The organism is Bradyrhizobium aeschynomenes, from assembly GCF_013178945.1.
GTDB lineage: Bacteria > Pseudomonadota > Alphaproteobacteria > Rhizobiales > Xanthobacteraceae > Bradyrhizobium > Bradyrhizobium aeschynomenes.
The window spans coordinates 1-45,955 of record NZ_JABFDM010000021.1 but is presented as its reverse complement, the minus strand read 5'-3'; the positions used below and the strand labels follow the sequence as shown (position 1 = coordinate 45,955).

Below are 45,955 nucleotides of genomic sequence, written 5' to 3'. Positions count from 1 at the left end.
GGCGACCTTGTCGTTCTCGTGCACCTCGCCGTCGGCATTGGCCTTGGCCCTCGCCGCCTTCTTCGGCGTTTCGGCCTTTGCTTCCGCCTTCGCCGGCTCAGGCTTGGGCGCAACGGCCTGCGGGGCGGACGCCTTCGGCGCGGGCGCGGTCTCATGCGCCGGCGGGGTCTCGATCGCGGTCTCGCGGAAGGCGCGCTCCAGCTCGTCGAGCGAGACCTCGCCCGGACGCAGCGGACGTTCCAGCGTCTGGTCGATCAGCGTGCCCTGCGTCAGCGCAGGCGCCGGCGCTGATGCAGCAGCGACCGGCGGTGCCGGAGCGGCGGGCACGAGCGGCGGCGCGGCCTCGCCGGCGGCCATCGCGGCCATGCCGCGCTCGACCATCGCCTCGAGCTCGCTGATGAGGTCGCGGTCCTCACCCTCGGGCTCGGACTCGTTGGCTTCGAGCTGCGCCAGCAGGTCCTTGATCCGGTCGATCGTGGTCAGGATCAGCGTGACGGCCTCGCCGGTCACCGGCATGCCATCGCGGAATTTGCCCATCAGGGTTTCGGCAGCGTGCGCCAGCGCTTCGAGCCGCGGCAGGCCGAGGAAGCCGCAGGTCCCCTTGATCGTGTGCACCAGCCGGAAAATGTTATCCAGGATCTTGGCGTTGTTCGGCTCCTGCTCGAACCGCACCAACTGATTGTCGACGGTATCCAGGCTCTCGCTGGTCTCCGTCAGGAACTCACGCAACAGGTCATCCATTGAAACTGGCCTTCGCACGCAACGGAACGCGACATGACGCGCCCTTCAAACCGTGGCCAGTTTCGGTCCAAAGCGTTTAATATTAGTTGAGTAAGCGCAAATGAACGGACTCAACAAAGAGATAAGATGTCTCCGGACAATTTCGGACAGATCCGCAAGACTTGATTAACCCTGGTAAACGAATTCGTGCGTCCATTGGCGACACGAGGTCGCAGCAGCGACGCGTGCGCATCGCGCAAATGCGATCAGGCCGCCTGCACCACCATCGCAGCGCCATCGGCAGCGAGCGTCACCTTGAGGCCGCACGCGTCGGCCAGCAGGCGAGTGTAATAAGGCTGCACCGCATGCGCGTCGATGGTCGACTGCAGCTCGCCGCCGAGCAGGTTGACGATGTTCTGCGGCAGCCGCGCATTGAGGCCGGTCGCGGCGACGCGGAAGCTCATGGTCTCACCGTCGCCGATCGGATCGACGGTCAGCATGCCGCCACGCGGGATCGTCTGCTGCGCCACCACCATCATGTTGAGCAGCAGCTTGACCCGGTTCTTCGGCAGCAGCAGCCGCGGCAGATTCCAGGTGATCGAGGTCTTGGCGTCCTCGATGTGGCCGCGCGCCATGGTCTGCGCATCGCCGAGATCGATCTGCGCGCCGGCCGAGCCGGCGGCGCCGAACGCGAGGCGGCAGAACTGCAGCCGGGCCGAAGCCGTCTTGGCGCTCTTGCGGATCAGCTCCAGCGCGAAATCGCGGTCTTCCGGCTTGGGATTGTCGTCGAGCACCTCGAGGCCATTGACGATGGCGCCGACCGGACTAATCAGGTCGTGACAGACCTTCGAGCAGAGCAGAGCAGCAAGTTCGAGCGTATCGGGAGCGGGAATCGGATTGGCGATCTCGGAGGAGGACGTGCCGGACATTCGATGTTCCTGAAATCCGCGAAACTGGACGAATCATGCTTGCGTTAACGCTTGATACACTGCGAAAGCATGGACCGCCACCGAGCTGAGGGCAGGACACGGGAAAGTACGTGGCGGTTTTCCCAAGCAAAGGGCTGCTCAATGAAGGGGCGAACGGCCCTGCCCGGCTGCGCCGGTACGGCGCCCCAGACGAGGATGCGATGATGCAAGCTGTGTACGGAATGGCCGACGGGAGCCCCTCGCGATGACGAGCGGGCCGATTGCAGGAACCATCGGTGTCGAGGCGGCCGCAGCGCTGATGGCGCCCTTGACCGAGCTCGTCGTCGAGGCCGCGCACGCGATCCTGGCGGTGAACCGCCGCGCGATGGCCGTCTCCGACAAATCCGACGGCTCGCCGGTCACCGAGGCGGATCTTGCCGCCGACCGCGTCATTGCCGACGGGCTGGCGCGGCTGGCGCCGGAAATCCCGGCGCTGTCCGAGGAGCGGGTCGCATCCTGCTCCGCGCCGTTCAAGGGCAGCTTCTTCCTGATCGACCCGCTCGACGGCACCAAGGAGTTCGTCGCCGGCCGCGGCGAGTTCACGGTCAACCTGGCGCTGGTCAGCGACGCGAGACCCCTGCTCGGCATCGTCTGCGCGCCCGCAATCGGCCTGATCTGGCGCGGCCTGGTCGGCCGCGGCGCCGACCGGCTGTCGTTCACGGAGGCCGGCTTGAGCGAGGCTGTGCCGATCCGCACCCGTCCGATGCCGGATCCGGGCGCGCCCTGGGTCGCCGCAGTCAGCCGGTCGCATGGCGACGCCCGCAGCGAGGCCTTCATTTCGTCGCGGCCTGGTGCGGAGCGACTGGCGCTCGGCTCGGCGGTGAAGTTCGGCCGCCTGGCCGAGGGCCTCGCCGACATCTATCCGCGGCTCGGCCCGACCTCCGAATGGGACGTGGCGGCGGGCCACGCCGTGGTGGTGGCAGCCGGCGGAACGGTGACCAGCGAAGCCGGCGTCCCGCTGCGCTACGGCGAGCGGGGCGACAGCTTCATCGTGCCGTCCTTCATCGCCTGGGGCGACCCTGCTGCTGTGAGACCGGTCTGAGACCGGCCGCGTCTCATTGCGGCAGATCTTCCTGCAGCGCCGACCAGCGGGCCTCGGCCTTCGCCAGGTAACGGGCCGGATCCGCCTTGAAGGCATCCCGGCTCTCCTCCCGGCTGAACAGGAACAGCCGGTCCTCGACCACGGCGAAGAAGCGCGGGTTGCCGGCCACTGTGATACCGCGCGCAACGTCGGTCGGGTCATAGCCGCCGAATTGCGGGCCATAGACCTCCGGGTGGGCCAGGAAGGAGGCGCGATTGCCCTCGTTGCGGAACCGCCAGACCACCCCGCCCTGCGACGCCTCGTAATCGGGAAGGCCCAGCAGTGCCTTGCCGTCGACGAAATACGACACGGGGTCGAAGCCGTCGATCGCCAGCCCGCTGAAGCGGTCGGAGATGATTCGCTGGGTGGTGGCCGCGCGCAAGGCGACCGGCGGCATCAGCGGCGCGGCGAGCGCGATGGCGGCAATTACGCGGCAAAACAGCGGCTTTGACCAGCTCCAGTTCCGTTGTTGCCGTTGTGCGGTCATAGTTGGTGCCGATAACATGGGAGTCGCAGGGGCTATCGCCCCTCGTCCGACCATCGCCGGATGTGGTTGGCGTCTGGTTAAAGGCGCGGGTCGGGCTGCCGATAGCAGGGGATTTCCATCGATGAGTTTCGCAATCCGCCTCGCCGCCACGACGCTTGCGGCCGTGCTGGCCCTGACCGCGTCGGTCGCCGCGCAGCAGGCGCCCCCGCCTTCGCCGCCTCCCCAGGCGGCGCCGCCCTATCAAGGGGCGCCGCCCTATCAAGGGGCGCCGCCCTATCAGGCAGCACCGCCCTATCAGCAGCCCGCGCCGCCGCCGCAGCGGGCCCCGGCTCCGGATAGCTTCAATCCGGACGAACTGGTCAATGCCGGCCACCGCTTCTTCGGCAACGTCTCGCGCGGGCTCGCCTCGGTGATCGAGCGCGCGGTCAGCCAATGGGGCCTGCCGAACGGCTACATCCTCGGCGAGGAAGGCGCCGGAGCGTTCGTCGCAGGGCTGCGTTACGGCGAGGGCACGCTCTACACCAAGAATGCCGGCGATCTCCGCGTCTACTGGCAGGGTCCCTCGCTCGGCTTCGACTGGGGCGGCGACGGCGCCCGCACCATGACGCTGGTCTATAATCTGCCGGCCACCAGCGCGATCTATCAGCGCTTCGTCGGCATCGACGGCTCGGCCTACATCGTCGGCGGCTTCGGCATGACGGCTTTGACCGCCAACAACATCGTGCTGGTGCCGATCAGGTCCGGTATCGGCCTGCGGCTCGGCGCCAATGTCGGGTACCTCAAATTCACGCCGAGCGCGACCTGGAACCCGTTCTGATCGCGTGAGCTGATTCCGCCAGCTGATACCACTAAGACACGCTCTCCCGTGACGGATCAAGGTTAACACGGCATTGGGCTGGCGTTGAATCAGCCTGCCGTGCATTGTCATTCCGTTAATCATTCCGGACCGGGAGTTGTGCGTCATGGTCGAGCCGATCATGTATTTTGCGATCGGTTTTCTGATCGCCATGCTCTGTGCCCTCATGATCGTGCCGCTGGTGCACAATCGTGCGGTGCGGCTGACGACGCGCCGGCTCGAGGCGGCCACGCCGCTGTCGATGGCCGAAATCCAGGCCGACAAGGACCAGCTGCGCGCGGAGTTCGCGATGTCGGCGCGGCGGCTGGAGATGAGCGTCGACGCGCTCAAGAACAAGGCCACCGGCCAACTCGCCGATCTCGGCAAGAAGACCGACGCCATCAACCGCATGAAGATCGAGCTCGGCGAGAAGAACGCCGCGATCTTCGCCCTCGAAGCGCGCGAGAAGGCGCTGAAGGACCAGCTGCGCGCCACCGAGGAAGAGTTCGCCGCCAAGACCGAGGCGCTGCGCGCCGCCGAGCAGGCGCTGAAGGAGAAGCAGGCCGAGCTTGTCCGCCTGACCACCGAGCTCAATGACAAGTCGCTGCTGGCCGACAGCCGGCAGGTCGAGCTGGTGTCGGTCAAGACCCAGGTCGAGGAGCTGCGCAGCCGCGTCTCCGACGCCGAGAAGGAATTCTCCGCAACCCAGGCCCGGCTGGCGTTGGAGCGAGACGAATCGGATACCGCGACCAAGGCGCTCAACGATGCCCGCGCGCGGGTCGAAAATCTCAGCCAGCGCGTCACCGAGCTCGACCGCCAGCTGATCGTCCAGGTCAAGGAAGCCGAGATGCTGGCCACGCGCGTGGCCGACCTCGAGGGCCGGCTGTCGACCCAGGGCAAGCTGCTGGCCGAGCGCGATTTCGAGAACAACCAGCTGCGCGAGGCCAATGCCGCCGCCGACCGTGCCTTGAAGGAGCTGCGCGAGGAGCTCGCCGGCATGGGCAGCGGCAAATCGGCCGCCTTCGAGCGGATCAAGTCGGAAAAGGCCGCGCTCGAAGAGCAACTGCAGGCCGCCCGCGACGAGCGCACCAAGCTGCAGCGCGAGATGAACGCGATCCAGCAGCAGGCCGAGAGCACCTGGGCCCAGGAGCGCATGGAGAACGCGCTGCTCCGCGAGCGCATCAACGACATCGCCGCCGAGGTCGCCAAGCTCGCGATGCAGATCGAGGGCCCGAACTCGACCATCGAGGCCATGCTGGCCGCCGAGCCGGCCGCCAAGCCTGCCAACGCCAATGGTGTTGCCACGGCTCCGGCCGGCGCAGGCGGTCCGCAAGGTGGCACCCTGGCCGACCGCATCCGGGCGCTACAGTCTCATGCATCGCGAGCACGGCAGCTCGGGGCCTGAGGCCGCCGGACCGGATCGGCGCCGAGGCCGGCTCTGCCCCTCGCTTCGGCAGGGAGGCCGGCCCGCGAGAGGGCCGGATTCGGCCCCCATCGAGGACGGGCCGCCGCACCCCGGCAGTTTTCCTCGCCAACCGCGCCGCAAATCCTTGACACCCCCTGCCCGCGCTTCGTAAATCGCGGGCTCCGACGGACTGCTTCGGCAGCTGCCAGCATGGCCTCTCAGCCGGCCGGCAGCCACCGGGATCCGGGCGCATAGCTCAGCGGGAGAGCGTTCCCTTCACACGGGAGAGGTCCAAGGTTCGATCCCTTGTGCGCCCACCATTAAATCAAAAAATTCAACAACTTAAACGACTGCTTCCCTATCGAAGTGCCCCCAGTTTGCCGGGGCACAATCTGGGCACACAATAATTTCAGCGATTGGCGGCTTCTCCCGCCACTGTCCGAAGCGCTGCTCGAAGATCACCGTACATGCACGTCGCTGCGTTTCCGGTCCCCTCGCGAAGCTGCTTTAGGACGACACGCTCCCCTCATGCACTCGTCGCGCCGAGTGCGAACCGGCACCTCGATTCTTTAGCCCTGCGCGGACACCATGGCATCCGCAACCAAGCCGAATACGCGACGACTTTTCGGACTTTCGGCGCTCCATCGACCGCACCGAAAACTATCGGGTGTCGCCGGATCCGAAATGGGCGTTGAGTTCATTGCATGGCGCCGACTGATCGCCAATAGCGAACTCGACACCCCGACCGGCCCAGGCGCTGTCCAAACCGGTGGCGGTTTTCCTCCGCGCCGTTGATGCAGGTCAACTAGATCGGGCTTCGGAACACCTTTCAGAAGGACTTGGGGTCTCGCCTCCCAGGCCTGAGCTACGTTGCGAGCAGTCGCCAGGCGACAGGCCACCAAGGCACGGCTTTGTCGAAGAGACCGACGTCGCCTCGGACCGCCGGAGCCTGGGCAAGCGGCGCATGGCAGGCCGCACGTGATCGCTAGCTAGTGTCCCGAGTCACAAGTTCGCAATCATAGATTCCCAGTAGCTTCGCGTCGCTGTGCCAAGAATTGAGGCAAACAGCGACGGAGGCTACAATGGCGGTCCAGCACCTTTCCCCCCTGATATTGAGCGATGACGAGCGCGCCGAACTGACGTCGCTGACGAAGCGGCGGAAGACGGCGCAGGCGCTGGCTTTGAGAGCCCGGATCGTGCAGACCTGCGCGGAAGGCGGTCAGAACAAGGACGTGGCAGCGAAGCTAGGCCTGGAGCGGGGCACAGTAGGCAAGTGGCGACGGCGTTTTGTAGAGCAGCGGTGGCCGGGCTGCATGATGAACCGCGCTCCGGCGCGCCTCGCACGATTGACGACGCCCGCATCGAAGCCGTGATCGTGAGAACGTTGGAGAGTTGCCCCGAGAACGCCCCTCACTGGAGCTCCCGGGACATGGCGAAGGCGAGCGGCCTATCCGTATCGACGGTACAACGCATCTGGCCGGCCTTCGGCCTCCAGCCGCACCGGATGGAGACGTTCAAGCTCTCGACCGACCCGAACTTAGTAGCCAAGGTGCGCGATGTCGTAGGCCTCTACGTCTCACCGCCGGAGCACGCCATCGTTCTGTGTGTGGACGAGAAGTCCCAAATCCAGGCGCTAGACCGCAGCCAGCCGATGCTGCCGATGCGTCCCGGCCAAGCAGCCCGAAGAACCCATGACTACAAAAGGCATGGCACCACATCTCTGTTCGCTGCCCTCGATATTGCGACCGGATGGGTGATTGGCAAATGCTACGGGCGCCATCGCGCAGCCGAGTTCCGCAAGTTCGTCGACGAGATCGAAGCGAGAGTGCCGTCTGAGCACGACGTTCACTTGGTTATGGATAACTACGCCACGCACAAGACGCCATTGATCCAAAGATGGCTCGTAAAACGGCCGCGCTGGCACGTCCACCTGACCCCGACCAGTTTGTCGTGGCTCAACCAAGTGGAGAGCTTCTTCTCGCTCCTCACCGATAAGAAGATCAGGCGCGGCGTCTATCGCAGCATAGCCGCCCTCAGGGCAGACATCGCCCCATTCATCGAACGACAAAACGCCGATCCGAAACCGTTCCGATGGACCAAATCCGCCGACGACATCCTTGCTTCCATCGAGCGCTTCTGTCGTTACAATGCCCCGGAAAAACAAGACCCGATGTTGCGAACTTCTGGTTCAGGACACTAGATCTGCTCAAACCCGTCCCGAACCCGTCTCGAATGCTGTCAGCCGCTGCAGCGGGAATCGAAGTCCCGGAGATAGATTTCGGGCCGGAGGAAGGCGATCTCGTCATCGAGAGCGGTCTCGCCGACGTCGACGTACCGGGACTTCGGCCGCCCGTCCCCGCCGTCCGACCAGACGTAGCCGCGCTTCTTCAGTGCGTCCTTAAGTTCCAACGGAGACTTCTCCGCCCAGACCCTCGTCTGGCCTTGCGCGCGGTCTGCAGCAGAGCGGCGAGCACCGGCGAGACAGTCCTCGGCAGGACCAAGTCCAGGACTCCCAGCAGGGCGTGGCAGTCATCGACGGCTGGTGGGCCTGGTGGAAGAACCCGACGCCGTACAGCAACTCCGCGCCGGCGAAGCCATGGGCGCGCCAGTCGACCTCGGTCGCGCTACAGCCCCCATGGCAACCGCTCGAAGACCGGCCAATAGCACTACACGAAGCACCCCGCCCGGCAAGAGAGCAGGCATGCAGCTACATAAGGAGGTCAGTTCAGGCTTTGCAGCAACGTCCGCTTGGCAATGCTCTCCGCGAGTTGCTCAATAAAAGCGCCGCCGTTGACGCGGCACACGTTGGACTGGCTCAGCACCAGCTTGTTGAAGGGAATGTCGCGCGACGGAGCCTCTCTCTCGAGCCTTCACCCATCGCAGAGCACCTCTCGCCCTCTGCCTCTCCTCAAATGCTCAGGCGGCCTTGCGATCCTTTTCACCGCCACCTGGCGGCGCCGACTGCGTCGGGCGCAAAGCCGAGAAGATAACCGGCCACCCTGCCCGCTGGGCTCGCCGCCTGAACGATGGCGCGATTGTCGTCCCGCAGACGTCGAGCCAGGCGCCGATGTAGTCTGCGTCGCGCACGATCGGCACAATTCCGACGACCACGCAGCTGGAGGCTGACGCGATCTCCACTATCAGCTCCTCAAAGGCGTATCTGAGGTAGCCGACCGGTACAGGCTAGACGATTCCCACTGGCATGTGTAGCGCGACGATCAGGATGAGAACTGGGCGTCAATCTGGATGAGAAGATCGGGGCCGGGTCCCGTGATCATTGTCGCCGGCTCCGGGCTTGGCAAGGGCTGATTGACGCTGGGCGACAATCAGCGGTGTCGCAGCGTCAATCAGCCGAGCTTTCGACCTCCTCTGGCGTTGCGTGAACCGGCGGTCTGCCGGCGCCGCGCTTGCGGCCGAGGGCGGCCTTGCGGCGGTAGCTCTCGACGTTCATCTCGATGATCGTGGCGTGATGGACGAGACGGTCGACGGCGGCGAGCGTCATGGCCTGATCTGGGAAGATGCGCCCCCACTCGCCGAACGGCTGATTGGCCGTGATGAGCAGGGAGCGACGCTCGTAGCGGGTGGCGATCAGTTCGAACAGCACGCTGGTCTCGGCCTGATCCTTCGACACGTAGGTGATGTCGTCGAGGATCAGGAGATCGTAGCGGTCGAGCTTGGCGATGGCGGCTTCCAGCGCCAGTTCGCGCCGCGCCGTCTGCAGCCGCTGCACGAGATCGGTCGTGCGCGTGAACAGCACGCGCCAGCCGTTCTCGACGAGGGCCAGACCGATCGCCGCGCTGAGATGGCTCTTGCCGCCGCCGGGCGGGCCGAACAGCAGCAGGTTGGCGCCGGTCTCGAGCCAGACATCGCCGGAGGCGAGCGCCATCACCTGCGCCTTGGACAGCATCGGCACGCTGTCGAAGTCGAAGCTTGCGAGCGTCTTGCCGGCAGGCAGGCGCGCTTCGACCATGTGTCGTTCGATCCGGCGGCGACCGCGATCGGCGACCTCGAGTTCGGCGAGCGCTGCGAGGAAGCGCGCCGCCGGCCAGCCCTCCTTGTCCGATTGCGCGGCGAGCTTCGGCCAGATCGCCTTGACGCTCGGTAGGCGCAACTCGGTGAGTAGCAGTTCGACGCGCGCGGCATCGATGGATGACGTCGTGCTGGTCATGCTGCATCTCCCGTGTTCGGGGGCATCGGCGCGAAGCCCAGGCAAGCCAGCTCGTCATAGACGGCGAGCGAAGCAAGCTCGACGGCGACGTCGGGAACTGATGCCTGTTCGGGGCGGAAGCGGAGGCGGAGCGCGGCGAGATCCGGCAGCCGTCCCGCATCGAGATCGGCGGCGATGGCCTCGGCGAGCTCGGCCTCGCAGGCCCGCTCGTGAGCGAGAGCAAGGAGCTCGACCGTCACCTTGCAGGCATGACGCTCGTCATACCTATCCTGCAGCGTTTCGAATGCGCGTCGATAGGCCGAGCGCGGGAACAGCTGATCGCGATAGACGAGATTAGCGAGCGCCATCGGCTTGCGCCGAAGGGCGTGGATGACGTGACGATAATCGACGACATGGCCACCCTGGCTCTCTGACACGGGGCGGCCACGGCGCTGTATCGCAACCATGGTAGTGCCGAGGACGCATTCGAGGCGATCGTCGAAGATGCGCACGCGCAGACGATGGCCGATCAGCTTCGACGGCACCGTGTAGAACACGCGGCGCAGGATGAAGCCGCCCGACGAGGTCACGCGGATCACCTTCTCCTCGAAGTCGTTCGTGCGCTTCTTCGGCAGCGGCGCCAGCATCTCCTTCTCGATCGTGATCCGCTTCACGCAATGGGCATTGCGGCGGCCGACGACCATGTCGACGAAGGCACGATAGGCATCGAGGTCGGCGAAGTCGCGCGTTCCCCGCAGCAGCAATGCGTCTTCCAGCGCCTGCTTGAGATGGCCATGCGCGCTCTCGATCGAACCGTTCTCATGCGCGATGCCGGCATTGTTGCGGGTCGCCGTCATGCCGTAATGCTTCATCAACGCGTCGTAGCGTTGCGTCAGGTCCTCGCGTGCATCCCTGGCAAGGTTGCGGAACGCCGCCGACAGGCTGTCGCTGCGATGCTCCCTCGGCACCCCTCCGAGCGCCCACAGTGCGTTCTGCAGGCCCTCGGCCAATGCGACGAAGCTCTCGCCGCCGAGCACAACATGGCATGCGCGAAGCCGGAGAACGCCAGCCGGAAGTGATAGAGCCGGTGGTCGAGCGCCACGCCTGCGATGGTGATGCCGAGCGCGCTGGCATCAGTGAAGTCCGACAGGCCGAGCCTCCCGGGCTCATGCTCCTGGCGGAAGATGACGTCGCGCTCGGGGCCATGGAGTGCGCGCCAGGCCGTGATACGCCGCTCCAGCGTGCGGCGGATGTTGGGATTGAGATCGGGATGGCGCCGGCGCAGTTCCTCCAGCACGCCCACCGCCCGGACCCCCGGCGCGGCCTTCAGGATCGGCTCGATCTCCGCGTCCCAATAGGGTGCCAGCGGATCGGGCCGTCGCCGGCCTCGCGGCTCCTGCTTCTGCGACGGTAGCCGTGGATCAGCCTCGATCCGATACGCGCTTGCCGTCGAAAACCCGGCTTTGGCCGCTGCGGCCTCGGCCGATAACGTCAGTCGATAACTCATGTATAGCCTCATCTGGTGGTCGGTGATGTGGAGGCCAGGCAAGCCGTCGATCCCCTCTTGTCGAGACGAATCAACAGCTTGCGCTAACCCCATCCGGCCGCCAGACGGCCTGAAAGGGACGCGCCGCCGGCGGGAGCGGTCCTCCGGTCGGGCTACGCCCTCCCTTCGTCCCGCTCCCGCCGGCGCTCTCTCATCCTGATTGTCGCTGGGTTCTCACCTTGATTGTCGCCGCGCAGGCATGGGCGAACTCATGCAGCGCAGTGTCACGCCTTCCAAACCCAGGTTTGAGGGCCCGCTCGGTCGACACATCATCCTTCATTCGACCATCATTCGCTAAGGTTCCATGGTGGCCACCGACATCTAATACTCCATCCCATCGCACTCCAACGAGCCTATTGAGCTCTTTTGCCAAATTAAGGCTCAAGCCGCCGGTGGACGCACTTGCGCCATTCGCCGGCAAGCCGACGCTTAGTCTGCACCGATTTCGTGTACCCACCTTGATGGCCGCTTTGCCCGACTTAGCCACTGTGCGGGGGATGAACATTCAATAACCACTCAAAGAACCTTCGAAGTTTAGCGCCTAGGCCTCCGCCAAATATAGTAGCAGCCTCATCGGGGCTCAGCTCAATCACGTCATAGTCAGACATATCGTTCTTCATATCTGATCTCCTTTGCACTGGCGATGCACTTCCGCAGACCGCTCTGTCTTCGCAAGAATTGAGCCAACGACATCGCTCGAGGTACAATCTTCTCTTCTGATTGCTGACCATCAGATCCGGCACGAGAATACGCGAATGATTAAGAAAACGAGCTAATTGGCTTTTGTCTCGAAGCCGTCAATTGCAACACTTTAGCAAATTTACAAATGTGGACACTGCGCTGATTAGAGTTCAAATGACAATTTTCAGCCTCAGCAAATCTTTACAAAGCGACGACACGCGGATTGACGGCCTAGGTGTGACGGAAGCGGGCTACTGATGCCAAAGAAATCGAACCATAAGAGATTTGGATCGTGCACAATTAGTTCAGCGGCACCCGTCCGGGCCGCAGAACTAAACCGCCATTGCGTCGTATACGACTCCGACTTCGACCGTAGCGGCAACAAGAGCTACCAACCATCCATGCGCCATGGAATGCGCAATTCGCTATGAAGAAGCTTCTTCGATCAATCGAGCGGACCGCGCATACGGTCGACTTCCTCCTTGCCATCATCGCGATCGTCTGAATCGGCGTTATGAAGAACGGCACTAAGACGCCGTAACTAGGCGTCATACGATTCCAATTGCCGCAAGCCGACAGTCGAATTCTTGATACGTGGCCATCACGACTTCATCGATGCCAAGCTTGAATATTGGGTCGATCACTGACGGAGAGTCGTAGGTAAGTGCGATTGGTCCCGTGAAGGCCATTTCAGCACCGAAACTGTCCTGCTTGAGCGTCCTCTGGGTACGCCACTTTACGAGCTGCGTCACACTTCCAGCTTCAGCCTCAGAAACTGGCGGCAAATGACGCACAGAGTAGAATACCGTCTCACTCGGGCTGATCGAGACATCCGATCGATCGAAGCGCAGGTTTGGCTGAGCCGTGACAGTAAGAAGCCTCTTTCCCAACGGTCGCTCAAGAACGCCCTGAATAAGATCGCCCTCGCGGACTAGAGAGATGTGCCCAAGCTTCTTTGGCGCACCGAGCGCTTCGCGACCCGACGCTAGGGCGGCATCATTTGTAGTCACATAGATGTAGGGAATGTAGTAGCCAACCGTACCACTCCTATCGCACGCCTGAATACCTGAGTATTGCTCAAGGTAGGGACCCACATTGCTCGAACCGTAGCTCGCAACCCCAATTAATCCAATGGGAGGTCCTTTCGGCATAGAGAGCTGCGGCGGCAAGAGTCCTGCGACCTCATTTGACACCACGACCCTCACCTCAAGTGCTTTGCAGTCGTTGAAGTAGGTTCCGTGCTTCCGGTCGGCGCCGTATAGCGGGGCATCAAAGGGAGTTCCGCCTATTGACTTCATCGTATCATGCTCCACGTCGTGTATCTCAATAGGCGTCAGCGCCCGCACCTTCCGCAACATGTCAACGAGCCCTGATCTGACCGGCGCTCTCAAGACGACACACGAGCGAGCAGAGCGTCATTCCGACGGCAGCAATTTCTGCACGACTCACGCCAACAAGCAGAGCGCATCGAACGGAAATACGGACTCTGCCAAGAACCCGCATGTCTCTCCTTCTCCCCCGCGGCATCGAGTAAGCTGCCTCAATATCGCACAGCTTCTGCGACACGCACAACGCGGGGCACAGACAAGCGCCATAGCGGACAGAACGCCGAGCCGCTGTTTCTATCGTTGATGGCGACTCGTTTTGCAAACAGAACAGGCACTTCACTGCACGAGATACCGGCGCATCTTGACTAACAAGGACCTCCTCGCGTCGTAACGATCGCCTGTGTCCTCGTTGTGACTGCTCGGTAGACATCGCCTGCCATTCATCCGAGTCCACAGCAAGGCTTGTACCAGCTTCAAGCAACTCGTCTCATTTTATCGTGCGATTGCCGTCGTAGATTGCAGGAATGCATCGCCGTCCCGGCAGTGACGAACGACTCTGCAAGATCATGAGGCGATGTGGCTTTCGCAATTCGGCGGTCCGGCATTTTTGTTGCGTCGTCCGAGCCAATGCTGCAGGACACATCAAATTACATTCCTGCCGGTTGACCATTTCGGACAGACGCGACAACAAACCACCTGATTGTCTTGATTTGTCTGCTCGTTCTACGCAGCCATCGGCATGCATTTCCGCAGCGCGCGATGGCCACCTCCGCGCCGCACAGTGGTCTGCAATATGCACAGGGATCGAAAATACCAAACGACCTCTGTGTTGCGGCTATCGCACTACTTAGGTGTGAGCACCGGAAGTATCGGCCAATGTCTAAGATGTCCGTACTAATATACATTTCGCTTATTGTTGGCATTCCGTTCTGCTCGGGTGCCCCTTACCAGGCGCAGTTCGATCACGAATTGCACCGGCTCGCAGAGATTTTGGGGGGCCTTCACCATCTACGGGGCATTTGTGCAACGAACAAAAACAGGAACTGGCGGGACATGATGCAAGAGTTGGTTGACGCAGAAGCACCCTCTGGTCCACGCCGCGCGGACCTCATCGCAAGCTTCAATCGTGGTTACGGCGCTTTCCAGCTTATCTATCGGAAGTGCACACCGTCTGCCCAAATCGCAATTCGGCGTCATCTTCTGGAAGGTCTCCGACTCTCCAGCAATCTAATTGAATTCTATTCGGACTGACATTTCATACCGACGCCACATTGGCGACCCCCGCAAGCGCCCCTTTAACGTTTGGCCCCGTCGCTTTCAGTCGCCACACTTCACGTCTTAAGTTTTGTCAGGTGCACCTTTCAGACTTAGGGCCGCCCCGATTGCATTGCCCGATGATCGTGCCCATGCGAACGTAAGCTGGCTTCCGCCTGCGTTGACAACGTGAGCCGCCTCCGCGTCCTACCTTCGGAAACGCAACAGTGATCGTCTTGTCAATCAGCTTTCTTCCGCCGTGGCTCCCGGCGGCCGGCTCTGGTGCAATATCCGCGACGGAGGTAATGGTGTTCCACATCGCAGGATGTCAATGCGGTCGAACTCGGACACACTCAAGACGGTCGCGCGAAGCAAACCACGCCCCCCCCCGGTACGGCAGGACAAACGGTGCCACCACGGCCGAGTTCGAGATGACGAACTATAACCCAGTATACTTATTCAACGCCCTGCCAGAGCGCTCCTTTGGCTCTTTTTTACCATAGCGCAGCACCTAGCCTTGCGGCCTTCGGCCGCAATCTCGCTCATAATAGGCTGCAGCTCTCAGACCCACTCCGCCGCTCGCCCGTTGCCTCACCTGCACCGATCTGCATACAACCCGATCCGACTCCGATCGCTGTTGAATGAGAGACTTTCGTGGGCATGTCAAATACGAAAACCGGAGAACCGAGCGCCGCAATCTGACTACGTCGTCGCTCGCAACTACAATAGCTCCCTCCGACTCATCGACATGATCAGTCCCTCGCGTAGTTCTACCCGCACGCCCACTCGGCACATCGCCGAGAGGCAACACCCTTGATTACATGTGAACTCATCCGCGGTAATCAGTTCACCGACAGCCAGAGCCGCCGTTCGCCGGACACAATTCTCCAACTCGACTATGTTGCCCCGAAGGTTGCATTTCGTGATTACCTCAAACGCACTTGGATGAAACACGCGATTTACGCCGTTCTCATGATTCCACTCCGCGAGCAATTCGCAAGCCAGCAACAGAACGTCATTCGGCCGTTCTCTCAATGGCCTGAGGATCATCGGCAATACATTGATCCTGTAATAAAGATCCGCCCGAAATCGACCGTCCGCAACCGCCTTTTCGAGATCTATACTCGTTGACGCTAAGAGCCGCCAATCCGCTCGAATCATGCGAAGGCCGCCTATGCGGACAAACTCTTTCTCCTTAAGCACCCGCAATAGCTTCGCCTGCGTAGCGACGGAGATTTCGCCAATCTCGTGCAAGTATAGCGTGCCACCCACCGCTCTTTCGATCGCCCCCTCTCGCGCTTGTCCTTCCGGTGGCCGCAACCGTGGTTCATACCCGAAAAGCTGCGACTCAATCACTTCATCAGGCATGCCGGCACAATCGACCCTGACGATAGCTTGTTGGGACCGCCGCGATCGTTGATGGATCAATTCGGCCAAGCAGCCCTTTCCGGTTCCCCACTCACCACGGATCAGCACTGGCGCGTTTGAGCGGGCCACAAATTCGGCCCTCCTTACAATCTCGCTGGAGAGTACACGAGTGTTCGTGGATCGGCGGCTCCGCCCGGTCACAACGTCTCGCCTCCTATGCTCAGACGCTGACGCCTTACCTCCTCCGCCTGCCTCTTCAATATGGTCGGTACACTGCAACGGCGCCACGAGCGCCTCAGCAATCCGGCCCGCGATCCGGCGAAGCAGCCGAAAGACAGCTTCTACAAGAGCCGCATAGCCAGCAATTCTCGTCACTTGAACAGACAACATTCCAGCCAGTGATACACCATCGCCTATCGGCGCACCAACAACGTATGCCACACTCCTCTTTGAGGTCCTACTTCGCGTCGGCTCGGCATTACGATCACCAGTCTGCGCCGCGATGGACGTCGCTAGCTGCGTCTGCTTAGGCCAGCTACGCGGACGCTCTCTCCCTCCAATACGAGCCACTTCCGCTCGACGAGCCAAAGCCTCGGCGAGATGCCCTTGATCACCCTCATTGATCAGGTGTATCGAAGCTGTTACGAATCCTGCTCCCAGTGCTGCACGCAACCCGCTTGTAACCTCATCGAGCCCGCCAATAAGATCGCGCTCGACTTCGATCTTTCTCTCCGCTCTAGTGCATACCGCTAATAGCGTAGGCTCCTCGACCTCACACGATCCACTACGAACGTGTTCTACCTTTCGCTCTCTCGCTGCGCCCCTACCCTGATAACGACTACGACCACACCCAAGCGCATTATCGAGCGTGACCTGCATACCTCTCTTATTGCTACGTTGCACCTGCGCCTCCGTCGCTTTCCCCGTAGACTCGGAATACGCTCAACAAAGACACACCCTCGCGTCCAGCCGACCAGCGCGAGCTCCCGTCCGCCAGCAAGGCGCCGGGACGCCGACGCAATGCGCACTCGACCGCGATCATCCGCTTTGATCTCGCCACGATCGCTCCATGCTGACTCGCTCTTGCTCTCCGTCCTAAGCGAGCCATTGGATCGCGGTACTATTGTGAAGGACGGGCTTCCGCATCAAATCAAAAGGGCCTGCGTCTGGGCGGCAGCGCGACCTTGTGCGACTTCTTGTGCGACGTGCAAATTTCAGTTTTATAGGCGCGACGTCCGCCCATCGACCGCAGAATGCGAATAGACCGCATCCAGGCCGCATTGCGTACCGCCTGTTGAATACTCTCCCGAAGTCCTGCCATACACTTCTCCCAGGTTATCTGTCGCTTTCTCCGTAGCCAGCCGCCCACTGGATCATCGCCAACTTCGCAGTGTTCGCCGAACTAACGCACGGTTCAATTTTCCCTTCTTCAACCCGCACTCTGGTCATTCAACACTGCTATTCCTTCCATATCCTGCATTAAACTCGGTACCGCGCCACCCCAGTATACTTTTTGCACGGCACTCATCCTCCAAGGCCATCGCTGCAGCCGCAGCGATCTCTTTCCGGCTCATCTCGAAGTATCTCGCCCGCATACCGTTACGCAATCTCTCATCAACATACCGCATGCCGAATGCGAGAGCGGCTCTCGTCGCCCGTTCGTTACGGTGAGGAACAAATGCGACCAGCCTGTCCCGTTCTACCCTTCTAAATGCCTCGAACACGACAACCCGTGCCGCCTCGAGACCTAACCCGCGCCCAGTGTTGCGTTGGTGAAGAACACAGCGCAGCTCAAGCTGATCCGGCTTTTCGTCGACGCGGACGCCGCATATTCCGACAAATACAGGTGCCCTACCGGCCTTTTCGTAGATGCTGCAATACCCGCACTTCTCTACCTCCCAGAGTCTTTTCGACTCCACTATAAGACTACGAACCTCCCACTTGGTCACTGGCATGTTTGCACAGATCCGCTCCTGAACCGACCGCTCATCGTACAATCCGACCATTTGGGCTTCGTGATCCCAATGGATCGGCGTAAGTATGAGATTTTTCGTCTCGCGCTTCCCCATAAGCCGTCGCTCCGATCGTGAATTCGCAGAAATGGCATCGCAATTCGCGTGCCATTCACGACTCGATGTCTTCGGTCAGTCGATTTGGTGGACTTTTTCTCATCACGATAGTTTAGACTACAGTCGCTGCAGAAAATACGGCCAGACAAATTGGTCCGACACCTTCACGGCTGTCGCTTTTGTCACGATTGTTTTAGCTGACTCCGCGCCTTTGTTACGTCGCCCTCATCCATGGCTTTCAGGGACGAAAGCATCATTTTCCTCCTTCGAAGTCGTCGGCTGAATCGCCGTGCGCAGCGCTGCTCGATTGGCACTCCCCTTCTCCCGAAAGCCCACCTATCTCTGGCTCGCTCGGCTGTGGCGCGATGCTTGCTTCGCTGCTCTGAGCCACGGAGTTATCTCGCGAACAGCCGCCCCGGTTCGTAGGGCGCTCTTCGCCAGTCGCACACCGGCATAGCCCCAGCAGACGCAATCAGAACGAAGGGAAGACCGATCAGTGACAACCTCCTCTTGCAGTCATCACAGTCCCAATCCGTTCCGGATCGCGACAACCGTCCATCCTCCGCCTTGCGATACCTTGCCGACGAGTTTGCGGAACTGGGTCGTGGTATCGCGACCATTTTTGGGGGCTCGTCTCACATAAGCGCCCCCGATCGATCGCGCCCTCGCCGGCAGTTTTCCTCATGCGAGATTGGGCCGTTCGCTACGATGGACGCTTGCGGGCATCCGCTGCGCTCATTGCGCAGGCTCGCGCGCCGCCGGCGTCTGGCGGTCACTTCAGTCGTTAAAGCCCCGGATGGAGCTCACAAAGATGGTCTCTACTAGAACGCGCCCATTCGACGCGCGGTTATATGCCCTCGACCGAAATACAAACCAGTTTCGCCATCGCTGTAAAGCGTTAGAGGTCTATCTCTCACTCTCCGATGACTTCGAAGCGCTGCTACCTTTTCCACTGACGCCCTCCACGATTCCTCCCGTAGGCTTAATTGGATTATCAAACTACCTTTCCAGCAATGTCCGGCCCTACCTTGAGCAATACTCTGGGATCCAGGTCCGCGATCCGGCTGGAGAAATCGGTTATTACATTCCCCACATCTATGTTTCCGCGAACGACAATGCCGTTCTCCCTGGTCACGCGGCCCTTGGCTTGCCTACGACGGTTGCTGGCATCCGCCTATTTCGCGTTGGCGGGCTCGTCCAAGGAACGTTAGAACGACCGCACGGCACTCGGCTGCTCACGATCTCCGCTCGACCATCTACGCATATTAACGTCACTTCGTCCGGCCTGACTCAGACGGTCTATTACTCGGTGTGCCATTCTACTCCTGGCTTCGACCCGGGCCGTCAACACACTCCGCGACTAGTTAAATGGCGCACCTCTCGTTTCCTTCGGAGCGACGAATGCGGGCATACAATGTCGTTCACCGGGCCATTCTCGCTGTCCTATGGATCTTCCGCAGTCAAATACCCTGTATTTCGGATTGGCGTCGATCACATGATCCTCGGCCTCTATCAAGAATACGACTTTCGGCTCGAGGAAATCAGCATGTTCTAACGAGCACGACCTACTCCAGCCACAGCGCGGCAAGTAAGTCGCACACCTTGTCCCGATGTCGCGTGGCCTCCCCTCTGCAATATGACTCAGCGCGCTCTTGCCTAACGATCTCTCTGAGCATTCAGACCTTAGAGGTTTCACAGGGATTGCCCCGCTTTGGCAACTCGGCGCTCCACCCCACCCGAGCACGCTGCTTCCACCCCGCCGCCCCTCGTCTTTGCTAGTCTCTTCCATCAACTGAGTACGCACACAATGCACACTCCACCTCTGATTATCGCCCTTCTCTCACAGATGGTCGTCCCACTCTCGATCGGTACTCCGGCGCCTCCCCTTCTAATCGACGACTGGATCCGCGGATCCCCACTCACACAGTTCGAGCCAGACACGATCTACGTCATTGAATTCTTTGCCACCTGGTGTTCACCCTGTAAAAAAATGACTCCGACTTTGATGCAGATCAGCGAAGCATATCGCGGCCGCAAGGTCGAAGTCATTGGCGTGGCGTCTGCTGAGCGCGCTCCGACGAGGGACGCTGCGGTTGCTGCGGTAGCAAGCTGGGTCGCAGACCACGCCCCGAACATCAACTATCGAATCGCGGTTGATTACAGCCACAAAACGGATGCTCTCTGGCGGGTGCCGTGGTTCCCATATATCGTAATTGTCGACGGCCGCGGCAGCATCGCTGCCACGCCACTGCCATTTCAGCTTCCGCGCATACTTCCAAAGATTATCGACGATCGACCGCACTACTCAGATCAATGATGAGATTCGCGCGCCTGAACAGCTCCTACGTGGACCCCATCACGATGCCAAACCCCACTTCTCGTGGCGTCCGATCATCTGCCCCATCGAGAGCCCTATATCACGGCGTATGTTTCGATCACGACCCCTACCAACTTCGCTTGATAGCCGCTGATCCCACGAGTATTCACAGTCTACGTCGGACTCTCCACGGCATCCCATGATCCACGACGGTTGGTCGGCGACACGGATTCTCGACGACTACGGGCATTCACTATGACTAGTTCTACACTGAACATGCTGAGCGACCTCCGGAACGGGGGTCGTACCTGTATTGTTGCAGGTGATGTTGAGGCGCAACCAATCATTCCATGGGCATCGAATCATCGACACCCCACCGCATCGCCGCTGTTGTCCGGCCTTCTGTAGCAGCCCCCAGATACCGCCCGCTCTAGCTCGGCTAACGTCAGCGCTTAGCTGTTGCTGGGCTTTAGGACGCCTGCGTTGTCCGAGTGAGCTTTTAGAACTTTTTCACCTCGATCCCGTGCTTGCGAAGCGCGTAACCGATCTGGCGCGGCGTCAAACCTAGCACACGAGCGGCTTTCGCCTGCACCCACCCAACTCGTTCCATCACTTCAATTAGACGTTCCCGGCTCCGCAGTTCAGCGAACGCCATCAACGCTTGATCAGCGCCCTGCTCCCTAGCCAATCCGCTGCCGCTGGTTCGCTTGTGCTCGCTGGATGCGAATACACCTGCAGCTGTCGGGACCATCGGACGCTTCGGACTACGGCGATCACTAGAGACTTCCGCCCCACGCGTACAATTGTTTGTCAGCTGAGCTGACAGACACTGCCCGTCGAAGCAAGCCAGGTCGCTCTTCTGAATAACCGCTGCTTTCGCGAATGTTGCCGTGCGACGTACGCAGTTATCTAGCTCTCTCACGTTTCCGGGAAACTCGCATCTTGATAGGGCCTCAAGTACTGTGGGATCGAACGTAAGCTCACGTCCGTTTTCCTTGTTAAACCGCTGAAGGAACTCGACAGCTAGCAGCGGAATATCGGCCGGCCGTTCTCGTAAGGGCGGCACGCGCAGCGGAATCACATTCAAGCGATAATAGAGATCGGCGCGGAATTCATCATTGGAGACCGCCAACTCGAGATTCTTATTGGTAGCTGCGATCACCCGCACATCGACCTTGAGAGTACTTCCGCCGCCCACACGCTCGAACTCTTGCTCCTGCAACACGCGCAGCAGCTTTGCTTGGAACGACTGAGAAATTTCTCCTATTTCGTCCAAGAATAGTGTACCTTTGTTGGCTAGCTCAAAACGGCCCTTTCGCGCACTAAGAGCGCCAGTAAACGCTCCCTTCTCATGCCCGAACAATTCCGACTCCAGAACTGACTCTGCCAGAGCCGCGCAATTCACTTTAATGAACGGTCGGCTCGCGCGCGGTGACAGAAGATGAATTGCCTCTGCAAATCGCTCTTTCCCTGTCCCAGATTCACCGCGCAACAGGACGGTCGAGTTGGATTTTGCCGCTATATGAATCTTGCGAAGTAGCTGCTTGAGCACTTGGCTTTCGCCCACAATTCCGACGATCGCATCACCGTCCCGCACTTGCCCTCGACTATCCGACACGTCGTGCGGCGACGGTATCGATCCTTGCGATCCTGATGCATCAATCTGACAATACTGTGCGGCTGCGCCGGATATTAGATCAGCTACCTCAACGATCAATTTCCGATCCGCAGCGGCAGTAACAGCGCATTCACGCTTCTCGTCCCGTTCGACGGAAACGGCCCCTATTGCCCTCCCGTCAAGCATGATTGGAACACCAACGTATTCCGCCGACATCGCACTCGCGATCTCCGCAATGCTCTCTTCAGAGCTTGATGCTAACGACGTTTGCAAAGCCCTCGCCAAGGTTCTGCCGGAAATCGCGATCAGATCGGATGCTTCTCGATAGAGACCGGCATGACATGGCGCATCCGGCTCTTGCCCACCGATTACACGGACCGTTGCCCACTTATCGCTTCCGCGGAGATAGATCTCCGCCCGACAGAACTGTCGAGCTCCGCGCAATTCCTTAACGGCATCCGCTAGCTTTTCCTCCAGTTGCGACTTTGTCATGAGGATGCCGGCAACTCGTGTAAGACACTGCTCTGATTCCGCATCATCCGGCATACAGGCGCGTTGAGTCACGCACGGTCCGGCTTCTGAGCACCCGAGATTGTTTTCAATGGTATGCTCCAGCTCCTGCCTCTCATAGGCTTGCTCGGGAGCGCCTCTCCGATCCTTGCTGTCTTCGTAGTTCATCTCGGCCTCATCCTAACTCTCTCGGTCGGCGATGTAGTCTGTCGTTCCGACGGCCGGAATGCGCGGATCGCACCTCAAGCACGCATCGTCCTGTGCTATCGCCCGCGCTCGCATATGTTTTGACCGCGGCGAATGCGATGGCGGAGAGCCGCGCGACCCTCGTATGTATCAGTGCTAGAATGCGGCCTGCATACGGTTTGTATCGCAGGGCTAGCAGAACGGTACGATAAAACTCGCTCGTGTTTTGCGCACACCTCCAGTTCGGACGCGGTCGCCACCACATCACGCGGCAAGACCGGAACATTCGTTCAGATAGCCAATTCACAATGTTCGCCTGGACAACACGCTCCACCCACGGTGAGCCAACAATCTCCCATCAGCTGTTTCAGCCACCACGTGCATTCCACCTCCTCTCCAATACTTCCTCCACGTGAGCTCCATTCCGTCGGGCGGGTGCCCGGATTGCCGCTCTCATCTGATAACCGCCGGAAGACGCCGAACGCGGCGTGCCCAAATTCAGATGAACTGATGTCATGCTTATACACCGCATCAATTTTGTTAACGTGGCGAGGTGAACTCTGAACGTCAGATGGGTCAACTTTACTTTGCGGTCAATTGCCGGCCTACCGGCAGCTGTACTGTTTGAAACGGAATCACCAATTTGTGAGGTTAAGCCCCCCCCTTAAGGTGCCATTTATGTAGCAAACATCCTCAGGTGATAATCCTGCGTGTCGACGACACAGCACTGCGAAAAGATGGATAAGAGCTCAATGAGTGGTGCCCGCTCGTGGGGATTGGCCCGGCATCGCCTCGATCCGACGTGGTATCTGCGTGATGCAAACCGTCGTCTTTTCGGCACCGATGCGCACTCATTGCCGCTTACGATGATTGACCAGTCATCAACTCAATTCGCCGCATCGGCCCCGACTTACAATGGGTCGCCTGATCACGACGACACTTGTCTCACCACCTACAAACCAGACATTCCCAACAATCAATGCACGAACTGCAGACTTGAGATCCATCAGGATTAGTCGGTTCGCTATTTTAGGTCGTTCGTCGACATTGACCGACGGCGGAGTATGCAGAGCTCGGCTGCGGGCATCTTTGGTCGACTGCATGTACGTCGCCGGCAATCCGTCGCGAGCTTTTATCAAAACTTGATGCTGCCGATACCGTGGCACGCATTGTGCTCAAGTGGAGCCGCTCCGTCACGGCAACCGGTCGAGTCGGGAACAACCGAGCGAGGCGATCTAGGCGCCTCTTTGAACCTCAGCGACCTGGCCATCGGGCTCCGCAGAACCAATCGTGTGAGTCAGCTTCAAGCAAAGTCATGGCATAAACGATGCAACAGAATGCAGTGAACAGCTTAACACAGATTGCCAGCACCACTTACGGGCAATCTTTCGATAGGTCGCAGTCTGGGCTTGATGACCCCTTCCGGCCTTTGGGTGTACCGGCAAGATCGACGTTGTCCGGCAAGGGGACCACCACTCGTGATCCAGCGAATGAGGCGAGAGCTTTGTATGTCTGACGTGCTCACGACCACCGCCTTTCCGCTTGGCTTCGCCACACCCGCTAAAGCTGCAGCCGCTATCCAAAAAATCGTATCACCAGGCGGCATCGAGGCGCTGTTCGTGCAAGATACTACCTTGCCCGCACTCCACCTCCTTTTTGCGTTCGACGGCGGCGCCACACAAGACCCTGTGGAGAAACAGGGCCTTGCCAATCTCGTCGCCGGACTCCTCGATCAAGGCGCAGGCAGTATGGGCTCTCTGGCTTTTCAGGATAAGCTCGAACGCCTCGCAATGGGGCTCCACTTCCATGCGTCTCGCGAGCACATCTACGGTGCAATGCGTACGCTGACAATCAACAACGCAGAAGCATTCGGCCTTCTGGGATTGGCACTTTCGTCAACGCGCTTTGATGAGGCTGCGCTCGAGCGCATTCGCGCAAGGGAGCTATCCCGGCTCAACCAGGAGGCAACGATTCCTCAGTTTGTCGCAATGCGCAAGTCGCTCGCGCTTGCTTTTCCCGACCACGCTTATGGACGATCAGAGCTCGGCTCATTTTGGAGCTTGCATGCGATCGCCGTCGAAGATCTCAGGGATTTCGCTCGCCGTATATTTGCAAAAGACAAGCTAAAAGTCGCGGTCGTCGGCGATACCAATCCCGAGGTGCTCGGCATGCTGTTGGATAAAGCATTTGGTGCGCTGCCGCCAAAGGGCACTCTCATTCCTGTGCCCGATACGGTAGCTACGCAGCTACGGCGGCGGGTCGTCGTCCCACTAGATGTTCCTCAGACAACGATCAGTTTTATTGCGCCGGGCATTGATCGGGGGGACCCGGACGAGCCTGCCGCATACCTTGCTAACGAAGTTCTGGGACGCGGCGACTCTTCGTCTCGGCTTTTTCAGGAAGTACGCGAGCGGCGTGGATTGGCCTACTCAGTCCATAGCACGCTGATACAGATGGACCACTCCGCACTCTTCGCCGGCCACGCGGCATCCCGATCAGATCGTGCAAGCGAGACAATTGCGGCCATTGAGTGTGAGGTGAAGAGGATGACCGAGACCGGTCCGACCGAGCAGGAGCTCGCTATTGCAAAATCTCATATTGCTGGCTCCGAACTACTCGCAATGAGCGGTTCTAGCCGGCTCGCCGCATCGCTTCTTCAGACACAAATCGAACACAAGCCGGTCGACTTTGACGTGCGCAGATCACTCTTCGACACGGTGACGCTGGAAGATGTGAAACGCGCAGCCAAACGTCTGTGGTGCAACGGCCTTTCCAAAGTCCTTGTCGGACCGGGGGGGTAACGTTCTCATTCGTCCCTCGCGAGCCATGCGGCGAGCCTGACCGGGAATATATGCGACGCTCGTTCAAAACGCACGAGCGCGAGCTCAATCGTCGCCAGCAATAGGACTGATAGCTTCCGAACTGCGGATCTCCGGTCTGCGCCCCCCCAAATGCAATAACCCAAACTTGATTTTTAACAGCCAATGGATTTAAGTCAGTTTTTCAATAGGATTATTGAGCATAAAATGCGTTCTGTGTCTTTGCAGAGCTCAAGGCAAGGCCAACGTAACGGCCCCCACTCTTTCTGAGCGACGAAGCCCGCTGAGGAGCATGTCAAGAAAGGAGCCAAATACCAGATACCGGGGGCGGGTGCCCCACTATACTTGTATTGAGTGCTCGATAAGCATTTAGGTGCTAAGATCCTAAGCGGTCTTCCAAGCAAGAGCAGAAGAGCAAGGACAAGGACCAGCGAGGATTTACCCCCATGTCGAGCCTCATCAATTATGTTAAAACTTTCCGCATGTCGCGCAGCCTGGTCGGAAACACTGCCAACGTTTCTTAATATGTCTGAATTGAGGTTCGTCGGACTACCGAAAAGCGCACGCTCTCATGACGGATAAGCTCCAACCCGAAGTAAACTCCCCTCCTATTTCGGAGGGGACGTTGGGGAGTCGCATCAGGGCTGTCCGTACCGCAAAGAGGCTGCCACTCGGAGATACCGCAAATAGAATCGGAGTTTCCAGGACATCGCTGCATCAATGGGAGTCGGACGCTGTCAAAAATCCAGATCTCAGAAAACTAGCCGCTTTCACAGAACTAGCCGATATCAGCCTCGATTGGCTGTTGCAAGGACGAGGACCTCCTCCTGCTTTCCTCCTTTCAGAGGCACTGCCCAAGCAACAATCGATAGCACCGGCCACTGAGAACGCCGATTCAACCTCGCCCGCCGGCGACGACGTTTCGAAGATAACTGAAATTGCCGCATCAATGGTCACGCATGCGAGAGGCTTCGACTTGACCCCCAGAGCAACCTGGACCATCCCTAACGATGTGCTAGAGCTCGGATTCAATGTCGAGGGCCAACACGCGCTGATCAAGCGTCTCTCGCGCGACAGCTCGGCTACTGATCTGGAGCGCGGCAACTATGTTTTGATAGACACAAGCCGTTCAGCAATCGACGAACCCGGCCTCTACATACTTTCCGACCCTACTGGATCTCGTGCTCGCTGCGCTAGAGCAGAGTTTTCTAATGGTCTGCTCGAGGTTACCCTCGACGGTATGCTAGGAAACGACGACGCTCCGTCCGAGAGCAGCTCAGTGCTTGGTCGCATAATGGGCGTCTTCAGACAGATTTAGGTTTTGTTCTCGCTAACAATATTCAGCGGCGCTGGGACCGGCCGGAATACGTCCCTCAAAATCCTTTTTGGAAGGATTTGTTCGAAGCGGGAGTGACTGACAGCACATTTTGACCCGAACGGTCATGCTGCGCGGATTTCTATTAGACGGCATCCACCCATCGCTACCTCCTCGCCGGCAACCCTAGGCTTGCCGACACCGGTGGGGTGATCGGATCGCTATCACGTCGGCTTCCCCGATTGCTCGGTGAACTATTCTTTAAGCGACTACGCCTCGTACGCTGTGCAACCCAAGGGATGCATTGATGAATGCGACGCTGTCTACCCGGGACAAGACCCGCGTCAAGCACCGCCGGTCGCGAGCACACCATAATTACGGTTGGCCCCCATCGCATTCGCGATGGTTGACGCCATCTTCGACCGCGCTCGATCTAACACATCGCTATTGGAACGTCGACCTCTTCCGCCCGCCCTATAGGCATATCCTACCGGCCGATCTCCCTCGGACCTCATGAACGTCTTTGTACAACCGGCCGGACGTGAGAGGTCTTCACCTCCGCAACGCTTACGTTAAAACACCGACAATTCAGACAAACCAGACCTCGTACAGGTTTCTGTTGGACCAAGGCCGATTGCTTCACGGCCTTGCACGCTGTGCTCTATCGGAACATCTCCGAGCACCGCCATTCACTCTGCCTAGAACCATTCACGATTCGGCGCGATTCATCGCAAATCGACCGTAGCATTCCTCTCAGCCCGGCGGCAGCTTTCGCAGACGCTGATCACTTGGCACGAATAGTGCCCCTGCCGTCACGTCCCTGCGTCGACCGTCATCCGATTCTCGGACCCACCTCACAAATCCAACACAGCTCTTGGAGTACAATATGTTCGACCCCTTCCTTTCAACTCAACGGCCACGAGGCGCGATCGGCTTACGGTCTTTGATTCGCCAACTTCCACTCTCTGGTCACTCTCACACTGCTTCGTACCAATTTACCGACACAGTTTAACTGATCGAGAGATGCAATGAGACGTGCACACTCCTCCTCGGGCACCGCGATACGCGTTGTTTGTCTAGCGCCATCACTAGCGCTTCTATTGTCCTTGGTGACTCTGTCGGCTTACGCCGGCTGGGGGGCAATCGCCTACTCTTTTCCAGAAGGCGTCGGCGGCACATCTTCTGGCCTTCCTTCGCTGGCCGCAGCTCAACTTCACGCCCTCCTAAAGTGCTACATGAATGGTGGCACCCGCTGCCACGTCAAGACCTGGGAACGAAATCAATGTGCTATTCTTGCGCGGGGACGTCACGGCGGCGTGGCGTGGTCCACCGACAATGATTGGTACGCCGCGTTAGGCGAGGGAATCGAACGCTGTTACAGATTCGACTCGCAATGCACGATCATTGCATATGCGTGCGACTAGACGCATGACGGCGGCGCCTCCAGCTAATCTGTCCTGGAGGCCCCTTCCATCCGCCTGAGCACCACTAACCACACTCGTTCATCGCGCAGCACCTCTTCGATCGTGGTCGACAGACGAATTGCTCTACTTCTATTCAACTGTTAGACAACATCACTATGTTTCCGATGAGGGCGCGCTTGGTTCCGCCGGCCCGATTCGTTCCGCCTACGTTCAGCGGCTCTCTCTACTGACATCCGACGATCACAGCGCTCCTAGACTACTCACCCGGCCACAACCTACTGGCTTTCTCGCTTGCGACGCAATCATACATTTGTTCGCACCTACTCATATTTGTACCTGGCATTACCCGTAATCATCGCCCCCCACTCTCCGAGACAGCCCGGCCTCTATTCTCCGACATGCATTTACGCGGATCGTCGCTAATACCTTTGAGCCCATCAATTGGCGCTTCCACTTCTGATGCTCCCGTCACCTACAATGGCTCTTGGTGCTAACGGCCGCGTTAGCTTAGCGAGAAGGCTGCGATCGCCATTCTCGTAACGGACAACCCTGACAAAGGCGACGCCCACTCCAGCTGCTGTCGCATACCGTCTACGACGGTTTCGTCTATTTAAGCCTGTCCTCATCAAACTACTCACAGCCGCACGGCTTCATAATGAACCGCGTGACCTCCATTTCTACTTCTATGCCGCGCTATTTAGGCACCTCGATCCATCTAATTTTCGCTGATCGTCGGTGACTATTCATTTCACGATCTGGCACGTATCATGCTCGTGGCAAACAGTCAGAACATCAAAACTGACTTTCCATGGACAAGTACGCTGCCATATCGGGATGAATGGAGATCGACACAGATGCACTCGCCTGCTCCGTTTACAATTTATCGCGCCACCACGCGTAACGCACTCCACTTCCACACTTTCGGTTCCTTTCTGCGCTTCATGCGCATCAAGTGGTTGGCTACTTCATCGCCTCCACTCCGATCTGCGCGTGCAGCGCTCGCTGCCCTACTGATCAATGTCCCTGCTTACGGTGACGTCGTGACATCTACAGCTATTTCAATGCCAACCCCCGCAACATTTACATTGTCAAACGGAATGCAGATCGTCTTCTTGCGAGATACGCGCGCACCGGTCTCAACGCTGACACTTTGGTACAAGGCCGGCTCCGCTGATGAAACCGTCGGCAAATCTGGCATATCTCATTTCGTCGAGCACTTAATGTTTAAGTCAAGTCCGAAGCAAGCGGCGAACACCCTTCCGAACATTGTTCACGCTGCTGGTGGAGCGATCAATGCATCGACCTCCCGCGATTACACGATGTACTTCGAGCATATTCCTAGCGAGACGTTGCCTGAGGTCATGCGATTAGAAGCTGATCGAATGCGTAACCTGAACCTGACGGACGCCGCCGTAGACTCGGAGCGGAGTGTTGTCCTGGAGGAATACAACATGCGGGTGGGCAATCGGCCGGAGAGCCGCCTACGAGACGAAATGACGGCAGCTCTTTACGTCAATCATCCTTACGGACATCCCGTGATTGGCTGGAGAGCAGAGATAGAAGCGATGACTCGCCGCGACGCAGAGGCCTACCATCGCCGCTACTATTCTCCCTCGAACGCAATAGCAGTTATCGCCGGCGATATGGAGCTGCAGGACATCGTAGCGCTATCTAATGCCACTTTTGGCAAGATCCCAGGCAGCCCTTACCCCTGCCCATCCCGTCAGAAATGGCCACAAGTTCCCGCTTCATCCGCATTGCGCACGATCACGGTCTCGGACCCGAACGTCCGGCAGCCGCAACTTCGCCGCAGCTTTCTCGTTCCCTCGGCCGCAAGCTCAGTTCCTAGCGACGCCGCGGCGCTCGAAGTATTGGCCAAGCTTCTGGGACGCGGCTCGAACTCTCGGCTATACCGCGCACTCGTTGTCGACAACCCACTGGCAACCATGGCCATGGCTTCCTACAATGGGGACTCGTTCGATCAGGGTACCTTTTCGATCATGGCAGAGCCGCGACCGGGAGTCACCTTTGCTCAAGTCGAGGCGGAGATCGACCGCGTAATCGCTGACATGGCGCGTACCGCCGTGACTTCTGACGATCTGGACCGCGCAAAGATGAACTTGGTCGCGAGCGCGATCTATGTTCAAGAGGAACAGCTGGGCATGGCACTGCACTTTGGCTCCGGCCTCGCCAGCGGCCTGACCGTTGAGAATATCGCTCGTTTCCCATCCCAGATTGGCGCCGTCAGCTCCGAGCAGGTTCGTGCAGCTGCGCAAAAGTGGCTCAACCACACGCCGTCAGTGACGGGATATCTCGTCAAGAGCACTTCCACAAAGACTGAGGAGAAGCGCTCGTGAAAACTACAAAGACGCTTGCATTTCGCATGATTGCAGTACTCGGGCTTCTGACCGGACCTGCCTTGTTCGTAGCTGACTCGCACGCCGCGCCGGCTATGCAGGATGTTGTCTCACCCGGAGGTATTCACGCCGTTCTTGTACAAGATGCCGCCGTGCCAACTATCCGACTTAGCTTTGCGTTCGACGGCGGGGCCGCACAGGATCCGGCAGACCGACCGGGCGTCGCTAGACTCGTCGCGTACCTGCTGGATCAGGGCGCAGGACACCTTGATTCGCGATCATTCCGTGACCAGCTCGATCGCCTCGCCATCGGACTTCAGTTCTACGCAGGTCCAGATAATTTCTACGGGTACTTGCACACTCTTGGCAGCAACAAGGAGGAGGCGTTTAATATGTTGGGCTTGGCGCTTTCGTCAGCACGTTTTGATCGGGCCGACGTCGATCGCATTCGTGCCAGAGAGCTGTCGTGGCTCGATCGAAAAAGCACGATCCCTCCGCTCGTTGGCTCGCGAAAGGCTGTCGAGATGGCCTTTCCAAACCATCCTTATGGCCGTCCGGACGGCGGCTCAGTGGAGAGCATCAAGGCGATTACCATCGATGATCTTAGGGATTACACTAGCCATGTATTTGCCAAGGACACGCTAAAGATCGCCGTGATCGGAGATATCGATCCTCAGACGCTCGGCATACTTCTCGACAAGGCATTCGGCTCTCTTCCTTCAAAGGCCACTTTGCGCCCGGTACCAGACGTCATTGCGACACTACCGCTGCGGAGAGTTCTTGTAACCCTTAAGAATCCTCAGACTGAGATTCTATTCATTGCGCCTGGCATTCCTCTGGGAGATCAAGATTACACCGCTGCCACTTTGGTCTGCGACATTCTGAGTGGCAGTGGACTTTCGTCCAGACTATTTCAGAGTATACGCGAGACGCGCGGGTTGACTTACTCGATCAGTGGTGGGCTTAGGACGCTGACTCACTCCGCACTTTTCGTAGGTCACGCCGCGTCGCGCTCCGACCGCGTCGGCGAGACCACCGCGGCTATCGAGGAGGACGTCCGTCGAATGGCCGAGACGGGCCCGACTGAACAAGAACTCGCGATCGCAAAATCTCACCTTGCTGGTAGCGAACTATTGAAAATGAGCGAACCAGGAACTCTGGTTGGCTCGATACTATGGTCCGAGATTCACCGGCAACCAATCGGCTTTGGAGCACGGAAGGCACTCATCGACGCAGTCACACTTCCTGATGCCAAGCGGGTGGCCAAACGGCTCTGGGGCAATGGCGTTTCCATGATTCTCGTGGGATCTGCAGCGAACGAGTCCATTGATTCGGATCACACTCAGCAGCAGCAACCTTGATCGAAGCTGCTGGATGAGCACTCATCAAAAAGCGATCCCTCAAAAGAACTGCCGAGTGTACTGAAACAACAGAGATGGCGGACGGGGGACTTTGCTCCCCCGCCGCCAAAAGCGATGATGCCCCACCGATAGAGACGAGTCCTATGGCTAACCACGGGTTTTATGCACCGACGAACGATAGCACCCAGCGCTTGTCCCGCATTGAGAAGGTGTTCATGTTGGTACTTGCGACCGACGAACCCGGCGAGAGGGTTTGGACGATCGCCGGCCCTTGCTCTACGCGTCTCCCGATAGTGGCGCTTTGCGATAAAGACCTCGAAACTCTACGAACACTTGCCCAAGCAGAAGCTGACGCCATTGGATTGACCGTCTTCATAATCTCTTTTGCAGATCGTACGTTACACGAGACCTTTAATCCCTCCAACACCTCGGCATAGTGACACAACATTGCGACGCGATATGACCCATTCTCGAACGGCGGTCTGGCTCGGTGGCTCAGCTCAGTCGGCTTATACCTCGGTGTGATTGACAGCCGTGACGCGACTAAGGGCGATCTCGTTCTAGTGACTTACCAGCCCCTCTATCGTCGTCTCGGCTCTGCCCATCCCGCATACTCTTGGTGCTTGAGCGTCTGTCCTTCTTTCCTCCGTCTCCGATTGCCCAACGCCTCGCGCTGAACACCCTTGATGGCGTCTATTCATTAGGTATCGGCTTTCTCGAGATATCGACTCCAAGATAGATTGGTACTGCTGGATTTGGTACAGCTACCGTCTCAGAGGCGTGATCGCCTCAGAGGGGGAGCCGAGCTTCCCACCCATGACACTCCAGTTCGGGATCCTCGTTTTCCTTCTGCGCTCGGCTATTGCAGAGATGGGCGCTCAAGCGCCCTGCGTCGGCGGCGCCAGGTCCCGGCACAGCGCCGAAAGATTCGGCAATCGGCACCCAACCAACTCCCAATCCTCGCCGCGCGCAGCGAGCGACAACGCTTATATCGCCGTTCCCCTCCCGAGTAGCGCAAGGGTTCCGGCATCGTGACACGCCCGAGCCGATGGCCGACGTAGCGCTCGTCGGCACAGACCGCGAGCTGCACCGGCGCCTGGGCGGAGCGCACGCCTTTCACCGACGTCGGCAGCCAGCGCAGCCTCGTTGCTTCGCCTGAGGTTCGCGAGAACGGCCGCCAGCCGGACGCCACTTTCAACCGGCGCAAAGCGCCAGAGCCGAGTTAAGCCGACAGTCGGAGCATGTGGGGGCCGCAAGAAGATACGAGACAGGTTCCGGGTCACCCGGATTCGTCCGGAATCCACAAACGTTCCGGCCAGCGCACCAGCTCGGCCAAGCGCGCCCTGAACGGCACGTCGAATTGCGGCGCCCCGCGCCTCGGATTGCTCATAGGATCCTCCGTTACATAGTGCAAAATGAGCAATCTCCGCGAACCCTCATAGTCGGCTCTTGTCTGTCCTAGCCAATAATCTCGTCACCGTGGACAAGCTGGTGGAATGGAGCTAGGACTCGACATTAATGTTGCTACCCAGAGCGTTAGCGGCACGCTCAGTCGCTACTCACTAATCTGCACAGCGGCGGGATCTGCTTACCGGATCCCGCAGCCCATATGTGTCGAGTGGGGATGGTCATCGTAGGCAAGATTGCTGCTAAAATGCGTGTGAGATCTTTACGGGCACAACTAGTCGCACATTGCATCCTCCGCAGCTTGATTGGGAAGGAAGACGCGGTCGCCTCCATTCCAATCCATGCTCGCGCTCGAAGGCACTCGCCTCATGCTCCATGGCCACCTACGCGGTGTCAGCCCACTCGCACGCTACAGCACGCGGAATGGCTTGGCGCAGGCTCCGTCGAATCGTGAATCACGACACGCGCACTCGTTCGTCGAGCTCGTGGACACTCTCCTCGCCTCGGTCGACACGCTTGGACCAGTCGTTTCTGTCAGTTGAGCGCCGCCTGTCTCTGCCACAGTCGGGCATATATCTCGCAATTCTCTAGCAGATCCGAATGTCGCCCTTCCGCAACGATCTTTCCTCCATCCAACACTGCGATCTTGTCTGCGCAACAGATGGTCCTAAGCCGATGCGATATTACCACGATCGTCTTTCCTCTATGCCTCAATTCCTCAATCAACGCGGTCACAACATCTTCCGCGAGCGCATCAAGCGAAGCTGTCGGCTCGTCCAAGATTAGCACTTCAGCATCCCTGTAGAGAGCTCTAGCTAGCGCTAACCTCTGCCTCTCACCACCCGAAAGGCGCATACCGCGCTCTCCAAGATGCGTCCATAAGCCAGAGGGCCACTGATCGATCGTTTCACGCAATCCCACCCGATCACAAATGGACACGATCTTCCCGACGTCCGGGTCACTGCAACCCAGGGCAATGTTCTCGACGACCGATCCGGAAAACACGTCAACTGACTGCGGAACGATCGCCAGAAGTCGTCGCAGAGACGCTGACGCAATCTCTCTCAGATCGTAGGCACCGATTTTGATGCATCCTTTTTCAACCGGATAGACGTTCTGTAGCAACGAGGCGAGCGAGCTTTTACCAGATCCGCTTTCGCCGACCAGAGCTGTTAGCTCTCCCCGGCGTACGGTCAGACTTAGATCCTGAAAAAGAGGCTGCCCAATGCTATGGCGAAATGTAACGCTTTCTAGGCGAATATCACCGTACTGTAGCTCGTCGATTTCAATACCGCCACGGCAGGACAACTCGAGATCAAAAATCTCGAACAGACGATCGGCTGCGATGAACGCGTCCTGCACGGACCGGTTGCTCTGCACCACTGCTGTAACCGGCCGAACGACATGCCCAAACAATGTATAGCAGGACATCAGCTCGCCCGGCGTCAATATCTGCTCCAGAACGAGCGCTGCGCCACACCACATTATTATCACTGTGAGCACCATCGAGATGCAAGCGACAGCGTTGTCTCCTGCCACACCAATTAGCCCAGAGCTGTAGACAGAATGCAGTACCTTGACGAACCGCGTTTCCACTTTGAAGTTCGCGACCTCCTCCATGCCAAATGCCTGGATCGTGCCGATCGATCCAAGCGACTCCACGAGTTGCGAGTCCAACTCGGCGACGCCTTCCATGACATCACGTTGATTTTTGGCATTGAGCTTATTGATCGCCCAAAACACCAGGGCGTACAGGGGAGCCGCCGCCACCACGAACACTGCTAATCGCCACGAAAACGCAACCATCATTCCCACTGATAGAACGATAATCAGCAGGTTTACCAAGAGCGAGACTGCCAGTTCGTTCAAGAACAACCGAATCTTGAACGCGTCGTTTATGCGAGAGAGAATTTCACCAGTCCGCATGTCGTCAAAGAATCTTCGCGGAAGTCGAATAACATGATTGTAGTATCCAAGGACTAGCCCGACATCAATCTTCTGTCCAGTTTGCAGAATAAGCTGCCCTTTTATAAGACCGATCACCACCTGCGGAACAATCAAAGCGAGCATGATTAGACTAAGAAGGTTTAGAAGATTTCGATTTCCTGCAACAATGACGTGGTCGACGATCTTTTGGACGTAAATCGCGGACGAGAGACCAAGCACCGTAGTCACAATGGCACCGAACAGCGCCTGGACTGCGACCCATCGATGTGGCGCTAAGAGCGATAGCAATCGCAAGAGCGAGGAGGACGACTCATCACCTTTCACGAACCTTTCTGCTGGGGCCAGTATTAGCAACACGCCAGTCCACAGAACCCTGAACTGCTCATGGGACAGCCTACGGATCTCGCCATGCGCAGGATCCATGATTGTGACCCGCCGTGCGTCGATCGCGCGCACCACGACATAATGATTCAAGGCGCTATTCATTTTCACAAGAGCAATCGCGGGTTTAGGTATTTTGTAAAGGCTTTCGAACTGGCCCTTTACGCCTTTCGCCGTAAACCCAATTTTATGAGCCGCCTGCGTGAGACCTGCTATGCTCGCACCAGACGGTCCGGTAGACGCGTATTGACGTAGTCTTGCGATCGGAATCCTACGACCATAGAACTCCGCGATGCAGGCGAGGCTTGCAGCTCCGCAATCCGTGGCATCATGCTGCTTAACTCTCGGAATTTTTTTGTACATAGGGCGCATGCCGAAGCAGGGGAAAAAGGCGTCTAGTTCATCGGGTTGAGCGAACCGGATTGAGCCAATTGTCGATCTCTCCGATTAAGAGATCGAGCAGCGTGCAGTCCGAGACCAGAAAGCTGGCCCGAACCGACATGCCCTTCCTTAGCCGTCCGATAAGGCCATTTTTCAATTGCAGGTGATCGACAGATGGGGCGCAACGCACTTTAAACACCTCGCGCTGATCGTGAACCGTAAAGTCTTGCGCGACGTCAATCACTGTCGCCGAAATGCTTCCCCATTGATTATAGTTAAACGCATCGATCTGGAGGCGCACCAACTGCCCTGGGTAGACGAACCCGATGTCTCGCGGCGAGACGTAAATCTCAGCGACCAAGTCGCCATCCGGCGATACTTGAGCAATAGTTTGGCCGCTTTGAACATACCCACCCGTTGCCCAACTCAATAGCCCCTCTATTGCTCCGCCTTCTGGCGCCCTGATTTTCGTTAGCTCCTGATCGAGCGCGAGCTGCTGCCTGTTCACTTCAAGCTCCTTCACGCGGAGCTTCGTCTCGAGGAGCTGCTGATTCCATTCGGCCGACTGACTACGCAGCAAAATCCCGCCCTTAACTTCGACACTCCGGAAGGCGGCCTCTCTTTCTTCCACAACCTTGGCGGCTACCGCCGATGTCGATAAGAGCTTGCGCGCACGATCAAGCTCTTTTGCAGCGACATCTTGAGCATATTCAATCTCTCGCAGCCCTTCTTGGAACTTCAATTGAGAGGCACCTGCGGCTGACGTTACCGTCTGAACCTCTCCTCGTGGCGTCATCTCGATTGAGCCGATAAGCGACTCCAGATCATGTACAAGATCGCGCTTTTCTCTCAGCTCCTCCTCAACTGCTTCGATTTTCGCTCGCAATATTTGATCTTCGATTGAGATTATCTCTTGGTCTTTTCTAACGATCTGGTTTTCGGCCACGAATATACGCGAGATCCGTCCGGCGACCGGCGCAATGAGAGCCGCTTTTTCTTTAGCTGGCCGTACGAACCCGTTGCTTTGAATTGAGACAGTGACGGTCGTCAGCGGCAGCGCTGCGATTGAGACCGCCACCAAGATTAACAATGCGTTGTATACTGCGTAGGACCCTCCGCCTCCTCGAGCGAGGATGCTTTCAGCAGTACACTGCGCCAATTGATCTTGAGAGACGATGTTAAACATCATACGCCGCTGTTCTCAGCTAAGCCGTTCCGCTTGTCTCGGCCCACATAACGGACACGCTAGGTACCCATTGTCGCCTACTCGTTCTCATAGATGAGCGCACGCTTGGAGCCTTCAGAACCACTCATCGTTTTCGGCACAACCGTTGCCGCTCGGTCAAGATTCCGTCCATGGGCTATCAATTCTGATCCAAGCATTGCTCGATGGCTTGGAGGACAGTCTACTGACCTACCTAGCTTTTCGAATCGGGCACAGAAACGGCATGGCGTTCTGACGTCGCCATCGACAACGGCGGCATCTTCTTGATCACGTCGGCAATGTCGCAGTTCCGCGAACGTCGGATCTGGCAATGCCTCATTTTTCACAGCCGCCTCTTGCCACTGCTACCTATCGTCTATTTTATCGCCGGTTGGCTCAGTTGAACACCCTTCTGGATATCGAACCGCCAGTGGACGACCACTGTGATGTTCGCCCACTGGCAAGCCGACTCTCAGCTTAGAACGAGCTACGGATGCTGGCCGGGCTGGCCATCGTGTCCACAGTGTCCATTGCCTGGATGGTCTTTGTCTTGGCCACCCGGCGGCGGGAATGCGCTGATAATCCCGCCACCCAGACCCGCGGTAGCGCCTCCACCTGCCAGCGCAGAGGCCTCCTCGAAGCTCAGCTCGGTAACGTCATAGGCGGACACATCGGTCTTCATTTCTAATCTCCTTCAGTTCGCCAGCGGCCCAATTCCGCCGACGGTTCAGTCGTATCAAAAGCTGTGCCAACCAAGCCCCGCCAATCAATGCGCGCTTTTCTGACATCGGAGCCTCCGATCGGGCTCGCCAGTTTGATGATAGAGAAAAAGCCTGGGTTGAACACGCTTGTCTTGACTTCTCCAAAGGCGACAAATGTAGCCAATAGACAAATACTCAAATGGCGATCTCACCTATCGACGTTTGAGGAGGCGCAAGCCGGACAGCGCTAGATCCAAATGTGACCGCTGAGCGCATTGTCGACCGAGAAGCCATCTTTAAGAGCGGGGATAAATAGTTGAGACTTTGTCTACGGGGGTTCCCATCTCGTGCGATTAGGCGTTAGGCACTTCACCCGAAATCGGGGTCCGGATAAATATGGCAGTTGGTGAGCAAAGGCACGACTCAGTAGCGTGAACGTAATCTGCTTCTCGGATCGAATCTTGCAAGAGTCTTTGCACCAACTTCTGCCGGAGAATCGGCCCATGCCTCTCTTGCTGTTCTTTGAGAAAGTTGAAGCTTCGGCTCTTGGCTGCGAGCTGCATATCCTCATTTTGAAAGGCGCTGCCGAGTTGGCCTTTACCCCTGGTGTTCTCGAACGAAAGCGGCAAGCAGCTGCGGAGATGCTGGAGACGCACGCGTTATTAATCGGGCAGAGGCGCCGCGCAGGATTGAGCTGTGATACCCATGACGGCCGCTTGGTTACAAGCGCAGTCGCCGGAAGCAACAAAAGCTCGCCAAAAGAAAGGAGCTGAAGGCAGCATGGGTCCAGCCCAATGCGCGAGAATAGCAGGCAATGGAACCGAGCGTCCGATCGACGTCGAGCGCCCCCGGACCGCCATGAACAACCGACAAATGCCATGTGGGAGCCCGATGAAAAAGTCTAGCCGCCGGACGGACCGTAACGAGTCTTCAGCGAAGAAGCCTCAGACACGCAAAGATTTCCAACGCGCTCGTCAGCCTACACCTGTGCACGAGATCATTGGGAATCGGATTCGCCGATTTCGGATTGCCAAGGGCTTGTCACAGGAGGAGCTCGCCCGTCGGCTCGGGTTATCATTCCAACAGATACAAAAATACGAGAAGGGTACCAACCGTGTCGATGCCGCTCGCTTGGTGCAGATTGCAAGAACCTTGGAAGCGGACATTCTCGAGTTCTACGGCGAGGCCGTCGATCAGAGAGCTGCGTCGACGCCGGCCGCATCCGATCTCTATCTTGCAACGAGCGAGTGCAATCGCATGCTGGAAGCACTGATCAACATCAAGAGCGCTCCCCTGCGGCAGCAGATTGTTTCATTTGCGGAGGTAATAGCCGAGAAATCTTCTGGCCGACAAAAAGACGATGAATGCCAGTGATACCCGCGCTCATTCGGCGCCGTGTGTCGGTTCCGCTCAAAGACGGATCCCAACAATCCTTGAGTACCAACAGAGATGGCGGCACTCGGCTCATCTCGAACTCGCCAGCGTCGGACAGACGGCTCGCCTAAGGACAATACATTAATTTCAAGGCTGACACACTGATCGCGCCGAATGCCTCCGCCGTCGCGGCCACAACCGCCGAACGTCATGAACAGCCTTCCTGTCCGCCGAAATCAGATGCTGAGACCGCAAGACAATCCGGCTACCCGGTCGATCGCGCGATGTCGAGCTCCTGAACGTCGCGCCGCGCGGCGCTCTTGCCGTCGACGATCACCAGCTGCCATGACGCGTCAGCCGCCTGCTCGATCCAACCGCGCCGTTGCAGGGCGACGAGCTTGCGGCGCACAGTCTGGCGCGGGATACAGGTGATGTCCGACAGCCGCGAGGCGCTGATCCCCAGTGCTACGAGCTCGCCCCGCCGCTTGTCCGGCAGCTTGGCCTGCTCGATCATGGCATGCAGATAGGTCTGGCCGATCACCGCGAAAACCAGCATCTCCGAAAGGTCGCCTTTGAAGAACCGCGACAGATCGGCGAGATGGTCAGTGGGTGCATCGACGAACACGTACTGAAAAGCGTGGTATTGTTTGCGAAATGCACGGCTCACGCGCTGCTCATCTTGCGCGCGGGATTTCCGATTTTCTAAGCAGACATCCACCATGATGACCTCGTTGACCTGTTCGACGGACAGTGACGGAGCCTCCATCATGCCCCATCGAAGAGATTTGATCGAGATCTAGTGATGCTGAACAGCCGGTAGGCCTGACACTCCGGAGCCGATCTTGACGAGCATTTCGATTGCCCAGTGTAATTGGCCGAAAATGAAAAGAGATTTCATGATTGCGCGCCGGCGCATGCCAAAATCGAAGGCTTCGCGCCCCTTCCCGCCGCGGCCAATGAGTGCCCAGGCGCCCGCGACGCGAAGCGCCGTCAGCCCGTGCGAGGCCTGCGGAATTGACCATCGCCTCGGGACGGGTTGACGAGCCGCATCTCGAAACCCTCAAGACAAATGACGCCCCTCCTTGTCGCGCTTCGCTGATCTCCATCAATGGGTGTCGATCAGCGCTTTGGCGGACGATCCTGTGCGCGTCCCTTCTTTGCTTTCGCGAAGACTCGATCAGACTCCATGAAGCGTTTCACCATGACGATGATCAATCGAGCCTGGCTCTCGGCGTGTTGTCCCGCGTCAGGTTCAATCAGCTCAGCGTAGGTCCGCAGATCCCGGTGAATCGCGGCTGGCAGTTCGAGCGTGAGCTTGACTGGCTTGTCGTCAGGCAAGGCTGCGATCTTGAGCTTCATCTAGAGCCTCCCCTATCCTCGATACGGTCCGATCACGAGATCGCGGTTGACGATCACACGCACCGGAAACCCCGGCCTGATCGTCAAGGTAGGCTGGACATTCAGCTGCTGGCGCACAATTTGCTGTCCGGCTTGGCTCGCGGCGCTGCCGAACCCCTGGCGTAGCGCCTGGATGATCGTGCCGTTGTTGGTGTTCGTATTGACGCCGGCATTCACTTCGCTGCCGATCGAGAGCAACGTCGACAGCAGCGCTGCCCCGGCAATCTGCTTCCAATGGTTGTCGACCTCGTCCGAGAGCCCTGAGTAACCGCCGGCATCCGCACCCGGCTGCCGTTCGAGCACGATCGAGCGGCCGTTCGGCATGATCAGACGGGTCCAGACCAGGAGCACGCGGGACTGCCCTGTTGTCACCTGGCTATCGTAGACTCCGATCAGCCGGGCTCCCTGAGGCACCAGCAGGAATCGTCCCGACGGCGTATCGAAGACATTCGCGGTCACTTGCGCCGTGATCTGTCCCGGCAGGTCGGAACGTATTCCCGTGATCAAAGCTCCCGGAATCACCGTCCCCGCCTGAACCACATAGGGGGATGCGGGCCGCGTGACCCGGTCGGGACTCGTTGTTCGTCGGTCAACCGGCGCATTCACGAAGGCCAGCTTTCGCTCCTGGCCATTCTGCGCAAACGGATCATCGGCTGACGTCGGAAGGCTCCCACGATCGCCGGCCTGGCCCGCAACGGTAGGGGGCGACGTCTCGCGCGCGTTGGTCGTAGCGAAGAGCCGGCTGACCCGCGCAGCCTCGCTTTCCTGTTCGCGCCGTTGCTGGTCCTGATCCGGAAGGGATGCGGGTGCTTGCCCTTGGGCTGCGAGAATGGGACGGCCGAGATCGCCCGGCAGCGGCGGACCAAGAACCGGGACATCCTTCGGCAGGCTGGCATAGTCGCGCGGCAGCGCAGAAACGCCATCGGCAACGTCATGATGGTCGGTGCTGTAAAGCTCGTCGGAGCCTGCCTTACGAGGCTTGCTGGCCTGAAGGGCCCAGATGAAGGTGCCACCGATCACGAGCAGCGCGAGAGCACTGCCACCGGCCAGGACCTTGCGCGACAACCGCGTGATCGGCGGCAGGTCTCCCTTCAGCCGCAGATCCTTCGTGCGCTGACCTGCCAACGCATTCGCGTCACTCTCGCCGGGCGCAGATGGCTTATCGCCATGACTGGTCACAACGGCGCTCCATCGGTCCTGACGATCCTGACCTTCTGTTGCTGCTCGCCGCCGAGACGCAGCTCGGCGGCGGCGAACAAGCATTACGCCGACTGGGATCTGGGCAGCTGCAAGCACCAGGAAGTAGACTGCGGTGATGAGGCCGAGATCGGCGGCGTTCAGTTCAAGCTCCGTTGCAAGGCGTGCGGACACAACGCCATTGATCGTCCGGAAGAGGTACGACAGGAAATACCCAGCCGCGAATGGCATGAACACCAGAGCCGCGACAGCCCAGCCTGCGAGGCCGTGGTCGTGATCCTTAGCGCCAGCATTCTTCCTGCCGAACATGTAGTCAGGCTGAGCATCTCGGGGAGTGTGGACATCAGGCTGCTCAGCGCAGCGTTCCTTCCGCGAAACGAAAGGGATCATCGCCGCCCTCCCCGGCGGCGGGCACGCCCCAGGACACTTCGGCGATCGGCGCGGCGGTCCGAACCTGACGCGTACGCCGCCTCGGAGCTCCGAATGGCAACTCCCCGTCGTCGTCCGAAGACTGGCTGATCGTTACATGGTCGCGAGGGTTGTCTTCACTACGTGCGGCCGAGGCCGCTTGGCCATCACCATCCTGCGATAGCGGAGCAGCCTCATGTCGCGCAAGCGACGCCAGCGCCAGGTGATAGCGGGCATGAAGGGCGACCGTATCATTGAGCGCTCTCAAATCCCCGCTGAATGCTATCGAGCTGTTGCTCCAAACCGGCAAGCCGATCCTGCGGCGGTGCCCGCCAATCCATCGGCTCGCGCAGAAACGCTCCAGCGCCTTCTCAACAAGAAGCGCGCGGTTCACGCATCGCTCCGCAGTGGCGCCCTTCAGGCGGTCGAGAGTCTCATTGGAGAGCTGCAGAGTGATCTTTTTCTTCATCGTCCGGACCCCATTTGGTCTGTCGATAGTCCGGGCTTTGCTGAATGGCATCTGAGGCCATCGAGCATTCGCGCTCAAGCGTAGGAAAAGAAGCGCTAGCGAACACTCCTGCCCCAACGGCGGCCGAAGCCGTCTCTCACTTGCCTAGCTCCTCAGGTGCCTTCCTCACGAAATCCTCCGGGATCTCCCGCAAAAAGCTCTGCCCCTTCTGCAGACGCCGGCCGAGCGCCTCCACGAAACCTTCGAACCGCTCCCGTCCCTTGATCTGCGCCGCGTTCGGCAGCGGCGGCGTCACGGTCAACCAGAAGCGGACGAACAGCGCGAGCGTTTCGGCGAGGATGCCGACATCGCGATCGAGCCGCTGCATCTGCCGCGACAGGCGGTCGAGCCTCCGGGTGAACGCCGCCTCGCGCCGGTCAGCTCCGTCAGGCGAGAGGAACGACAGCACCGCGGCTTCCACGATCGCCGAACGCGACAGCTTCTTGCGATCGGCGAGTTCAGTGATCTGCTTCAGAAGCTCAGACGGAAAGTAGACATTCATGCGATCGCGCATCGAGCCGTCCTCACAGACCGAGATCGTCGCCAGGATCGAGCGCGGCCTGACGCGCGACACCCACCATCGTCGGATCACGCCCAGCGTTCGGAAGGGGTGCCTGGTCATCGTCATCCAGCATCAGAGAGAATTCGTCAGCCGGCTCGGCGCTGGCCGCTTCACTGGCGATCGCAACGTGCTCAGGGAACTCCGGCTCCCGACGCAATCCACCATTGGCCTGGTCCTCGTCGACGGACGATCTCTCATCCGACTTGGGCAGCGCCGGCGCGATCGGCACCAGAGCCGACCAGTCGTCGCCCCGCCGCAACGTTGCGGATAGGACGATCTCCGGCGGCGGCAGGATGCGCGAGACCAATCGCTGGTCCTCAAAGTAGCGGACCTTCTTCGCCCGGATCGGCGGCGCGCCTGCGACCATCACGATCTCATCCGCAGGCGGCAGCTGCATCACCTCACCCGGCGTCAGAAGCGGCCGCGGGGTTTCCTGGCGTGAGACCATGAGGTGACCGTCACGCCGGGCCAGACCTTGGTCGGCGAGATGCTCGGCCCTGGCCCGAAGCGCGTCCCGGGTCTTGGCCCCGAAGCCACGATGAGCCAGCGGCATAGGCTCCCGCTCGACCAGCCGATGGTCGAGCCAGGTCGCGCCCTCGGCCGTGACCTGGTCGTTGAGGCCGAGATCGGACCTCGTCGCCAGTACCAACGTCGGCCGGGCCTTATCGGTCGCGCCAAAGCGTCTGACCTCGACGATGCCGCCGGCCGGCGGCGCTTGTGCAAAGGCTTCCAGCCCGCGGAAGCGAACATGGTGCGCCCGCCCGTCGATGCCGTCGATCACGGCATAGGCCTCGCCGGTCAGCTCATCATGCAGCCCCCGGTCAACGAGGCGGCCGATGACCGGCGATGAGTCACCGAAGCGATCGATCGCGTAATCCGCGATCGCGCGCTCCCCACCGCGAACAGAGAACGCCCGATGCATGGTCTGGATGATGTCACCGCGCGCGCCGAGCTCTCGCAGCTTCCGCTCGGCCCCGAGTCGACCATCCACTCGTTCGGCCCGGCCGCAGTCGCGAGCCCCAGGCGCTCGAGATATCGCAGACGCCCGCGCATCAGCCCGACGGCTTGCCGATCCGGAAGGCCGGGCACGTCCTGACGAAGATCGACGGCGCCGACTTCGTCAGCCGCCATCCGGATCTCGTGGTCCAGCCGCGTCCAGCGGTCCGCCGTGATCTCCTTCCCCAACGCGCTCCCGATCTCGTGCTCAGGCTTTGGCCCGAGCTCCAGCGCAACCAGCTCCTCGGCGCGAGAGCGCAGGCCGCGGCCGATGTAGTCACGAGAGATGACGAGATCCGCACCCGTGTCATCGACGCCGCGAACAAGCACATGAACGTGCGGATTGTCCGTATTCCAGTGATCGACAGCGATCCACTCCAGCCGCGTCGAGAGATCGGCCTCCATATGCCGCATCAGGTCACGGGTGAACGCCTTGAGATCGACCATGTCGGCCGCACCCTCCGGCGAGACGATGAACCGGAAATGATGCCGGTCCCCCCGCCCCTCCTTCTCGAACGCAGCCTCACCAGCCTGATCGCCGCGCGCATTGAACATACGGGCCGGCTCACCATCACGCGTGACGCCGTCGAGCTTGAGATAGGCCAGGTGAGCGGAGAGCGGCGCCGAGCGGAACGCCCGCCCCTTGTGCCGGACAATGCGCGCCTTGACCGTGACCCGCCGTGCCGGGCTGAACAGCCGCTCGCGGGCAAAGCTAAGCCGTCCCCTTCCGAAAAGCGAATGAGCGCGCACGGCATGTCGCCCGCTAAGCCCTGAGTGCGAAGTCACATAGCCTGCGGCGTTCGCGGCACGAAGCATCCGGTTGATGAAGCTGTTCGCCTTGGCCCCCCGGCCATGACGAATGCGCCCGGGCCTAACCCGAAATTCCCGCTCGCCGGTGCTGATGGCGTAGGCCTGTCGGGCCGAATGACGGGTCCAGTGCCGAAGCGATCATTGAACTCATGAGGAAAAACCGCGATCGCGGCACTCCCCCCGACCGACCGGCACGGTTGAACGCGAGCCATGTCAATGGCTTGGCGTTCAACCGGCGAGCTTCTTTTATCTTGCCGCTTTAATCGGCCGGGTGTTCTGCCTCTCAGCCGCGATCGTCTTCGTCGTTTTCGCCATCGGTGCTCTCCATCTTCATCGTCAAAAACACGCCTGCAGCGCGGTCTAATCTGCAGCTCTTCGACAGCGAGGAGTCCCAGTGCGCCGTGCAGCTTTCCGCGCTCAGCGACGGCGTGGCGCGGCTGCACGATGGCAGCAGCATAGCCGTTGCGGCGCAATTTTTCATCGGTCTGACGGAGCCACGTCACAGACAATTTCGCGCGATCGCGCCGTCCCTTCGGACACCGCCTCGCAGGCAAGATAGCGTGCGTTCCGTCGTCTTGGATCTGCACTGGTCCTCATCCGCTGACAGCGGAGCTCCATCACTTCGCGCGTCGACCGCGACGCCCGTTCGTTGCTGCCGGGCTGTTGCTATGGTTCATGCCAGCGCTCCCAGCAGCCTGCGGTCCTTGCGCTTGGCCTGCGCGGCCGCGTCGGCGGTGCTGACGGCCTGATCGCCGCAATACGCCGTGCCGTCACACCACATCGCGTGCATGATCGCCGCCAGTTTGCGCGCCACCGCGACCACCGCCTTGCGGTGTCCAGACCGCTTGGCAACCGCCAGTCCCCAGGTCTTCACCTTGTCGCGAC

General features: G+C 59.3%; 30 protein-coding genes, 1 tRNA gene and 7 pseudogenes. 15 read left to right on the top strand and 23 right to left on the bottom strand.

What is annotated here, in order from left to right; translation table 11 throughout:
• Together HL666_RS33330 and chpT are read right to left on the bottom strand one after the other, a co-directional pair.
• Positions 1 to 741, bottom strand: a 741-nt coding sequence (locus HL666_RS33330; protein WP_172185719.1) for an Hpt domain-containing protein, incomplete at its 3' end; no start/stop codon positions are given.
• A gap of 245 nt (positions 742 to 986) precedes the next feature.
• The gene (gene chpT, locus HL666_RS33325) at positions 987 to 1,649 is read right to left on the bottom strand and encodes a histidine phosphotransferase ChpT (RefSeq protein WP_172115018.1); all 663 of its coding nucleotides are present in this window, start codon (positions 1,647 to 1,649) and stop codon (positions 987 to 989) included.
• Between the two features lie 244 nt (positions 1,650 to 1,893).
• On the opposite strand from chpT, the gene cysQ reads away from it, so the two are divergent.
• Entirely contained in the window at positions 1,894 to 2,730 is an 837-nt protein-coding gene (gene cysQ, locus HL666_RS33320) for a 3'(2'),5'-bisphosphate nucleotidase CysQ (protein WP_172185717.1), read from the top strand.
• A gap of 13 nt (positions 2,731 to 2,743) precedes the next feature.
• Here the strand turns inward: cysQ and HL666_RS33315 are convergent, their stop codons facing one another.
• On the bottom strand, positions 2,744 to 3,256 hold the full coding sequence (locus HL666_RS33315) for a YHS domain-containing (seleno)protein (RefSeq protein ID WP_246740032.1): 513 nt from the start codon (positions 3,254 to 3,256) through the stop codon (positions 2,744 to 2,746).
• A 121-nt stretch (positions 3,257 to 3,377) separates the two neighbouring features.
• Here HL666_RS33315 and HL666_RS33310 point away from each other — a divergent pair, with 121 nt between their 5' ends.
• The 4 genes and pseudogenes from HL666_RS33310 to HL666_RS33295 all read left to right on the top strand — a co-directional run bounded on the left by HL666_RS33310 (position 3,378) and on the right by HL666_RS33295 (position 7,696).
• The gene (locus HL666_RS33310) at positions 3,378 to 4,073 is read left to right on the top strand and encodes a DUF1134 domain-containing protein (protein ID WP_172185715.1); all 696 of its coding nucleotides are present in this window, start codon (positions 3,378 to 3,380) and stop codon (positions 4,071 to 4,073) included.
• A gap of 145 nt (positions 4,074 to 4,218) precedes the next feature.
• Positions 4,219 to 5,496 (top strand): coiled-coil domain-containing protein, encoded by a 1,278-nt coding sequence (locus HL666_RS33305; RefSeq protein ID WP_172134032.1) that lies wholly within the window; start codon positions 4,219 to 4,221, stop codon positions 5,494 to 5,496.
• 245 nt (positions 5,497 to 5,741) lie between these two features.
• A tRNA-Val gene (locus HL666_RS33300) sits at positions 5,742 to 5,816 on the top strand.
• A 762-nt stretch (positions 5,817 to 6,578) separates the two neighbouring features.
• A pseudogene (locus HL666_RS33295) lies at positions 6,579 to 7,696 on the top strand (IS630 family transposase).
• A gap of 38 nt (positions 7,697 to 7,734) precedes the next feature.
• On the opposite strand, the gene HL666_RS34540 reads toward HL666_RS33295, so the two are convergent.
• The 6 genes and pseudogenes from HL666_RS34540 to HL666_RS33270 all read right to left on the bottom strand — a co-directional run bounded on the left by HL666_RS34540 (position 7,735) and on the right by HL666_RS33270 (position 13,228).
• Positions 7,735 to 7,905, bottom strand: coding sequence for a hypothetical protein (locus HL666_RS34540; protein ID WP_210262433.1), 171 nt, complete (start codon positions 7,903 to 7,905; stop codon positions 7,735 to 7,737).
• A 314-nt stretch (positions 7,906 to 8,219) separates the two neighbouring features.
• Positions 8,220 to 8,336, bottom strand: a pseudogene (locus HL666_RS34355) (ParB/Srx family N-terminal domain-containing protein); the annotation flags it as partial.
• Between the two features lie 98 nt (positions 8,337 to 8,434).
• A pseudogene (locus HL666_RS33285) lies at positions 8,435 to 8,667 on the bottom strand (zincin-like metallopeptidase domain-containing protein); the annotation flags it as partial.
• Positions 8,668 to 8,839: 172 nt separating this feature from the next.
• Complete coding sequence (istB, locus tag HL666_RS33280) at positions 8,840 to 9,664, bottom strand: IS21-like element helper ATPase IstB (protein WP_172115008.1); 825 nt, start codon at positions 9,662 to 9,664, stop codon at positions 8,840 to 8,842.
• Positions 9,661 to 11,192, bottom strand: a pseudogene (gene istA / locus HL666_RS33275) (IS21 family transposase). The gene istB and the pseudogene istA overlap by 4 nt, the downstream one beginning before the upstream one ends.
• 1,226 nt (positions 11,193 to 12,418) lie before the next feature.
• On the bottom strand, positions 12,419 to 13,228 hold the full coding sequence (locus HL666_RS33270) for an acetoacetate decarboxylase family protein (RefSeq protein WP_246739371.1): 810 nt from the start codon (positions 13,226 to 13,228) through the stop codon (positions 12,419 to 12,421).
• A gap of 729 nt (positions 13,229 to 13,957) precedes the next feature.
• Between HL666_RS33270 and HL666_RS33265 the strand changes: the two genes are divergently transcribed.
• Positions 13,958 to 14,449 (top strand): TIGR02301 family protein, encoded by a 492-nt coding sequence (locus HL666_RS33265; RefSeq protein ID WP_376698648.1) that lies wholly within the window; start codon positions 13,958 to 13,960, stop codon positions 14,447 to 14,449.
• 723 nt (positions 14,450 to 15,172) lie between these two features.
• Here HL666_RS33265 and HL666_RS33260 read toward each other — a convergent pair.
• Both HL666_RS33260 and HL666_RS33255 read right to left on the bottom strand, forming a co-directional pair.
• A complete protein-coding gene (locus HL666_RS33260; RefSeq protein ID WP_246739373.1) occupies positions 15,173 to 16,210 on the bottom strand; it encodes a sigma-54-dependent transcriptional regulator in 1,038 nt (345 codons plus the stop codon).
• 1,055 nt (positions 16,211 to 17,265) lie between these two features.
• Complete coding sequence (locus HL666_RS33255) at positions 17,266 to 17,889, bottom strand: GNAT family N-acetyltransferase (RefSeq protein WP_172115004.1); 624 nt, start codon at positions 17,887 to 17,889, stop codon at positions 17,266 to 17,268.
• Between the two features lie 796 nt (positions 17,890 to 18,685).
• Here HL666_RS33255 and HL666_RS34675 point away from each other — a divergent pair.
• Together HL666_RS34675 and HL666_RS33245 are read left to right on the top strand one after the other, a co-directional pair.
• Positions 18,686 to 19,444 (top strand): acetoacetate decarboxylase family protein, encoded by a 759-nt coding sequence (locus HL666_RS34675; protein WP_172115002.1) that lies wholly within the window; start codon positions 18,686 to 18,688, stop codon positions 19,442 to 19,444.
• 252 nt (positions 19,445 to 19,696) lie between these two features.
• Complete coding sequence (locus HL666_RS33245; RefSeq protein WP_172115000.1) at positions 19,697 to 20,206, top strand: TlpA disulfide reductase family protein; 510 nt, start codon at positions 19,697 to 19,699, stop codon at positions 20,204 to 20,206.
• 499 nt (positions 20,207 to 20,705) lie between these two features.
• On the opposite strand, the gene nifA is transcribed toward HL666_RS33245, so the two are convergent.
• On the bottom strand, positions 20,706 to 22,502 hold the full coding sequence (nifA, locus tag HL666_RS33240; RefSeq protein ID WP_172114997.1) for a nif-specific transcriptional activator NifA: 1,797 nt from the start codon (positions 22,500 to 22,502) through the stop codon (positions 20,706 to 20,708).
• A 1,526-nt stretch (positions 22,503 to 24,028) separates the two neighbouring features.
• On the opposite strand from nifA, the gene HL666_RS33235 reads away from it, so the two are divergent.
• The 5 genes from HL666_RS33235 to HL666_RS33215 all read left to right on the top strand — a co-directional run bounded on the left by HL666_RS33235 (position 24,029) and on the right by HL666_RS33215 (position 31,796).
• Positions 24,029 to 25,321 (top strand): M16 family metallopeptidase, encoded by a 1,293-nt coding sequence (locus tag HL666_RS33235; protein ID WP_172114995.1) that lies wholly within the window; start codon positions 24,029 to 24,031, stop codon positions 25,319 to 25,321.
• A 589-nt stretch (positions 25,322 to 25,910) separates the two neighbouring features.
• Positions 25,911 to 26,657, top strand: a complete 747-nt coding sequence (locus HL666_RS33230; RefSeq protein WP_172114992.1) for a helix-turn-helix domain-containing protein — start codon at positions 25,911 to 25,913, stop codon at positions 26,655 to 26,657.
• Between the two features lie 1,025 nt (positions 26,658 to 27,682).
• Positions 27,683 to 28,078, top strand: coding sequence for a DUF4189 domain-containing protein (locus HL666_RS34670; RefSeq protein ID WP_376698647.1), 396 nt, complete (start codon positions 27,683 to 27,685; stop codon positions 28,076 to 28,078).
• 941 nt (positions 28,079 to 29,019) lie between these two features.
• Positions 29,020 to 30,435: a M16 family metallopeptidase gene (locus HL666_RS33220; protein WP_172115024.1), complete on the top strand. Its 1,416-nt coding sequence runs from the start codon at positions 29,020 to 29,022 to the stop codon at positions 30,433 to 30,435.
• Positions 30,432 to 31,796 carry a M16 family metallopeptidase gene (locus HL666_RS33215; protein ID WP_311976856.1) on the top strand — a complete coding sequence of 455 codons (1,365 nt, stop codon included), beginning with the start codon at positions 30,432 to 30,434 and terminating at the stop codon, positions 31,794 to 31,796. The genes HL666_RS33220 and HL666_RS33215 overlap by 4 nt, the downstream gene beginning before the upstream one ends.
• A 1,941-nt stretch (positions 31,797 to 33,737) precedes the next feature.
• Here the strand turns inward: HL666_RS33215 and HL666_RS33210 are convergent.
• The 3 genes from HL666_RS33210 to HL666_RS33200 form a co-directional block, all read right to left on the bottom strand.
• Positions 33,738 to 35,894 carry a peptidase domain-containing ABC transporter gene (locus HL666_RS33210; protein ID WP_172114988.1) on the bottom strand — a complete coding sequence of 719 codons (2,157 nt, stop codon included), beginning with the start codon at positions 35,892 to 35,894 and terminating at the stop codon, positions 33,738 to 33,740.
• 37 nt (positions 35,895 to 35,931) lie between these two features.
• Positions 35,932 to 37,101, bottom strand: coding sequence for an HlyD family secretion protein (locus HL666_RS33205; RefSeq protein ID WP_246739369.1), 1,170 nt, complete (start codon positions 37,099 to 37,101; stop codon positions 35,932 to 35,934).
• Between the two features lie 502 nt (positions 37,102 to 37,603).
• Positions 37,604 to 37,798 carry a hypothetical protein gene (locus HL666_RS33200; RefSeq protein WP_172114986.1) on the bottom strand — a complete coding sequence of 65 codons (195 nt, stop codon included), beginning with the start codon at positions 37,796 to 37,798 and terminating at the stop codon, positions 37,604 to 37,606.
• A 522-nt stretch (positions 37,799 to 38,320) separates the two neighbouring features.
• On the opposite strand from HL666_RS33200, the gene HL666_RS33195 reads away from it, so the two are divergent.
• Together HL666_RS33195 and HL666_RS33190 are read left to right on the top strand one after the other, a co-directional pair.
• Positions 38,321 to 38,590, top strand: coding sequence for a hypothetical protein (locus HL666_RS33195; protein ID WP_172114984.1), 270 nt, complete (start codon positions 38,321 to 38,323; stop codon positions 38,588 to 38,590).
• Between the two features lie 118 nt (positions 38,591 to 38,708).
• The gene (locus HL666_RS33190; RefSeq protein WP_172114982.1) at positions 38,709 to 39,191 is read left to right on the top strand and encodes a helix-turn-helix domain-containing protein; all 483 of its coding nucleotides are present in this window, start codon (positions 38,709 to 38,711) and stop codon (positions 39,189 to 39,191) included.
• Positions 39,192 to 39,456: 265 nt separating this feature from the next.
• On the opposite strand, the gene HL666_RS33185 is transcribed toward HL666_RS33190, so the two are convergent.
• The 8 genes and pseudogenes from HL666_RS33185 to HL666_RS33150 form a co-directional block, all read right to left on the bottom strand.
• On the bottom strand, positions 39,457 to 39,960 hold the full coding sequence (locus tag HL666_RS33185; RefSeq protein ID WP_172114980.1) for a helix-turn-helix domain-containing protein: 504 nt from the start codon (positions 39,958 to 39,960) through the stop codon (positions 39,457 to 39,459).
• Between the two features lie 350 nt (positions 39,961 to 40,310).
• Positions 40,311 to 40,550 (bottom strand): DUF2274 domain-containing protein, encoded by a 240-nt coding sequence (locus HL666_RS33180; protein ID WP_172114978.1) that lies wholly within the window; start codon positions 40,548 to 40,550, stop codon positions 40,311 to 40,313.
• 12 nt (positions 40,551 to 40,562) lie between these two features.
• Positions 40,563 to 41,768, bottom strand: coding sequence for a TraB/TrbI/VirB10 family type IV secretion system protein (locus tag HL666_RS33175; protein ID WP_376698649.1), 1,206 nt, complete (start codon positions 41,766 to 41,768; stop codon positions 40,563 to 40,565).
• Positions 41,765 to 41,848: pseudogene (locus HL666_RS34350) on the bottom strand (P-type conjugative transfer protein TrbG); the annotation flags it as partial. The gene HL666_RS33175 and the pseudogene HL666_RS34350, both read right to left, overlap by 4 nt.
• A gap of 290 nt (positions 41,849 to 42,138) precedes the next feature.
• The gene (locus tag HL666_RS33170) at positions 42,139 to 42,663 is read right to left on the bottom strand and encodes a hypothetical protein (protein WP_246739368.1); all 525 of its coding nucleotides are present in this window, start codon (positions 42,661 to 42,663) and stop codon (positions 42,139 to 42,141) included.
• A 136-nt stretch (positions 42,664 to 42,799) separates the two neighbouring features.
• Positions 42,800 to 43,216 carry a ribbon-helix-helix domain-containing protein gene (locus HL666_RS33165; RefSeq protein WP_172114976.1) on the bottom strand — a complete coding sequence of 139 codons (417 nt, stop codon included), beginning with the start codon at positions 43,214 to 43,216 and terminating at the stop codon, positions 42,800 to 42,802.
• Between the two features lie 10 nt (positions 43,217 to 43,226).
• A pseudogene (locus tag HL666_RS33155) lies at positions 43,227 to 45,163 on the bottom strand (relaxase/mobilization nuclease domain-containing protein).
• A gap of 580 nt (positions 45,164 to 45,743) precedes the next feature.
• A pseudogene (locus HL666_RS33150) lies at positions 45,744 to 45,955 on the bottom strand (IS110 family transposase); the annotation flags it as partial.

Excerpts from the sequence above, each read along its gene's own strand:
- HL666_RS33205 (WP_246739369.1), bottom strand. The coding sequence starts at position 37,101 with ATGATGTTTAACATCGTCTCTCAAGATCAATTGGCGCAGTGTACTGCT.
- HL666_RS33195 (WP_172114984.1), top strand. The coding sequence starts at position 38,321 with ATGCCTCTCTTGCTGTTCTTTGAGAAAGTTGAAGCTTCGGCTCTTGGC.
- HL666_RS33165 (WP_172114976.1), bottom strand. The coding sequence starts at position 43,216 with ATGCGCGATCGCATGAATGTCTACTTTCCGTCTGAGCTTCTGAAGCAG.
- HL666_RS33265 (WP_376698648.1), top strand. The coding sequence starts at position 13,958 with ATGGCCACCTCCGCGCCGCACAGTGGTCTGCAATATGCACAGGGATCG.
- HL666_RS33235 (WP_172114995.1), top strand. The coding sequence starts at position 24,029 with ATGTCTGACGTGCTCACGACCACCGCCTTTCCGCTTGGCTTCGCCACA.
- HL666_RS33305 (WP_172134032.1), top strand. The coding sequence starts at position 4,219 with ATGGTCGAGCCGATCATGTATTTTGCGATCGGTTTTCTGATCGCCATG.
- HL666_RS33170 (WP_246739368.1), bottom strand. The coding sequence starts at position 42,663 with ATGAAGAAAAAGATCACTCTGCAGCTCTCCAATGAGACTCTCGACCGC.
- HL666_RS34670 (WP_376698647.1), top strand. The coding sequence starts at position 27,683 with ATGAGACGTGCACACTCCTCCTCGGGCACCGCGATACGCGTTGTTTGT.
- chpT (WP_172115018.1), bottom strand. The coding sequence starts at position 1,649 with ATGTCCGGCACGTCCTCCTCCGAGATCGCCAATCCGATTCCCGCTCCC.
- HL666_RS33245 (WP_172115000.1), top strand. The coding sequence starts at position 19,697 with ATGCACACTCCACCTCTGATTATCGCCCTTCTCTCACAGATGGTCGTC.
- HL666_RS33260 (WP_246739373.1), bottom strand. The coding sequence starts at position 16,210 with ATGTTGTCTGTTCAAGTGACGAGAATTGCTGGCTATGCGGCTCTTGTA.
- HL666_RS34675 (WP_172115002.1), top strand. The coding sequence starts at position 18,686 with ATGGAGCTCACAAAGATGGTCTCTACTAGAACGCGCCCATTCGACGCG.
- HL666_RS33200 (WP_172114986.1), bottom strand. The coding sequence starts at position 37,798 with ATGAAGACCGATGTGTCCGCCTATGACGTTACCGAGCTGAGCTTCGAG.
- HL666_RS33315 (WP_246740032.1), bottom strand. The coding sequence starts at position 3,256 with ATGACCGCACAACGGCAACAACGGAACTGGAGCTGGTCAAAGCCGCTG.
- cysQ (WP_172185717.1), top strand. The coding sequence starts at position 1,894 with ATGACGAGCGGGCCGATTGCAGGAACCATCGGTGTCGAGGCGGCCGCA.
- HL666_RS33185 (WP_172114980.1), bottom strand. The coding sequence starts at position 39,960 with ATGATGGAGGCTCCGTCACTGTCCGTCGAACAGGTCAACGAGGTCATC.
- HL666_RS33255 (WP_172115004.1), bottom strand. The coding sequence starts at position 17,889 with ATGGGGAAGCGCGAGACGAAAAATCTCATACTTACGCCGATCCATTGG.
- HL666_RS33230 (WP_172114992.1), top strand. The coding sequence starts at position 25,911 with ATGACGGATAAGCTCCAACCCGAAGTAAACTCCCCTCCTATTTCGGAG.
- nifA (WP_172114997.1), bottom strand. The coding sequence starts at position 22,502 with ATGAACTACGAAGACAGCAAGGATCGGAGAGGCGCTCCCGAGCAAGCC.
- HL666_RS33180 (WP_172114978.1), bottom strand. The coding sequence starts at position 40,550 with ATGAAGCTCAAGATCGCAGCCTTGCCTGACGACAAGCCAGTCAAGCTC.
- HL666_RS33220 (WP_172115024.1), top strand. The coding sequence starts at position 29,020 with ATGCGCATCAAGTGGTTGGCTACTTCATCGCCTCCACTCCGATCTGCG.
- HL666_RS33190 (WP_172114982.1), top strand. The coding sequence starts at position 38,709 with ATGAAAAAGTCTAGCCGCCGGACGGACCGTAACGAGTCTTCAGCGAAG.
- HL666_RS33270 (WP_246739371.1), bottom strand. The coding sequence starts at position 13,228 with ATGTTGCGGAAGGTGCGGGCGCTGACGCCTATTGAGATACACGACGTG.
- HL666_RS33210 (WP_172114988.1), bottom strand. The coding sequence starts at position 35,894 with ATGTACAAAAAAATTCCGAGAGTTAAGCAGCATGATGCCACGGATTGC.
- HL666_RS33310 (WP_172185715.1), top strand. The coding sequence starts at position 3,378 with ATGAGTTTCGCAATCCGCCTCGCCGCCACGACGCTTGCGGCCGTGCTG.
- istB (WP_172115008.1), bottom strand. The coding sequence starts at position 9,664 with ATGACCAGCACGACGTCATCCATCGATGCCGCGCGCGTCGAACTGCTA.